A 57,671-nucleotide genomic window follows, 5' to 3' on the forward strand; every position below is an offset into this window, starting at 1 on the left:
CTCGAGATCTCCCTCGATCTCATCGTCGAGCTCGCGAACCATGTGCCCGGGTTCCTCGCCGTCAATGCGGCTCCCGCCCTTCAACTGCCCGCCGAGGTGGTCGACCGTGCCGACCTCATCATCGTCAACGAATACGAGTACTCCCAGCTGCCGCAGCTGCAGAACGCGAAGCTCTTGGCCGTCACCTACGGGGCGGAAGGGTCGGCACTGCTGCAGAGAGGTGAGCAGATCGCCTTCGCCGAGGCGGTCCCCGCAAATCCCGTGAGCACCGTCGGTGCCGGAGACGCCTACTGCGCGGCGCTGACCATCGGCCTGACCAGCGGACTCGAACCGGAGCGCGCGCTGCGGGCTGCCAACGCCGTCGGTGCGGCGGCCGTGGAGGTCGCCTCAGCACAATTGGAGTTCGATCGGTTCGAGACGTACCTGCCTACTCTCGACTGACCTGGCAGACTGAACGCAAGCGGGCCCATCCGCTGCTGCCGACCGCGTTTCATCGCGGCCACCCGAGGTTCGCGCCATCGGTGGCCCGCGTCCACCCGAGGAGGATCATTGACGAACACCCCCGACCCGTCCCTGTTCACCGGGCTGAGTGCCTTTCCGCTGACCCCGCTGAAGGACGATTCCCTCGACGAGGATGCCTTCATCGGGCTCATCGAACGTCTCGTGCTTGCCGGAGTCGACTCGATCACGGCGCTCGGATCGACCGGTTCGTATGCTTACCTCGACACCGACGAACGCGCCCGGGTGGCGCAACTGAGCGTCGAATCCGCCCTGGACATCCCCGTCTTCATCGGAGTCGGTGCGCTGCGGACGAGAGACGTTCTGACCAACGTCGCCTCCGCCGAAGCTGCCGGAGCGCAGGGGCTGCTGCTGGCACCGGTGAGCTATCAGCCGCTGACCGAGGATGAGGTGTTCGCACTCTTCCGCACCGTCACAGAGTCCACCGACCTGCCCGTCGTCGTCTACGACAACCCCGGCACCACGCACTTCACGTTCACCACCGAGCTCTACTCGCGTCTGGCCGGGCTCGACGGTGTGGCCTCGATCAAGATCCCCGGAGCACCTGCCTCGCCCGCCGGATGGGACGAGCGCATCGGCGAGATCCGTGCGGCCATCGGCAACGAGGTGACGATCGGCATCTCCGGCGATGCCCATGGTGCCGAGGGCCTCATCGCCGGCTGTGATGCCTGGTACACGGTAGTCGGCGGCACCATCCCCGAGCCGATGCTCGAGATCACGCGGGCCGCGGAACTCGGCAATGCACAGCTCGCCCGCGAACTCTCGGCCGAGCTGCAGCCGCTGTGGGATCTGTTCACCGAATTCGGCGGAAGCCTGCGCGTGACCGCCGCCATCGCCGAACATCTCGGACTCGTGGGTGCAGACACCCTGCCTCTGCCGGTGCGTGACCTCGATGCGGCAGCGAAGCGCAAGGTCGCCGAGGTGGCCGAGAACCTCGATCTCGGCTGAGTCTTCCCTGGCGACGTCACCGACCGCTCGCCTCAGCGCCGAGCGCTCACTGTATACGTATAACGTGAGCGGTCGACGTTCACTGACGCAGTCGCTGAGTGTGTTCACCATCCGTCCATCTGCGGTTCGGAACCGGTCCATTCCGGGTGCCTATGAATAGGTGTTTGCGGGTTCAGTCGGCCCGCGACGCCCAATCGATCCCGGAGAACCGATGCCGATCCCACTGTCCGCGAAGACGCTCACGGCCCAGGCGGCCGCCCTCCTGTTGGCCACCGGTTTCACCGTCGGCGGCACGGGGCCAGGCACGAGCACCGCTCACGCCGCGGAAGTGGACGATCCCATCAGCTCCTCGGCCTCGGACGCGCAGATCGAGATGGGCTTCCTCGGGTCCCACGAGACCGGACAGTTCGACGAATCCGCCGCCGAGATCACCGCCGTCCACGGCGACACGGTCTTCACCGTCAACGCTCAGGCGGCCACCGTGGACGTCATCGACGCCTCGGACCCGACCAACCCGCAGAAGGTCTCCGAGATCACGGGCACCGGGGTCGCGAACTCGATCTCCATCCGTGAGGACGGCCTCGGCGTCATCGCGCTCGAGGACGAGGACAAGACGCAGCCGGGCACCGTGATGTTCTTCGACGCGAACGATCCCGAGGCGGACATCCTCGGCGAGGTTCCCGTCGGGTCCCTGCCCGACATGGTCACCGTCACTCCGGACGGCAGCCATGCCCTGGTCGCGAACGAGGGCGAACCGGCCGATGATTTCTCGACCGACCCCGAAGGCTCGGTGTCCGTCATCGATCTCCCCGCCGAGGTGGCCGCGCCGTCGGACTCGGACGTGCACACTGCGGACTTCCACGAGTTCGAGGAGGGCGGAGCGAAGACACTGCCCGAGGATGTGCGGATCTTCGGGCCCACCCCCGAAGAGGATCTGCCGATCTCGCGCAATCTCGAACCCGAGTACATCACTGTCGCCGGGGACAGGGCCTACGCGACCCTGCAGGAAGCGAACGCGATCGCGGTCGTCGATATCGCCTCGGCGTCGGTCGAGGAGATCCTCCCGTTGGGTCTCAAGGACCACGGCCAGGTGGGCAACGGCCTCGACGCCTCTGACCGTGACCCCGAGGACGCTCCGACCGTGAACATCACGGAATACGAGGGGCTCAAGGGCGCGTACATGCCCGACACGATCTCGACGTTCTCCACCGGCGGCACTGATTACCTCGTGACCGCGAACGAGGGTGACTCCCGTGAGTGGGGCGACTTCGTCGATGCGGCCAGGGGCAAGGACCTCGGCGAGGACGGCCTCGCACCGGTGTGCGAGACCTCGCCGCTGGCCGACAAGCTCGGCGACGAAGACCTCGGACGGCTGAACATCATCACCGATCTGGGTCTCAACGACGCCGGCGACTGCTATGAGGAGCTCGTGGCTTTCGGCGCCCGCTCATTCTCCGTGTGGACCACCGACGGGAAGCTCGTCGCCGATTCCGGGGACGAGTTCGAGAAGCTGACCGCCGAGGCGGTGCCCGAGTTCTTCAACTCCAACCATTCCGAGTCGAACCTCGAAGGACGCAGCGACGACAAGGGCCCAGAGCCCGAGGCGCTGACCATCGGCGAGGTGGGGGAGACGACCTACGCGTTCGTCGGCTTCGAACGCATCGGCGGAATGGCGGCCTTCGACCTCAGCGACCCGAGCGCCCCGAAGTTCGCGACCTACTTCAACAATCGGGCCTTCTCGGTCTCCGTCGAGGACGAGATCGAAGATGCCTCGGATCCTGCTGCACTGCTCTCGAGCGCCGGAGACCTCGGACCGGAGGGCATCACGTTCCTCCGCGCCGATGAGTCGCCGACGGATGAGGCTGCGCTCGTCGTCGGCAATGAGGTCTCGGGAACGACAAGTCTCTACTCGGTGGCCGATCTCGCGAACGGTGGAGACGACGGCGACGATGAGAACGCCGGGACTGACGAGGATGCTGGTGCCGATGAGAACGCCGGTACTGATCAGGAAGCCGGCGCAGACGACAACGCGGGTGCCGACGACAACGCGCACGAGGATGCTCAGGCTGACGCGGCCGGCAGTGAGTCCAACTCCGAGGCCGGTGCGAACGACAACGCTCGGGCCGATGCGGGCAGCGAAGCGGATTCGCGCGCTGACGGTGCGGTTGCTGACGGGGCGGAGTCGGACAGCGAAGCTGGCTCGAGTGCAGACGGTTCCGAAGCTTCCAACGACGCCGACGGTGACGGTGGCCCGCTGCCGCGCACCGGTGCCGACCTCGGTCAGTACCTCATCCTCGGCGGCATCGCTGTCGGTCTCATCGCCATCGGCACAGCGGCCTACTTCTTCGCCCGCCGTCGCAGCTGAACCCCAGCCGATCGCTCACCCTATGGCGTGAGCGGTCGGCGACAACTCGAGCGGTCGACGGCGACCTGAGCGGTCGCTGTGACCAGGCAGGGAAATCAGTCGATTTGGCCGATGGGCTCGCGCTTCTCGGCCTGGAACTGGTCCTCGGCACGGCCGCGGGCCCAATACGCCGAGATCGACAGCGACTCCCGCGGCACTTCGCGGTCCTTGAGGATCTTGCGGATCGCCTTGATCGTCTCACGCTCGCCGTGGGCGAAGACCTGCGGAGTGCCCGCACGCCACTCGAGCCCCTCAACTGCGGCAATGAGCTCGTCGTCCGAGTCCACCCATCTCACCTCGACGCCTTCCGGCGCCTCGGGCAGAACGCGATCGGCGTGGTCGGCGACATAGGCCAGGACGACCCCGGCGGCTCCGGTGGGCATGGCCTCGATGGCCGAACTCACCGCGGGGATCGCGGAATGGTCGGCGATGAGCAGGTGCCAGTCGGACTCGGCGGCAGGGGCGTACTTGCCGCCCGCGCCGGAGAGGACCAGCGTGTCTCCCGGCTTCGCGCTCTTCGCCCACGGTCCGGCGATTCCGTCATCGTCGTGGATGACGAAGTCGATGCTCAGCCACTTCTCGTCCAGGTTGATCTCGCGCACCGTGTAGGTACGGCGACTCGGCAGCTTCTCGGGGGATTGCTCGCGCAGCTTCGTCAGGTCGTAGGGCGGGACGAGCCCGTGTGCCGGATCGGCGAAGAGGAGCTTGACGTACTTGTCGGTCGCATCGTTCGAATCGATGTTGTCGAAGGTGTCCCCGCCGAGGCGGATCCGCACCAGGTGCGGGCTGACTTCGGTCGTCTCGAGCACGGTGAGAACAGCCTGCTGGCGGACGGGTCGTGCGGTGCGTTCGGGGGTGTTGGGTGCGGTCGTCACAGGCGGCCTTTCTCAAACGGGGTGCCCCTGGAAGCTCACGGTCGGCCTTGAAGTGTGGAGCCGCCTCGGCGCAGGGGTTCAGTAAGGCTCACCTTATCAAATCCCCATCGGCGGGCGGTTCCGGATCCCAGCGGACGGATTCTACCCCTCCCGCCGCGCGGATCGGCCCCCATCGCTCGCGCCGGTGGGACCGGCCCATCGCTGCCGTCAGTTGGAGCGGTCGGCCATCTCCCGACGACGATCGTCGCGGATGCGTTTGAGTCCTTTGACCGATTTGAGCGAATCGAGGATCTGCACGCCCGGAAGCGCGGAGTTCGGCCCCTTGCACTGCATCATGTCGTCGGGGTCGAGCAGGACCACGCGGATCCCATCGTCCTTCATTCGTGACAGCGCCTCGGTGAGCATACTCCGGGCGACGGAGTTGATCTCGTTGACGCGGCGCAGGTCGAGGACGAAGGTGTTCGTGGTGGAACCGGGTTCGTCCATCGTGCGCAGGACGTTCTCCGAACCGCTCCACTGGATGAGTCCCTGCAGGCTGCAGATGCGGACCATCTTGCCCTCCGAGTCGACGAAGCGACGGTCACGGCGGATGATCGAGCGGGCCGGTTCCGGAGCATCCATGATGTGCAGGCTCAGCCGATCTGAGAGGTCCTGGAAGATCTTCGCTCCGCGGACGCTCGTGCCGTGCCTGTCCAGCCGCGGAGAGAACGTGGCGATGCCGACCTGACCGGGCATGACACCGAAGACACCGCCGGAGACTCCGCTCTTGGCGGGGATCCCGATCTCTGTCATCCAGTCGCCGGCCGCGTCGTACATGCCGCAGGTCATCATGACTGCGAGCACCTGCCGATTGACCCTGGGGGAGAGCACCTGTTCGCCGGTCAGCGGGTTGATGCCGCCGCCGGCCAGCGTCGAGGCCATGATGGCGAGGTCCTTGACGGTGACGGTGATCGCGCACTGTTCGATATAGCCGCGGACCACCTCGTCGGGGTCGTCATAGAAGATGTCGTAGGACCGGAGCATGTTCGCGATGGCGACGTTGCGGTAGGCTTCCCGCCATTCGCCGTCGGCCACCGATTCGTCGATCGACAGCTCTCGGCCGGCGAAGCGAGAGAGTCCGGCGCGCACGATCTCCGTGCGTTCGGCCAAGCTTGCACCCGGATCGCCGAGGATGGAGTGGATGGTCATGGCCCCGGCGTTGATCATCGGGTTGAGCGGCCGACCCGACTTCTTGTCCAGGGAGAGCTCGTTGAACTTCTCACCGCTGGGTTCGACGCCGACCATCTCGAGGACCCCGGCCAGGCCCTCCTGCTCGAGGGCGAGGCCGTAGATGAAGGGCTTCGACATCGACTGGATCGAGAACTCATAGTCGGCATCGCCGGAGGTGTACTCGACGCCGTCGAGGGTGGAGATGCAGATCGCGAGCTTCTCCGGATCCGCTGAGGCGAGGTCCGGGATATAATCCGCATTCTCGCCGGACCGATCCGGTCGGAATCGGTCGAGCGTCTCATCGAGGAAATCCGGGATAGGCGATCGCATGGCACCTCCTGCTGCAGTCGTGGTCGGTGGGCACAGCGTAGCTTGACGCAGACTGCCATTCTCACACACTCCTCCGCCGGCTGCCGATCGTCGGCAGCAGAGCCACCGGTTCGGCCGAACGGGGCCGGTGCGGAGGTACTTCGATGACGCACTCAGCGGCACAGTTTCAGCGCCGCACCCAGCGATTGTTCCAGGTCTGGCACCGACTGTGCAGCTCCTGTGACGGGACCCGGCCATAGTGTGAAGTCATGACCCGCCCCAAGCTGCTCCTCCTCATCGGCATCGCGTTCACTGTCGCCGTCATCGGCGTGATCGTGATCGCGCTGGTGCTGCGGTACTCGGCTCCCCACCCTGAGACCAAAAGCCTGCCCGAACATGCGCTGACCCCGCAGGAAACCATCACCGAGGTGGACCCGCACAGAGACGGCACCGTGCAGATCCGCCAAAGGCTGATCTTCGAGAGCCCGTCTGAAGGTGGAAAACCGGTCGGTCTGTGGATCAGTGATGTCGGCGTGGGCAGTGATCCGCGGACCGGCAACAGGCTGGCGATGATGCCGAAGCCGTCGGCGCTGAGAGCAGTCGAGCTGAGCACAGCCGACGATTCGACTCAGGACTCACCGAAGTCCCTCGGAGAGCTGCACATCGACGTCGAAGAGACGAAGCAGGAGGGCTTCGACCACCCGCGGGTTCTCTTCGAGTTCACCTCGCAGGATTCCGACGGAAAGGCCGTGCCGTGGAGCGAAGGCCGTCATGTCGTCGAGCTCGAATACGTCCTTGACGATGTGTTCATCACCGTGGCCGGCGAGGAATTCTTCGCCGTGCCCGTCCCCGTGATCGGGAATGGTCAGCGCACACCGACGACGCACACTTTGGACATCGACACCGACGGGCCGGTGTACTGTCCGGCCGACAACGTCGACTTCGATCTTGGTGACGGGTGTGACGCTGAGGCATTCTCGCGAGTCGATGACAGCGATGCGATCAACAGCGGCGACGCGGCCGAAGACGGAACCCATATGGTCTGGCGGGAGTCCCTGACGGACAGTCATGAAATCATCGCCTTCACTCCTCCCACAGGAATGACAGTATCCCCGATCCCTGCAGAGGAGAGGCAGTGATGAGCGAGACGAAGAGAGGATTCGGAACCCGGGGAGCGTTCTCCATTATGGCGGCGCTCGCCGTGACTGCGGTGATCACGACTGTGATCGCAGCGCCCGGCGGAGTGGATGCAGCGCCGAACCCGCTGCGAGACAAGACTGCTGAGCACACGGTCAGCATCGCCGCCGATGGCAGCTACTCGGTGCGGATGGATACGAAACTCGAGCTGGCGCTGGAGACAGCATGGGGATTCGGTGGTGACATCCATGACGGATTCCGCCTGCCCGACTCCGAGTCTCTGCTGCCGCCGTACCTGCGTGCGCGCTATTCGAATCCGCAGGGAACCATCGATTCGGCTCCCGCCGAGGCGACTATCGAGGAAGAGCTGCATTCCGTCGATATCGGATTCTCCACAGACAGGCTCACTGCAGGAGCTCATCGAGGGGTCCTCAACTACGAGGTGGCGGGGGCAGCGGTGCCTGCAGCAGACATGAACGGCGATCAGGACAATGGCGTCGTCGTGTATGTCCGTCCCTTGGACCGAGGAGACCTCGTCATCGAGTCCGCGGCACCGATCTCTGCCGTCGACTGTGAGGTCTTCTCTCCCCGTGGCGAGTCATGCGGAGAGAAGGCGGGGGACTCGTGGACTGTACCGGCCGAGGATCTCCTGCACGATCGTGCTGTCATCGACGCAGTGCGGATCACGATCGACGCCGATCCGAAGGGTGTGCCGGCCCCGGACATCGATTCCTGAGCCAGGATTGTCTGCACAGTCGCATATCTGACCCTGCTGGCCGCACCGTCAGCCGCACCACTGCGTCCGCTTAAGACCGCCGAACAGAGATCGAGCCCCTGCCGCAGTCGGCAGGGGCTCGATCAGGTGACGCAGATGATCAGCGGTTTCCGGCAGGTCCGTTGCCGCCGTCGAGACCGTTGTCGCCACGATCATCTCCGCGGACATCGTTCCCACGAACGTCGTCGCCGCGGTTCGCACCGCCGGGCTGATCGTCGCTGCGATTCGCTCGACCGGTCTGATCACGGTCATTGCCGATGGCATTGTCGGCGGCGTCCCGGGCCTTCTTGATCTTGTCCGAGTGCTTGCCTCCGGTCAGGGAGTCAGCGACACCGGCGGCCTTGTCGAGGACCGAGTCGGTGACCTTCTCAGCTTTGTCAGAATTGAGCTTGTCCTTGATCTTGGGATCGTTGGCGAGGTTCTTGGCCTTGTCGAGGAATTTGTCGAATGCCATGGCACGGTCCTTCTCAGTTGGTCGAATACACTGTCGATGCTGATCGTGGGGATGAACACGGACGATTCGAAGCCTAGTGCGGCTGTCTGTGACGGAACTGGCAATCGCCCGGTGCGGATTCGCTGGTCACCGAGCTCGTTCACACCTGCGACCGTCGATGGTGCGCCTGAGACCGGCGACGGTGCTGGGCATTTCGGACGGTGAGGATGAGCGCGGCGAGTGCCGCCGAGAACAGAGAGGCACTGAGAACGGCGACCTTCGCCACATCGTGTTCGACCGAACCGGCGGTGAAGCTGAGCTCGGCGACGAGGAGCGAGACGGTGAAGCCGATGCCGGCAAGCAGCCCGATGCCGGTGAGGTCGGCCCAACGCAGACTGGGATTCAACCCACCGGTGAACCGGGTGACCAACCAGGTGGAGACGAGGATGCCGACAGGCTTGCCCACGATCAGTGCCGTCACGATCCCGTAGGTCAACGGGTGGGAGAACGCCGAGGCCAGACCGTGGGTTCCGCCGATATCGACGCCGGCGGCGAAGAATGCGAAGACCGGGACGGCGAAACCGGCCGACAGCGGTCGAAGGCGGTGTTCGAGCGCCTCGGCGAGGTCGATTCCGGACCTACTGTCGGCATCCGGATCGAGGTCGCTGGAGGCACAGTGGCCGGTGCCGATCGCGCGGTTCGAACCACGACCGACGACGGCGGGGATCGTGAAGCCCAGCAGCACTCCGGCGATGGTCGCGTGGACGCCGGAGGCGTGCATGAACGCCCAGGCGGTGAGTCCGAGGGGCAGGAGGATGACCCACGAGGGCCAGGTACGGTCGACGAAGAAGCGACGGAAACGGCTCGCGATGAGCCCGTAGACGATGACGATTCCGAGCGCCGCGACAAGGGGGAGAACCGCGATGGACTCGGTATAGAAGATCGCGATGATCGCGATCGCCAGCAGATCGTCGACTGCGGCCAGGGTCAGCAGGAAGAGGCGCAGCGCTTTCGGCAGGTGGGAGCCGACGATCGCAAGGACGGCGACGGCGAAGGCGATGTCTGTCGCGGTGGGGATCGCCCAGCCGCGCAGGAGCTCCGGGCGGGTGAGCAGAAACGCCGCACAGATGAGGGCGGGGACGAGGACGCCGCCGGCCGCCGCAGTGATCGGGACGACGGCGGTGCGGAGCCGACGCAGGTCACCGCGGGTGAATTCCGCCTTGAGCTCGATGCCGACGAGGAAGAAGAAGATTGCGAGCAGTCCGTCGGCGGCCCATTGCCCGATGCTCAGCCGCAGATGCCACGGTTCGTAACCGAACTCGATATCGCGGAGTGCGAAGTATCCGGCCGACGGCGGTGAGTTCGCCCAGATCAGAGCGGCGGCTGCGGCGACGAGGAGAAGGGCGCCGCCGACGGTGTCGCTGCGGAGCGCCTGGAACAAGCGCTGTCCCAGAGGGGTCGGTGAGGCGAGTGGTGAAGCGGTTGCAGAAGTGGTGGTCACAGTGATCCCGTTCGTGGTCGGCAGAGAAAAGGGTTCGACCCGAAGAGTGGATGTGCAGACTGTGCTCAGTTCGTCGACGCTGAGCGTACGTACGTGAATCGAGCGGACGTCGTCGGCTCGGACGATGAACTCTGTCGGAAGATCACACCAGGGGTCGGGGCGGAAGATCTCCGCGTCCGAACGGCTGTGTGCCCGACTGCATTTCGCCCCACGAAGTGATGTAGCCGTTGGTGCCCGAGTGCGGAAGAACCCACACTTTCGGGCGGAAAGCGGCATCCGGGGCTGACTGTGACATTGCGGACAGTCTACCTCAGCGGATCGCGCGCCTGCCCGACTTCACCGGGCAGTTATCCCAGCCCGCCGGAGAGTCGCGTATGCAGAGTCTCGGTATACGCATTCATTCCGGTGATCTCCACGTTCGTGCCCAGCGCCTCGTACTTCGTCACGATCGCATCGAGGGCGGCCACTGTCGACGCATCCCAGACATGCGATTCCGTCATATCGATGACGACCTGATCGGGATCATGTGTGTATCGGAATTGAGTGGTCAGGTCATTCGAGGAGGCGAAGAAGAGCTCGCCGCGGACCACATACCGGGCGACCGCCTCGGTGACCGTGCGCTCGACGGTGACGAAGTGGGCGACCCTCCGAACGAAGAGCACACTGGCCACGAACACTCCGACAACAACGCCGATGGCGAGGTTGCCGGTGGCGACGACGACGGCGACGGTGGCGATCATGACGAAAGTCTCGGACTTCGGCAGCATCTTAAGCGTCGAGGGACGGATGGAATGCCAGTCGAAGGTGTCGACGCAGACCATCATCATGATGGCAGCGAGTGCGACCATCGGGATCATGCCGACGATGTCGCCGAGCACGACGACGAAGATGAGCAGGAACGCTCCGGCCATGAACGTCGAGATCCGAGTCCTCGCCGCCGAAGCGCGGACATTGATCATCGTCTGCCCGATCATCGCGCAGCCGCCCATCCCGCCGAAGAGGCCGGAGATCATGTTCGCAGCCCCTTGACCCCAGGACTCACGGGTCTTGTTCGAGTGCGTGTCGGTGATCTCGTCGACGAGCTTCGCCGTCATGAGCGACTCCATCAGCCCGACCAGTGCCATGGCCAGCGAGTAGGGGGCGATCGTCGTGAAGGTCTGCCAGGTCAGCGGCACATGCGGGATGAAGAGTTCGGGCAGGCTGCGCGGCAGCTCGCCCTGGTCGCTGACAGTAGGGACATCGACGGCGAACACGACGACGACGCCGGTGATGATCACGATCGTGATCAGCGGTGCCGGTACGATCTTCGTCAGCTTCGGCATGAACACGAGCACGACGATGGCGATGGCCAGCAGAGGGTAGACCATCCACGGCACTCCGATGACGTGGGGGACCTGTGCTGCGAAGACGAGGATCGACAGGGCGTTGACGAACCCGACCATCACGCTGCGGGGGATGAACCGGATGAGCTTCGCGACTCCGGCCACGGCCAGCAGGATCTGGAGCACACCGGCGAGCATGACGGTGGCGATGAACATGTCCATCCCGTGCTCGCGGGCGACGGGGGCGATGACGAGCGCGACGGCTCCCGTCGCCGCGGAGATCATGGCCGGGCGCCCGCCGAGGAACGCGATCGAGGTGGCCATGATGAATGCGGAGAACAGCCCGACCTTCGGATCGACTCCGGCGATGATCGAGAACGCGATCGCCTCGGGGATGAGGGCGAGCCCCACGACGAGTCCGGCCAGGACCTCACGGGTGAGCAGCCTCGGTGAGGTCAGTGCGGTGAGGACGGTCGGATCGGGGCGGTAGCGGCGGGCATCGTCGGCGGTTTCGGCGGGAATGGGAGTCGTCACGACCGGAACATTACCCGATCGCCGAGGCGGCCCGACCCGACCACGGCCGCCCGGGGTCCCAGCGGATCACTGCAGGCTGACGCCGGAACCGTGGAGGCGGACTTGCAGTCCCGAGTCGGTGGCGGTGATGTCGGTGAGTTCGAGTCCGGCGGGCAGGAAGTCGAGATCTATGACGATATCGGAGATCTCCGAGGTGAGGAATCCAGGCAGGCGATCGAGGGAGAACTCCGCCGAACCCAGCTTGATCGTCGTCGCGTCGACGACGGCCCGCCTGCCGTCGGCCTTCGGGTCGATGCCCACAAGCAGATCCTGACCGAGCATCGACCCCTTGAGGAAGAGTTCGCCGTCGACGGTCGTGAACGACATCCCCTCGGGCAGGTTCGCATGTTCGGCGGCGAGTTCGTCGAGGGTCGAGTGGGGGAGCACCGCAGTGCCGTCGACGGTGCCGATCGGCTTCGACCCGCCGGTGGGAACGTCATAGAGCTTCGCATCGACATCGGTGAAGTCGACGCCCTCATAGGTAGCTTCATCGGCGGTGACATGCACCGAGTTCAGCTCTCTGGAAGCCAGCTGCGTGAGGATGGGGAAGCCTTCGACGGAGACCGAGGCTTCACCGTAGTCCGCAAGCCCGTCGGCGATGCGCTGCTCCGTGGTGTAGTCGACGATGCGGTCGGCCGCGACACTGCCGATGATGAGGGTGAGGACGATGACGATCGCGGAGACGATGAACGTCGTCCGCCGACTGCGACGTCGGGGTCGGTCATCCGGCCGCGGGTACTGAAGGGTCTGCGCCGTGGTCATGGGCTCCATTGTTCCGCACTCGCCGGTCCGTTCGCATTCGCCGGTCCGAGTGCGCTCGCCGGCTCGGCAGAGTCGAACGTCCCCGCTGCGCTCATCCGTTGAGGATGATGACGTCGAGGGTTCGCGGTCCGTGCACTCCTTCGACCCGGCTGAGCTCGATGTCGCTCGTGGCCGAGGGCCCGGAGATGAACGTCAGCGGTGCGTGCGCGTCGAGCCGGGAGATTCCCTCGGGGACGATGTCGACGATGTCGTCCGTCCGGACGATGCACACATGATGGTCGGGCACGAGCGTGATCGCCCTCCGCCCGCACTCGTCCGATCCGTCGAGGACGATGGTGCCCGTCTGCGCGATCGCCACCGCCGAGGCGGTCACCACCGCCCCCTGAGCGTCGAGTTCGTCGACGCTGAGGAACTCACCCGGAGCATCGACCCGCACCCCACCGGAATACCCCGCCAGCCAGGACGAGTCAAGACCGCGGGGGACGACGACCGAGGAATGGCCGCCGATGAGCTCGGAGATCGTCGCGCTCGGGTCGCCGTCGGCGCGGTGGACGTTGGCTTTGTAGTCGACGAGACGGTCGATGAGCAGTTTGATGAGGCCCTCACCAGTGTGTGTGCCCTCATGGTGGTATCCGGCGTCGGCGGCCGTGGCGGCAGTGTTCGCCGAGGCGACCCCACCGGATTCGGCATGTGCCGTGCCGCCGGTGCCCGGTACCGCCGTCCGCGGAGACGACGACACGTATTCCCCGCCGCCGCGGCGACCGAGTGCTTCGCTGATGCGGGCGAGGATCTCCTCGCGGGCGGTATCGGTCATCGCTGTCCCTCCTCGTCGCGATCGTTCGCTTCCTCTTCGGCCCACAGCTGTCGGAAGCTCTTCTCGGGCAGGGCCGGGATGTCCCGGCTCGATGTCCAGGCGCCGGCGATTCCGGGCAGGGCGTTGATCTGCTCACCGCCGGTGACCTTGTGCGCGAGAGGCAGTCCCTTCTCCGCAGCGGCCATCCGCTTCCCGTCGCCCATCATCCACGACGCACCGGTGAGGGCGGCGTCGAGCTGGGAGGACACAGGGGAGTGGTTGGCCTTGACATCTTCGCCCCGCAGATGGACGAGGATCTCCGGGATGTTGATCTTCACGGGGCATACGTCGTAGCAGGCGCCGCACAGGCTCGACGCGTACGGCAGAGAACCGTTGCCCTGCTCTTCGACTCCCGTGAGCAGCGGGGACAGGATCGCTCCGATCGGTCCCGGATAGGTCGAGCCGTAGGCGTGGCCGCCGGTGCGTTCGTAGACGGGGCAGACGTTCATGCATGCCGAGCAGCGGATGCAGTTGAGCGCCGTACGCCCGTGCTCATCGGCCAGGGCCCTGGTGCGTCCGTTGTCGAGGAGAACGAGATGGACGTTCTGCGGACCATCCCCCTCGGACTTCCCCGTCCAGAACGAGGTGTACGGGTTCATCCGCTCACCCGTCGACGAGCGCGGCAGCAGCTGCAGGAACACCTCGAGATCGGCGAACCTCGGCAGCAGCTTCTCGATCCCCATGACGGTGATGAGCGTCTCCGGCAGGGTCAGGCACATGCGCCCATTGCCCTCGGACTCGACCACTCCGAGAGTGCCGGTCTCCGCGATACCGAAGTTCGCTCCGGATATCGCGACCTTCGTGGTGAGGAATTTGTGGCGCAGGTGTCGGCGGGCCGCCTCGGCGAGGACGGCCGGTTCGTTCGTCAGCTCCCCGGCGTCGGGCATCTTGTCCATGAAGATCTCACGGATCTCATCCCTGTTGCGGTGGATGGCGGGAACGAGGATGTGGCTGGGTTTGTCCTCGCCGAGCTGGACGATGAGCTCGGCCAGATCCGTCTCGAACGCATCGATGCCTTCGGCCTCGAGGTGCTCGTTGAGACCGATCTCCTGGGTGGCCATCGACTTGACCTTGATGACCTCGCGACGACCGGTCTCGAGCACCGGCGCATTGTTCTCGACGAGTTTGGTGACGATGGCATTGGCCTCATCGGCGTCGCGGGCCCAGTGGATGATGCCGCCGGCGGCGGTGAATGCCTCTTCGAACTGCGCGAGATACTCGGGCAGGTTCGCCATCACTTCGTTCTTCGTGGCCTCACCGGCGTCGCGCAGGGCTTCCCAGTCGTCGAGCTCGGAGACGACCTCGGCGCGCTTGGACCGAATCGTCGAGGTGGCGTGGCCGATGTTGTTGCGCAGCTGCTGGTTGCTCAGATGTTCGTGCGAGACCTCCGGAAAGGCCTCGGCTTCGATGATGTTGCCCTGCCCGCCGGGCAGATCGCTGCGTCGCTTCGACGGCAGCAGCGGCATTCCCAGAAAGGTCATCGCAGGCTCCCTCCGCTCACTTCTGCTCCTTCGCTCGGCACCCGCAGCGGGTCCTCCTTCGTCGACGCGAGGATCCGGGCCAGATGGACCGCGGCCTGACCAACGCGGAACCCGGATTGGGTGCGGCTCGGCTCGGCCGGAGAGGTGCCCCGATGGCCTGGGGTGAGGTGGTCGTCATCGTCGGCACCGACGACCGTCGTCAGCGTCTCGGTCGTGTGCCCCCGCTCATCGGTCGAACTTGTCTCCTTGACGTGGACGGCGGTGACGTCCGGGGCGCCGTCGAAGCTTCCGGTGCGTTCGAACCGCGACATTCCCCCGCCGATGTGCAGCAGACAGGAGGCATCGCCGCCGGTGCAGACATCGGCTTCGGTCGCCTGGATCGTGCGCACCTTGTCGGCGAGCATCGCCGAGGACACCTCCGGGTTCTTCACGGAGAAAGTGCCGCCGAACCCGCAGCAGGAATCGGCCAGAGGCAGTTCGACGAAGTCGATGCCCTCGACGGACCGGACGAGGGAGGACTGTCGATCGCCGAGGCGCAGCAGCCGCATTCCGTGGCACGACGGGTGATACGTCACACGGTGCGGGAAATAGGAACCGAGATCGGCCGCGGCATCCGTGACGCCTTGGACGTCGGTGAGGAACTGGGTGAGCTCATAGGTGCGGCCGGCCACCTCGGCGGCCTCGGAAGCCAGGGCATCATTGCCCACCCGGGTGGCGACCATCGGCTGCTGGTGGCCGAGCGAGGCCACGCAGGAAGCGGACGGGGCGACGGCGACATCCCATTCGGTGCTCGTGAAGGCGCGGACGTGATTGGCGATGACCGGTTCGGCCTGCGCGAACTTGCCGGAGTTGATGTGCATCTGCCCACAGCACGACTGGCCTTCGGGGAAGATCACCTCATGGCCGAGTCGGCGCAGAATTCTCACGGTTGCCTGCGCAACTTCGGGATACATCGCATCGACGATGCAGGTGGCGAACAGTGCGATCCTCATCTGACCTCCAAGCCGGACGCTGTGCTGATGCGGTTGGCGGGATCGGCTTCCGACCGGGACGATGCCGTGGTCGCAAACGGTCCGTGTCACTCCATGCTCAGACCGTAGCACCGGGTCCTGACGCGGCAAATGTGCGCGACCGGACGGGCGCGCCGGTGCGAGGATCGACGCGGAAGTCCGGCCGCCTCGGGGGAGGGGGAAAGCGATTTAGGACCTATGAGACTGCGCTATTGACCTGCGCCGGTCGGTGCGGGCAGCGACGCACGCGCAGACCCATTTACCTGGGAGGAGACCGCCCATAGGATGACGATATGGATTCCCAGCGCACACAGAACATCAGAACGGTCTCGGCCCGCATCAACTCCTTCCACTCGTCGATCTACTTCTCGCAGACGGTCGGCGCCGAGTACGCCAAGTACGGACTCGAACCCGGTGTCGAAGGCAATATGGCCGCCCGTTCGGCTCCGTTGGGACGGGTGAATCCTGGAGTCGTGTCCGCCGCGTACTACAACTATTCCCCGAATTTCGTCGCCGGAATGCTGCCGCGCCTGTGGGAGACGGTGAGCCCGGAGCAGATGGTCCAGGCCCGCTTCGACGCAGTGGGCGCGTACATGGCCGAACTCTTCGGTGACCGTGATGACATCGCCCTGCTCACCGAGGCGGCCACCCAGGTGACGGAGACGCTGGCACCCGTGCTCGCCGCCATGGACTTCTCCGGCCGCACCCTGGCCGCAGCCACCGCCGACGTCATCGGCGGCCACCAGGCGGCCACCGCATTCGAGAAGATGTGGGACGTGGCGACCGTGGCTCGCGAATTCCGCGGCGACGGCCATGTCGCCTCCCTCGTCACGGCCGGTGTGCCCGGAATCGACGCCCTCATGCTCGACGTCGCGACCGGTGCCGGGTTCCGTCCGCGAGCGGCACAGAGGACACGCGGCTACACGGATGAGGAATGGCAGACCGCGCAGTCCAGGCTCGCCGAGGCGGGGCTGATCACCGTGGACAGGGATGACCGCGGGCACGACCTTCCCCTCATCACCGAGGCGGGACGTGACCTGAAGGAACAGGTCGAAGCCCTGACCGACGGCACCGTTGCAGCCGCGTGGTCGGTGCTTGACGATCAGACGATCGAATCTCTGCTCTCGCCGAGCCGTGACCTGCTGCGCGTCATTGCGAAGTCAGGTGCCTTCCCGTCGAACATCTTCGCCCGCCCCGAGAAGAAGGCCGGCTGAGGCACGATCAGCTCTGCCGTGCCCGCTCCACATGCGAGCGGGCATGGGCGAGGGCAGCAGGCAGCTCATCGAAGAGATGCTTGTGGTGGCGCAGTGCGGCGAGCACCCCGACCTGTTCGAACAGTCCGGCCTGGCTGTCTCTGACGCCCTTGATGAGCACAGTGATCCCGCGGCGTTCGAAGGCTGTGACCATATCGGTGAGGATGTGTGCGCCGGTGGCGTCGACGAGTTCGAGCTGCGACATGCGCAGCACGACGACCTCGACTCCCCGCAGCCCCAGAACCTCATCCGAGATGCGATCGGCCGAGGCGAAGAACAGCGGTCCGTGGAAATGGACGATGGCGATCCTCTCATCACCCGGATACTCGGACTCTGATTCCGAGAGTCGTTCGATGCGCACCGAGGTGATCGACGACAGCTTCCGCAGAGCGAAGACCGCGGCAACGACGACGCCGATGCCCACGGCGACGATGAGGTCGAATGAGATGGTGATGAGCGCAGTGATGACGAACCCGAAGGCATCGGACTTCGTCGAGCGCAGAATCGACCGCATCGTCTTGAGATCGACCATCCGGACCGCCGTGACGAAGAGGACTCCGCCGAGGGCCGCCAGCGGAATCCGACTCACCGGTCCCGCAGCCACCAGCACGATGAGCAGCAGCACGGCCGCGTGGACGATCGAGGCCAGGCGCGTGCGACCGCCGGCACGGATGTTCACGGAGGTGCGGGCGATGGCACCGGTGGCAGGGATGCCGCCGAACAGCGACGATCCGATCGAGGCGACGCCCTGGCCGACGAGCTCACGGTCAGGCTGGTAGGCGCCGGCGTCGGACATCGACGAGGCGACCCTGGCCGAAAGCAGCGACTCAATGGCCGCGAGCGCGGCGATCGTGCCCGCCGCCGGCAGCAGTGACGGCAGGGAGGCCGGGTCGACGACCGGCAGGCTGGGGGTCGGCAGCGACTGGGGGATCTCTTCGATCGTGGCCAGGGGATTGGGCACGATTCCGGCGAGCACGGTGACGACGATGATGCCGACCAATGATCCGGGGATCGACTCATGGAACTTCGGAGCCAGCAGCATGCAGACGGCGACGATCGCGACCGCACCCAGGGAGTAGGGCAGATACGACCAGTCCGCCGACGAAACGAGCTGCACGGCGGCGGCGAAGGCATTCGTGCTCACCTCGCCCGGAACCAGATCATCGGGGGTCGTCACGAACGGCACCTGTTGGAGGAAGATGATCGCAGCGATGCCGACGGTGAAGCCTTCGATCACCGGCCAGGGGATGAAGGACACCGTCCGGCCGAGCCGCAGCAGTCCGGCCACGACGACGATGAGTCCGGCGATGAGAGTGACGGCGATGACGGCCTCGGCGCCGTGGCTGGCGACGATCGGCACGAGGACGACGGCCATGGCACCGGTGGGACCGGAGATCTGCAGGTGGGATCCGCCGAAGACCGCGGCGAGGAAGCCTGCGACGACTGCGGTGATGAGTCCCTGTTCGGCAGTGAGCCCGGAGCTGACTCCGAAGCCCAGAGCCAGGGGCAGGGCGACGATGCCGACGGTGGCACCGGCGAGGAGGTCCTTCGGCCAGGAGCGGCGGGTCTCACGGTAGTCGGCGACCGACGGCAGCAGAGATCGGGTGCTGCGCAGCGGAGATGTCGGGCTCATGCCGTATCAGCGCCCGGGATCTTCGGCAGCGAACGGGCTTCGGCGAGTCGCTGCTCATCGTCTTCGAGCATCGTCAGCAGCAGGCTCCTGGCCACCGCGAGCAGCTCTGCGGTGCGCCGGTCGGCCAGACGGTAGTAGACATGGCTGGCCCGACGTTCGGATTCGACGAGACGGTGGCGCCGCAGCACTGCGAGATGCTGCGAGAGGTGCGAGGCCTCGAGCGCGGTCTCGGCCTGCAGATCGGCCACGCTGACTTCGTCGTTGCCGGACAGCAGCTCGAGGATGCGGATGCGGAAGGGGTGGGCGAGGCCCTTGAAGAGGTTCGCCTTGACCTCGTACAGGGGTCACTGAAGCTGATTCAATGGCATGATGAAACCATCATATCGAACGCTCGGGTTCAGATCCGGCTGGTCTCAGAGAATGAACAGCCCGGTTCCGCAGCTGCGGAACCGGGCTGTGCTCACGATCGCCTCGGAAGGCGGCGGTCAGTCCTCGTCGGTCGCCTTCGGGTAGGCCTCGGCCACCTCGGCGGCAATCGATTTCGCCTCATCGGAACTCGGCCCCTCGGCGGAGAACACGGCCTTCCGGTAGTACTGGAGCTCGATGATCGAGTCGATGATGTCTCCGAGTGCACGGTGGCCACCGTGCTTGGCCGGTGCCTGGAAGTAGGCGCGTGGGAACCACTGCTTGGACAGTTCCTTGATCGAGGAGACATCGATGATCCGGTAGTGCAGGTGCTCGACGAGTTCGGGCATCTGTTTGGTGAGGAACACTTTGTCGGTGCCGACCGAGTTCCCTCCCAGCGGTGCCTTGCCGGCCTCGGGGACATGCTTCTTCACGTATTCGAGGACTCGGGTCTGCGCCTCGGCGACGGTGGTGCCCGCGTCGAGCTCGGTGATCAGGCCCGAGGTGGTGTGCATGTTCGTGACGAATTCGTTCATGTTCGCCCGTGCCTCCGCCGAGGGCTTGATGACGATGTCGATTCCGTCGTCGAGGGGGTTGAGCTCGAAGTCGGTGACGATCGCAGCCACCTCGATGAGTTCGTCCCGCACCTCGTCGAGGCCGGTCATTTCGCAGTCGATCCACACAATTCTGTTGTTGCTCACTCGCCCAGCTTAGGGCAGACAGCAGGGAACGGGACATTCCGGGGCGCAATCGGCGCCGCCGCGCGGCTTGGGCGTGTGAACGTCGACACACACTGAGCGTGCGCACAAAGGCGATGTCCGGGATGTGACTTAAACTTGAAGAGTCCCCGAACTGGGGTGCCATTTTTGCTCGGCTGAGGGAAGGTTCGCACGTGCGTTACACATTCGCTGTGATTCTCATGGTGGTGGGTGTCGTCGTCGGTGGCCTCGGCATCCTGCAGAAGACCCTGTGGGCGCCGGAGGATACGATCACTGCCACCGCACAGATCGACGCCGACAAACCGGCAGTCATCGTCGACCCCGGAATGCTCAACCTCTACGAAACCCCGACCACACTCACGGTCAAGGGCAGCGGTGACCTCACGATCGCCCAAGCTCCGATCGAGAACGTCGAAGCCTGGGCGGGACAGTCCGCCTATGACCGCGTCACCGGACTCGCCGAAGGCGGCAAGCTCACGACCAAGGCGACCGATGGTGAGGGCAAGGTTCCCAATCCCGCCGGGGCCGATCTGTGGCAGTCGGAAGTCACCGGCACCGATTCGGTGGAGCTGGAATGGAACGACGAGGCCAACCGCACCGGATTCCTCATTGCCGGCGACGGCGAAGCCGGAGCCGTCAAATCCGTGACCCTCACCTGGCCCAACCATGCCGAGACTCCCTGGGCGCTCCCGCTGATGATCATCGGCGGTGTCCTCTTCGTCGTCGGCGTCGTCCTCCTCTTCCTCGGTGCGAACAATTCGAAGAAGGAAGCGAACCGCCGCAAGGCGCGCCAGGAGCGCCGCCGCAAGCTCGCCGAATACGGCACCGCCTTCGCCGTCGTCCCCGTGCTCGCCCTGAGCGCCTGCGGGCCCGAAGAGCTGCCGAAGCCCGAACCCTCCGAGGCTCCGAGCTCCGCGGCCGCGGGTGTCACCGATGACCAGGCCAAGCGGATCCTCGACTCCGTGGCCGCCGACGTCAAAGCCGCGGACAAGAAGACCGATAAGAAGGCACTGGCCGAACGTGCCGCCGGTCCCGCGCTCAAACAGCGTGAAGACCTGTACAAGGTGAAAGACGACGTCGAAGACCAGAAGATGGCGCCGGAGGTGGCCAGCGAAGAGATCGTCGCCAACTACACCTCGGCCACCGATGCCTGGCCGCGCGTGACCAGCCTGATCACCTCCGCTGGTGGGAATTCGCAGCTGCTCGTGCTGACCCAGGATGATCCGCGCAGCAATTACAAACTGTGGTCGCAGACCCAGCTGACGGCCGGCACGAAGCTGCCCGAGCTGCCCGACTCGCGTCAGGGGGCGAAGATGCTCGAACCCGGATCCAAGGACTTCGTCACCACTCCGGAGAAGGCCGTCGCCGACTACGCGAAGGCCCTCGGCAGCGGGGCGGACTCGAAGGAGGCGAAGAAGTTCGAGTCCGATGACTTCTCGAAGTCCATCTGGAAGAACCAGAAGGACCAGAAGGCCAGTGCCGAAGAAGGCAAGGCCGAGGTGAAGTACAAGTACACTCCGGGCAAGGAGCTCGTCGCCCAGGGCACCGCCGGGGACGCCGCCATCGTCACCGGAGTCATCGACGCCGAATCGACGATCAGCCCCGAGTCGAAGGAGGGTCGCACCGGCACCCTGTCGCTGTCGTCGCCCCAGAAGGAACTCGTCGGCTCCGCGACGACCAAGGAGCCGGTGACGACGAAGACCACCCAGGTGCTCACCTTCCTCGTCCCCAAGGACGGCAAGGTCAAGCTCATCGGCGGTCTCGAGACTCTCGCCGGAGCCGAAGCAGGCTGAGGCGGAAGGGTCGGCACCGTGGTGTTCCTTCCCTGACGGCTGAGGAAATAGCCGTGGGCGCACCGGTGTTGATACGTTCTGTTGGATAAGCAAGGACCAGGTGCGTCACGGTTTGCGCCGAGCCCACCGACCGCGTCACAAAGGAGACCACGTGTCAATGGATCCCTCGCAGGAGAGCACGCAGCCCAATCAGGGACTCGACCTGTCGGCGGTGCGCAGCAAGAACATGCCCGCCGAACAGGCCGGTCAGACCGGTCACGCCGCCGGTGCGGGAGCCGGTGCTGACGGTGCTGCCGGCGGCCCGGCCGGTGGGGATCCGAATGCGGTCGCCGTTCCGGGACTGGTCTTCGACGTCGACGAATCGACGTTCACCAGCCTGGTGGCGATCTCCGACCGCGTGCCCGTCGTCATCGACCTGTGGGCCGAATGGTGCGAACCCTGCAAACAGCTCTCGCCGATCCTCGAACGCGTCGTCACCTCCTACGGGGGACGTCTGGTGCTGGCCAAGGTCGACGTCGATGCGAACCCGCGTCTGCAGCAGGCCTTCGGCGTTCAGTCGATCCCCACGGTCGTCGCCCTCATCAAGGGTCAGCCCGTGCCGCTGTTCCAGAGCGCTCTGCCCGAACCTCAGGTCCAGGCGTACTTCGACGAGCTGCTCAAGCTCGCAGGTGAGAACGGTGTGACCGGGCATGCGGCCGTCGGGGGAGCCGAGCCCGAACCGGCCGGCCCTGCCCACCCGGAGGCCGAAGAGGCACTCGCCAAGGGCGACTTCGACACCGCAGAGAACCTGTTCAAAGCCGCGCTGGCGAACTCTCCCGCCGATGAGGAGGCGAAGTTCGGTCTCGCCCGTGCAGGCCTGGGCCGCCGCCTCATCGACCAGGAACCGGCCGATCTCATCGCCGCCGCCGATGCGGACCCCAAGAACGTCGAAGCCGCGAAGGCCGCGGCCGACGCCGAAGTGGTCAGCGGCAATGCCGGCAGCGCCTTCAACCGACTCATCTCACTCATCCGCACCACCGCGGGTGATGAGAAGGAGTCCCTGCGCCTGCGGGTCCTCGATCTCTTCGAGGTCCTCGGCGCCGACGACCCAGCCGTGACCAAGGCACGGACCGCACTCATGAGGGCACTGTTCTGATCCAGCGAATCCGACTCATCACCGCCATCCTCTTCGGCGTAGCGGCACTCACGCTCGCCGGACTGGTCATCTCTGCGCTCTCGGTCGTCGGCACCGATGAGATCACCGAGACGCCGGCCTTCAAGGTCAAGGACGGAGCCTACGCCGTCGTCCTCGACGAGGCGATCGTGCCCTATTCGGGTTCGAGCGTGACCGTGACGGCGAAGAACTCGAAGGGCACGGAGCTGTTCGTCGGTACCGCCAGCGGGGTCGACGCCGACAGTTACCTCGACGGGGTGGCGCAGGAGCAGATCAGTGATGTGTCGTTCCCGAACTCCGCCTCCCACCGGTTCACTCCCGGTGATGCGAAGCCTGAGGCTGATATCGCCGATCGCGACTGGTGGATCAGCTCGGACACGGGAAAGACGGTGGCGAAGACCTTCGACCTCGATGCCGAACCGCAGGTGCTCGTCATCGCTCCTGCGAACTCCGATGACAGTCTCGACGGAACGACGGTGAGTCTCCAGATGCGCGTCAAGGGCGTATTCGCACTCAGCCTGCTCGGCATTGCCGGCACGATCATCCTCGCCGGATTCTCGGTGTTCTTCTTCATGCGCTGGTGGGCCTCGCGCATCCGCCCGCCCAAGAAGGACGTCGGACCCCCGAACGGCAGCGGACCCGACGGTGGCGGAGACGGTCCCTCGGGCGGCTTTGGCCGCGGCGGCCGGGAACCGGCCACAGACCGCACGGTCAAGGGCGAGCCGGGACCGGCGACCCAGCCGATCTCGACAGTGCAGCCGGACACGGCCGGCCAAGCGCCGCCTCGGCGACGGGATCTGCGGAACCGGCGGTCCTTCCGCGCGGTGACGGCCTCTGTCTTGGGCACCGGACTCGTGCTCAGCGGCTGTGCGAATATGCCGATCGCCAAACCCAGCAGCCCGGACACCACTCCGTACGAGCGCACGGCGGTGCGTGCCGGAGAGGCCGGGAAGTTCATGACGAACTACACGGAATCGCTGGACAAGACACTCGGCGACAAGGGCTCCGACCTCGACAAGATCCAGGCGGCGCCGCTCATCGACCACACCCGCGCGCAGATCCAGATCGCGGACAAGGCGAAGCAGAAGCTGCGCGCACCAAACTTCACCGAGGTCGTCGCCGGCAGCCCGAACTTCACCGAATATCCGATGTGGTTCTACGCCTTCGGAACCGCGGACAAGAAGTCCACGGATGGGGACAAGCAGCTGACCCAGGTGATGCTGGTGACGCGGGAATCGGCGTCGACCGATCCGCTCGTGCGTTCGGCGTCCTATATCCCCACCGACCAGATGCCGACCCTCATGGCCGATGACAGCGGCGCCGTGGAGAAGGGACCCGAGGACTTCTCCGAGGATCTGACGACCGCGTCCGGTGACGTCTCGTCGTTCCTCGTCGACGGCAAGGCGAAGTCCGGGGGCCCCGAGGGACTCAAGGAAGGCGGATTCAAGGGATTCCGCGACTACCTGGGTGACCTGCGGGACAAGGACTCCGGCTTCGACAAGGTCGATGTCGACTGCAAGCCCTATGAGGACCTCAAGTTCGAGGACATGACCTTGAGCACCGAGAACGGTGCGATCGGAATGGGCGAGGTGCGGTGCACCCTGACGATCAAGGCACCGTCGGACTACGCACTCGACCTCGGCGACACCGTCGAAGCCGTGAAGACGAACGACAAAGAGGGCGACACCATCAAGGTCGACACCGCGCACCCCTATGTGCTGATGAAGACCGGTGATGAACTCACCGCCGTCGCCACCGACTGGAACGTCCTGTCCTCCAAGGTGGAGTGACCCGGGCTCAGCCGCGGTTCGCGTGGATTGTCAGCCGCGGCTGGCGCGGCGGCCGACGCGCAGCAGCCACCACAGGCCGATGAGCGGCAGGAGCAGCGGAATATAGCCGTATCCGCTGCCGAAGTTCGACCACACCGACGGCTTTGCGAAGTCCTCGGGGTGGGTGTGGCTGAGGATGCCGACGACGATGACGCCGAGGAACTCGATCGCACAGGCCGCGACGGCGATCCGGTGCGAGACGCGGTTGCCGATGACCAGGCAGACCGTGGCGAGGATGTAGATCACCGCAGCGAAGGCCGAGAGCGAGTACGCGATCGGCGCGACATCGAATTCGCGGATGAGCTGGTAGCCCGCCCGGGCCGTGGCCGAGAGCGCGAAGACCCCGTACACCGCCGTCAGCGCCCGTCCCGGTCCGGTATGCATCGCCGAGAACGGCGACCGTCCCGTCTGTCCCCTCGCCGAGGCGGCCGTGGAGTCCGCGTCGCCCGCTGACTTCGCATTGCCTGCCGCGTTCGCGCTGCCTGCTGAGTTCGCATCGTCGGCGGAGCCCCCGCCGAACCGATTGCGCCTGGTCACTGCCAAATCTGGTCCAATCTCTCGATCATCACGATCACCGTCAGTCCTGCCGCGGCCAGCACACCCGGCCCCCAGCGGCTCAGTTCCGCAAACGCCCAGAACCCGGCCAGCGCCATGACCATAATCGCCGTGATGATGTAGCCGAAGTAGAGCAGCGGGTCGACATCATGCGTGGAGCCGAAGGTCGCAATCGAGATGATCAGCTGCACGATGAGCAGCAGCAGAAGCAGAGCGGCACCGCCGAGCAGGGCCTTGCCGGCCGGACGGTTGCGGATGGTCTCGACGATCGACCACAGGGTCAGGATGCCGGTGGCGGCATAGAGGACGATGGTGAAAACGGTGAACACGGAGACCAGTTTAGTCGGCCACACCGGCGGGCAACTCGTCCGGATGTGCCGCTGCGCAGGTGAGATGCCGCACGGATCCTGGCCGTAGCCTGGCTCACGCCCTAAAATTGCAGGGTGCCCATCTATCTCGATCACGCAGCCACCTCGCCGATGCCCGCCGAGGTGCTCGAGGTGTACACGAAGGAGCTGGCCCGTCGGGCCAACCCCTCGGCCCTGCATGCGGTCGGACAGGCGGCGCGGATGCGCATCGAAGAAGCACGCGAAGGAATTGCCCGCGCGGTCGGTGCGGCCACCTCGTCGGAGGTGATCTTCACCTCCGGAGGCACCGAGGCGGACAATTTCGCTCTCAAGGGCCTCTACCTCGCCCGCAACAACGGAACGTTCACGGAGCCTGCGCGCCCGCGGGTGCTGACGACGACGATCGAACATCCTGCGATCCTCGAGACCGTGGAGTGGCTGGAGAGCCTCGGCGCCGAAGCCGTCTACCTGGACGTCGACTCGGCAGGGCGTCTCGATCTGGACGCGGCGACCGCCGAACTGCGCCGCGAACCCGAACGCACCGCGCTCATCAGCGTGATGGCCGCGAACAACGAGATCGGCACTCTGCAGCCGATCGCCGAGATCGGTGAGATCGCCGCCGAACTCGGCATTCCCTTCCACATCGACGCCGTGCAGGCGCTCGGACAGATCCCGCTCGACTTCGCGGCACTCAAGGCGACGGCCATGACGATCACCGCGCACAAGATCGGCGGCCCCGTCGGCATCGGCGCACTCCTGCTCGACCGCGCAGCGAGCCCGACGCCCATCCTCCACGGCGGGGGACAGGAGCGCAGCGTGCGCTCGGGCACCCTCGATGTCGCCGGTGCCGTGGCTTTCGCCGCCGCCGTCGATCTCGTCACTGCAGACCTCGAGTCCCGGTCGGCCCGACTGTCGGGGCTGCGGGACCGCCTCATCGCGGGAATCGAATCGAGCATCGACGGTGCCGTGCTCTCCGGTCCGCGCGGAGCGGACCGCCTGCCGGCCAACGCCCACTTCACGTTCCCGGGCTGCGAAGGGGACTCGCTGCTGTTCGGTCTCGATGCCAGGGGATTGGCCACCTCGACGGGATCGGCCTGTTCCGCCGGTGTCTCCCGTCCCTCCCATGTGCTCCTGGCCTGCGGGATGGATGAGGACAGCGCCCGCACCACCCAACGCTTCACGCTCGGTCACGACACGACCGAAGCCGATGTCGATGCCCTGCTCGCGGCCCTTCCCGAGGTCGTCGACCAGGCACGCCGAGCCGGGATGGTTTCGGCAACACCCCGATGGATGCAAGGAGCATCATGAGAGTACTCGTCGCCATGTCCGGCGGAGTCGATTCCTCCGTCGCAGCCGCCCGTGCCGTCGACGCCGGACACGAAGTCGTCGGCGTTCACCTCGCCCTGTCCCGGATGCCCGGGACCCTGCGCACCGGATCGCGCGGCTGCTGCACGATCGAAGACTCCCGCGACGCCCACCGCGTGGCGGGAATGCTCGACATCCCCTTCTACGTCTGGGACTTCTCCGAGCGGTTCAAGGAAGACATCGTCGATGACTTCATCGCCGAGTACGCGGCCGGACGCACCCCGAACCCGTGCATGCGCTGCAATGAACGCATCAAGTTCGCCGCCCTCCTCGACCGGGCCCTGGCGCTCGGCTTCGACGCCATCGCCACCGGCCACTACGCCGAGGTGCTGCGTGACGACGAGGGCCGGCCCGAACTGCACCGCGGTGAGGATCTGGCCAAGGACCAGTCCTACGTCCTCGGTGTGCTCACCTCCGACCAGCTCGAGCACTGCTACTTCCCGATCGGTGCGACGGCGTCGAAGGCCGAAGTGCGCGCCGAGGCGGCCGAGCGCGGATTCTCCGTAGCGAACAAGCCCGACTCCTACGACATCTGCTTCATCCCCGATGGGGACACGAAGGCCTGGCTGGCCGATAAGATCCCGATGCGACCCGGACTCATCAAGGACTCCGAAGGCGAAGTGCTTGGGCGTCACGACGGAGCGATGACCTACACGATCGGCCAGCGCAAGGGACTCGGCATCGAGAAGCCCGCTCGTGATGGCAAGCCGCGCTTCGTCACCGGCCTCGACCCGGCCACGAACACCGTCACCGTCGGGTCGCGCGCCGATCTCGCGGTCTCGCATCTGACCGGCATCCGCACTTCGTGGGCCGGTGCAGCGCCGTCGGACATGGGTTCGACTCCGGAGACCGGGATCGACTGCGAAGTGCAGATCCGTGCCCACGCCGATCCGGTGCCGGCCCGTGCGTGGCTCGGCGAATTCGTCGCCGAGGCGCCCGAACACGAAGTCAACCCCATCGTCGACGAGGTCGAGGTGCCTGCCGCACGTCCGGCCGGGCAGCTCATGCACGTCGACGTCGATGAGGAGCTGTCCGGAGTAGCCCCGGGCCAGACCATGGTCATCTACCGCGGCACCCGTGTCCTCGGCCAGGCCACCATCGACTCCACGGCCAAGGACCGCATCACCCCGGCACCCGAATTCGCCGGCGCCTGAGCCGCTTCACCTCACTGAAGCGACGGCTTCGGGGCCGATGTCTGCCACTGGCGATACTCTGGGGGCATGAAGGAAAGTCCCCAAGATGTCGTCACGGCACCTTATGGAACCTGGTCCTCACCTCTGGGCGCCGCCGAGGTGGCCGCCGGTGCCGCTCCGATCTTCGACGCCGCCTTCAGGGGAGACGAGATCTTCTATTCGACGAAGATCCCCGCCGAGAAAGCCCGCACCGGGCTCGTCCGCACCTCACTGTCGCGTCCGGGAGAGCGTGAGCAGGTCATTCCGACCGGGTTCAACATCCGCTCCGCCGTCCACGAATACGGTGGCGCCTCGTGGGCTCTCGACCAGAACAGCGAAGTCATCTACTTCGTCAACGCCGCAGATCAGCGCGTCTGGCAGATCATTCCCGGGCGAGCCCCGCATGCCCTGACCCCGGACACCTCGGGGCGGATCCGCTACGGAGATCTGCACATGAGTCCGTGGGGACTGCTGTGCGTGCGCGAGGACTGCCGGTCCACCCGTCGTGAACGCGCGATTGTGCTGCTGACCAAACACGGGACGACGAATGTGCTCTCGACCCACTCTCATTTCATGGCCTGGCCCAGACTCTCACCCGACGGCAGCAGCTTGGCATTCATCGGCTGGGAGCACCCGAACATGCCCTGGGACGGAACGACCCTGTGGCTGGTCGATGTGCGCACGCCGGCCACCCCTGCGGTCGCCGTGCTCAGCGGCGACGGCGTCGAACGGCCACGCAGAGCCGATCCGGGCATGCCGAGCCCGACCGATCCGGGCATCTCCCTGCTCCAGCCGGAGTTCACCTCCGATTCCTCCCTCCACGTCATCTCCGACCATCACGGGCACTGGTCATTATACGGGCTCGACATCGATCCCGTCGCCTCGCGTCCCCTGGTCACCGACGACCGTCAGGCGCCGGCGCCCGAAAGAATCGGATTCGACCGGCTGCGACCGGTCATCGACACCGGTGAGGAGATCGGCGGTGCCCTCTGGCAGCTGGGCACGCGGTGGCACCTCAACGATGGAGATGAGGTGTGGGCGCATTCTCAGGCGGCCACCGCGACGCTCGTGCGCCGCCGCCTCACCCCCTCCGATTCAACGCTGGGCCCTTCCGACACGGCCTGGGAGACCATCGACACGACGGGGGAGACCTTCGGCACGATCGAACTGCTCGACCTCGGACGCACCCACCTGCTGCTGACGGCGAAGTCGACGAGGCGCCCCGGAGTCCTCTATGCCGTCGACCGGGTGACCGGACTGTTCACCGAGATCGCAAGCGAACGCCTCGACACCCACCAGGGCTACTACTCCCGCCCGCAGGTCGGCGAGCTCGGGGGAGTGCCTGTCGTCATCCACTCGCCCCACAATCCTCGCTTCGCAGCTCCCGTCGACGAGCTCCCGCCCTTCGTGGTCTCGATCCACGGCGGACCGACGGGGCAGGCGACTCCGGAGATGACGGCCCGCACGAGCTTCTTCACCTCCCAGGGCATCGGCGTCCTCGAGGTCAACTACGGCGGGTCGACCGGATTCGGTCGCGCCTGGCGTGACCGGCTGCGCGGCGGGTGGGGAGTCGTCGACGTCGAGGACACCGTCGCCGCCGTCAACGGACTCATCGCAGCCGGACTCGCCGATCCGAATCGCATCGCCATCTCCGGAGCCTCCTCGGGCGGGTGGACGGTGCTGTCCGCCCTGGCCTCGACGAACGTGTTCGCCTGCGGCACCTCGTATTTCGGGGTGACTGACCTCATGCGCTTCGTCGTCGACACCCACGACTTCGAATCCCATTACATCGACGGCCTCGTCGGACCCTGGCCCGCAGCCCAGGACGAATACATCACTCGCTCGCCGATCCGCCGGACCAGCGATATCACGGTGCCCGTGGCCGTCATGCAAGGCGACCGCGACCCGATCGTCCCACCCTCACAGGCGCAGGAATTCGTCGATACACTCGAACTGGCCGGAGTGGAGTACATTTACCGTCTGTACAAGGGCGAATCCCACGGCTTCGTCCGCGCCGAAACCATCATCGATTCCCTGGAAAGCGAGTTCGGATTCTATGTCGACGTCTTCGGAATCCCCCGCGCCCACCAGCATGGCTGAACCCCGAACTTCCGACCGCGAAAGCTCCGACCGCGACCGTCCCGGTGCCACCTCCGCCGAGGCGGCCGCCCCCGACGTCCCGACGTCCGTTCTGCCCGCCGCCACGACCTCGGGAATCTGGCTGCCCGGAGCACGCGATCCGCGCCGCGGCTATATCGCGACAAGTCCGGTCCGGGAGGCTGCGGCCTTCGGCTTCGATCTTCTCGCCGACCAGCTTCCGCCGGTGCCCCTGACCGCGCATCGATCCGAGGGCAGATGGGGCGCCGACGCCATCGGTCGCGCCGTCGGCCTGCTCACCGAACTCCACGTCGACCGCACATCCTACGGATGGCGCCTGACCGCCTCGGCGGGCAAAGACGAACGGCTCGAGGACTCGGCATTGATCGAAGCCTTCGACGCGATCGCCGAATACGGTGGGTCCCGGCCCGGGCAGGTCCAGATCAGCCTGCCGGGACCGTGGTCGCTCGTGACCGCGTTGAGCCTGAGCTCCGGCGCTCGCGTCCTCGGCGATTATGGGGCACGCCGCGACGTCGTCCAGGCCTACGCCTTCGGCATCGCCGCCTTCACCGACCGCATCGCGAGCCTGGGTATGCAGCCGACCGTCCGCCTCGTCGAATCCCGCCTGAACCCGGTCCTCACCGGCACCTGGCCGACAGTGTCCGGGTGGGCGAGCCTGCCCGCCATCAGCGAAACCCAGGTGTGGGCGGCGCTCGAATCCACGCTGCGCCACCTCCCGCCCACCGTGCTCGCCCTGCCGGACCTCGATTCTCTGCACCTGCAGGGCAAGGAGATTCCCGCCGCCGAGGCGGTCCGCCGCACCGGCGCCCGATCCGTGTCAGTGCCGTTGGCTAGCCTGAGACCACACAGCTGGGAGCAGCTGGCGATCCTCGCCGAGGCAGGGCTCGGCACCTGGATCCACCTGCCGGCATCGGCCGGTGCGCGATCGGACGCGGTCAACCACTGGTGCGAACGGATCCGCACCCCGTGGTCGCGCATCGGCATGGGGGTCGCGAGTCTGCGCGAATTCGGGATCATTGCCGGACCCGAACTGCCGCTGACCTACCCGCCGCTGCTGGAAGACCAGCCGGGGATCGGACCCGAGCACAATCGGGGAACCATGACCATCGCCGCCGGTCTGCGGCGGGCTCTTGAGGAGATCGAATGACCACGACACCGGAGAACGCCGACTCGTCGACGCCCGAGCATCAGACCTCGGATTCGACCACACCCGACCTGCAGGGCGTCGACCTCACCGACGCGACCGGTCGCGCTCAGGCCCATGCCCAGCTGATCGAGAGGATCGAGGAGCTGCGGGCCGCCTACTATCAGGACTCCCTGCTCGTCTCCGATGCGGAATACGACGAACTCGTCCATAATCTCGAAGACCTCGAGGCGCAGTTCCCCGAACTCGTCACCGACTCCTCGCCGACGCAGACCGTCGGCGGCGTCGTCGACACCTCGACCTTCGACCCGGTCGAACACATCGGTCCGATGTACAGCCTCGACAACGTCTTCGACTACGACGAACTGCGTGCCTGGTACGAACGGGTGCGGTCGGCCACCTCGGTGAAGTCGAAGTTCCTGTGCGAACTCAAGATCGACGGCCTCGCCGTCAATCTGCTCTACCGGAACGGCGAACTCGTGCGGGCGGCGACCCGCGGCGACGGACGCATCGGTGAGGACATCACCGCGAACGTGCGCACGATCTCCGATATCCCGCACCGCCTCGACACCGAGCACCCGCCGGCCGAGGTCGAGATCCGCGGTGAGGTGTTCTTCCCCGTCGAGGACTTCGCCGAACTCAACGCCTCCCTCGTCGCCGAGGGCAAGGCCCCGTTCGCGAACCCGCGGAACTCCGCGGCCGGTTCGCTGCGGCAGAAGGACCCGGCCGTCACCGCACGCCGGCCCCTGCACATGCTCGTCCACGGAATCGCCGTGTGGACACCGGCCGATGATTCGCATCCGGAGCCTGCTCACCAGTCCGAGGTCTACGAGCAGTTCCGGTCGTGGGGTCTGCCGATCAGCGACTACTTCAAGGTCCTCGCCACCGTCGACGAGATCGAAGACTTCATCTCCTATTACGGCGAACACCGTCACGATGTCACCCACGAGATCGACGGAATCGTCATCAAGATCGACGATATCGCCGTGCAGGAGACGATGGGCTATACGTCTCGCGCACCGAGGTGGGCGACGGCCTTCAAATACCCGCCAGAGGAAGTCACGACGAAGCTCATCGATATCCAGGTGCAGGTGGGTCGGACCGGGCGCGTGACCCCATTCGCCGTGATGGAACCGGTCACCGTGGCCGGATCGACCGTCGAGCGGGCGACCCTGCACAACGGGTACGAGGTCAAACGCAAGGGCGTGCTCATCGGCGACACCGTCACCCTGCGCAAGGCCGGAGACGTCATCCCCGAGGTGCTCGGCCCGGTCGCGGCGCTGCGGGACGGATCCGAGCACGAATTCGTCATGCCCACCCACTGCCCGTCCTGCGGGACCGAGCTCGGTGAGCAGAAGGAGGGCGACAAGGACCTGCGGTGCCCGAATTCTCGATCGTGCCCGGCGCAGCTGGCCAACCGCATCTTCTACTTGGCCTCCCGTGCGGCCTTCGACATCGAAGCTCTCGGCGAGGAGGCTGCACTGGCGCTGACGGCGCCGGCCGAACCGGACACGCCCCCGCTGACGTCGGAGGCCTTCCTCTTCGACCTCACCCCGGAGGATCTGGGCGATGTCAAGATCTGGCGGAACAAGAAGTCCAAGGGAGTGGAGACCGGTGAGCGAGAGCTTGTCCCGTATTTCTACACCCGGGGAACCGCGAAGAAGCCGAGCGCCCCGAGCGCGAACACGAAGAAGCTCTTCGACGAGCTGGAGAAGGCGAAGGATCAGGATCTGTGGCGGGTGCTCGTCGCCTTGTCGATCCGCCACGTCGGACCGACCGCGGCACGGACCCTGGCCGCGAAGTTCCGGACCCTTGAGGCCATCCGTGAGGCAAGCCTCGAGGAGCTGTCGGCCGTCGAGAGCATCGGTCCGACGATCGCCCAGAGCATCCGCGATTGGTTCGAGATCGACTGGCACGTCGAGATCGTCGAGACCTGGGCGGCCGCCGGGGTGCGGATGGAAGACGACGAGGTCGAGGCCGCCGCGCAGACCCTCGAAGGGCTGACGATCGTGGCGACCGGTTCGCTGAGCTCGTTCACCCGCGATGGCATCAAGGAGGCGATCCTCGGTGCCGGCGGCAAGGCGGCGGGATCGGTCTCGAAGAAGACCGATTATGTCGTCGCCGGTGAGAATGCCGGGTCGAAGTTGGAGAAGGCGGAGTCGCTGGGCGTGCCCGTCCTCGACGAGGACCAGTTCAGGGTTCTGTTGGAGACCGGCAGCCTCGACTGAGGTGTGCCCTGGCCTCGTGCCTGGTCCCTGGTGCCTCGCTGCAGGAGGGAATACATCCCGGTTCCGGGAGGTTCCATGGTGCGGCTGTGATTCGTTCGTGACCGAACTCGAAGTCGGGGTTCAGACTCAGCCAAGCTCAGAGACAGCTTCGAGTGGAAGAGTGTGGGACATGAGATGGATCCCCAAAGTCCTCGCCGGAACCTGCGTGGTCGTCGCCGGGGCACTGACCGCGGTGCCGGTGACGGCAGGCCTGGCGGACCTGGTGCTGGGGCCGGGACCGAACAGCAGCAAACGCAATGCTCAGCCGGCACTGACCTCGATGCGCACCCCGGCCGCTCCGGTCACCGCGCGGACCGAGGAGTCGACGATTGCGTTCGACGGCATCTCGACGGACGCGCACGAGGTCATCGAAGGCACCATCGTCGACGATTCTGCGGTCGGCGCATTCTCAGCCGGCACGGACCTCGTCGCCGCCACCGCGGCCGACGCCCGGACCCGCATCGCCGATCTCGCCGCCGACCTCCAGGCCGGAGTCTCGGCCGGAGAATTCACCCAGGCCGACGCCGACCGCGTAGTGGCCGACATGGCCGGATACATCCACGGCACCCGCACCTGGCCCGAACGCCTCCCCGCCTATTAATTACTACCTGACGGCGGCCCAGCAACCTCGCGCGAGGTTGCTGGGCCGCCGTCAGGTAGTTCTGGGGGAAGGTCACAGCGCAACGGCGGGGGCGGGTCGGCTGAAGAGACTAGACTGGTGGCGAGTGAAAACGACGATGAAAGGCAGGGAATGACGGAGTCTTCCGCAATCACCCCCGAACAGGTGGAGCATCTGGCTTCACTGTCTCGGATCGCCATGAGCGAAGATGAGCTGAAATCGCTCGCCGGTGATCTGAGCACAATTCTGGGAAACGTCGCCAGGGTCAACGAAGTGGCCGGCGACGATGTGCCCGCAACCAGCCACCCCATCCCGCTGACGAACGTCATGCGCGCCGACGTCGTGGGCGAGACGCTCTCCAGCGAACAGGCACTGGCCTCGGCCCCGGCCGCCGAGGACGACAAGTTCCTCGTCCCGCAGATCCTCGGGGAGGAATGAGATGACTGAACTGACGAACAAGAGCGCCCTCGAACTCGCCGCAGGTCTGAAATCCGGCGAGTTCTCCTCCGCCGACGTCACACAGGCGCACCTCGACCGCATCGCCTCCACCGAGGATGACTTCAACTCCTTCATCACCGTCACCGACGAACTCGCTCTGGAGACCGCAAAGGCCGTCGACGCCAAGCGCTCAGCCGGTGAGGACCTCCACGCCCTCGCCGGTGTTCCGGTGGCACTGAAAGACCTCGTCGTCACCGAAGGCACGCGTACGACCGCAGGGTCGAAGATGCTCGAGAACTGGGTTCCGCCCTACGAATCGACCGTCCACAACAAGGTCAAGGCCGCCGGTCTGCCGGTGCTCGGCAAGACCAACCTCGACGAATTCGCCATGGGATCGACGACCGAGCACTCGGCCTTCGGCAACACCCGCAACCCCTGGAACCTCGACCACGTGCCCGGAGGTTCCTCCGGCGGTGCGGCCGCAGCCCTCGCCGGTTTCCAGGCCCCGCTGTCCGTGGGCACCGACACCGGCGGATCCGTCCGCCAGCCCGCCGCGTTCACCGGCACCGTCGGCGTCAAGCCGACCTATGGTTCGATCTCGCGCTTCGGCATCATCGCCATGGCCTCGAGCCTCGACCAGGTCGGACCGATGGGCCGCAACGTCGCCGACGCCGCCGCCCTGCACGAATTGCTGGCCGGACACGATCCGCTCGACTCGACCTCGCTGCCCGATGAGGTCGGCGGATTCCTGAGCGCCGCACAGACCAGCGAGCTTAAGGGCAAGAAGCTCGGCGTCATCAAGCAGCTGACCGGTGAGGGATACCAGGACGGAGTCCGCACCGCGTTCACGGCAGCGCTGGAAACCGCTGCCGCTGCCGGAGCCGAGATCGTCGAGGTCGACTGCCCGTCGATCTCCTACGCCCTCGACGCCTACTACCTCATCATGCCCTCCGAGGTGTCTTCGAACCTCGCTCGCTATGACGGCATGCGCTATGGCCTGCGCGTCGAACCGGAATCCGGTCCCGTCACCGCCGAGACCGTCATGTCGGCCACTCGTGCCGCAGGCTTCGGATCGGAAGTCAAGCGCCGCATCATCCTCGGCACCTACGCTCTGTCGGCCGGCTACTACGATGCCTACTACGGTTCGGCGCAGAAGATCCGCACCCTGGTCCAGAACGACTTCGCGAAGGCCTTCGCAGCCTGCGACGTCCTCGTGTCCCCGACGACCCCGACGACCGCACTGAAGTTCGGTGCGGAGAAGGCGGCTGACCCGATGGCCCTCTACCTCGGCGACGTGGCGACGATCCCGGCGAACCTCGCCGGCATCCCCGGACTGTCCCTGCCCGCGGGCCTGGCCGATGGTCTGCCGGTCGGCTTCCAGATCCTGGCTCCGGCCCGTGAGGACATCAAGCTCTACGAGGTGGCCGGACCCCTGGAAGCCGCACTCGAATCCGCCGGCGGACGCGTGCTCGACACTCTCGCGGAAGGACTGAACGCCAAGTGAAATACGAAGACGCGATCAAGAAATACGATCCGGTCATCGGCATCGAGGTCCACGTCGAACTCGGCACCGCGACCAAGATGTTCGACGCCGCCCCCAACACCTTCGGCGGGGGACCGAACACCAACGTGACCCCCACCTCCCTCGGGCTGCCCGGGTCCCTGCCCGTGGTCAACGAGAAGGGTGTGGAGTACGCGATCAAGATCGGTCTGGCGCTCGGCTGCGAGATCGCCGAAACCTGCCGGTTCGCCCGCAAGAACTACTTCTACCCGGACGTGCCCAAGGACTTCCAGACCAGCCAGTCCGATGAGCCGATCGCGGCCGAAGGCCAGGTCGAGGTCGAGCTCGAGGACGGCACCATCGTGACCGTCCCCGTCGAGCGCGCCCACATGGAGGAAGACGCCGGCAAGAACACCCACGTGGGTGGGGCCACCGGCCGCATCCAGGGCGCCGACCATTCCCTCGTCGACTACAACCGCGCCGGTGTGCCGCTCGTGGAGATCGTCACCCACCCGATCACCGGGACAGGGGAACGGGCCGCCGAGGTGGCCGCCGCCTATGTGCGGACCCTTCGTGACATCTTCCGCGCCCTCGACGTCTCCGAAGCCCGCATGGAACAGGGCAACGTCCGCGCCGACGTCAACGTGTCCCTGCGGGAGAGCCCCGAGGCACCGCTGGGCACCCGCACGGAGACGAAGAACGTCAACTCCTTCCGCTCGATCGAACGCGCCGTGCGCTTCGAGATCGCCCGCCAGGCGACCCTCCTCGAGGCGGGGGAGAAGGTCGTCCAGGAGACCCGTCACTTCCACGAGGAGACCGGAGAGACCTCCTCGGGGCGTCCGAAGTCCGACGCCGACGACTACCGCTACTTCCCCGAGCCCGACCTCGTCCCGCTGCAGCCGTCCCGCGAATGGGTCGAGGAGCTGCGGGCGAGCCTGCCCGAGCTGCCGGCGCAGAAGCGGCGCCGCCTCCTCGGGGAATGGAAGTTCTCCGACCTGGAGATGCGCGACATCGTCAACGCCGGACTCCTCGAAGCCATCGAGGACACCGTCACCGCTGGTGCGAAGCCCGCAGCGGCTCGCAAGTGGTGGACCGGTGAGGTCGCCCGCCTGGCCAACCAGGAGGACAAATACCCCACCGAGATCATCACACCCGCCCAGGTGGCAGGACTCGTCGATCTCATCAACGAGGGCAAGCTCAACGACAAGCTGGCCAAGGATGTGCTCACCGGAGTCATCGCCGGCGAAGGCGAGCCCGCCGAGGTGATGAAGGCCCGCGACCTCGAAATCGTCGAGGACACCGGTGCACTCGAAGCCGCCGTCGAGGAGGCCATCGCGGCCAACCCCGATGTGGTCGAGAAGATCAAGGGCGGAAAGATGCAGGCCATCGGAGCGCTCATGGGCCCGATCATGAAGGCCACCCGCGGACAGGCCGATGCCGGAAAGGCCAAAGACCTCATCCTCGCCAAGTTGGGCGTCTGAGTACAGGTCCGACTCCGATCTTGGTCGACGGCGGCGCCTGACAGTGCCGAGCAGGACTCAGGATTGATCCAGCCACACCCTCTAGACTGTGCGTCCAAGGGAACCGACCGGTTTCCCGAGCACAGCGGAGGGTGTGGCTGTTCGCATTCCCCGCAACCGATGGCCCGCAGGGACAGGGCCGAGTGCGTGACCCACACGCGTGGAGGTGAAGCGGTGTCTGAGTGGAAATCGCTGTGGAAGAGCGAATGCGGGAAGTCCGCGCCGATCTATCGGGTGCTCGTGCCCGACAGCGTCAACGAGGCGGTGCTGCGAGCCTGGAGTGCCCGCGGATACCGCTACACGGCCGGAGCCCCGAGCGCGATCATGCTCACCGGTGGGATGAGCCGGAACTTCTTCCGCTCCAGCGTCCTGTTCAAGGGCGGCACTGCCGCCGGTACCGCCGTGACCGCGGGATTCGCGGCGCCCGGGGGACTGGCTCTGGTCTCGGGTTTCGCCGATGCCGCACTGACCCTCGGCGGAATGGGTGCGGCCACGGCATTGGGCACCGGAATCTTCGCCGCGGTCACGGGCCCCAAATACCTGCGTGATCCGAAGCGTCTGAGCCGCAAGAATCGGCGCAAGGTCTCAGGCGCCCAGTGGGTGACTCCGGCCAGTCTCGGCTATCTGCCAGGGCGCAAGGAAGGCCGGGACACCGACGAGCAGCGTCTGTTCCATCTCGCTGTCACAATCGCCCGCAAGATCGTGCGCACCCGTGCCTGGACACATCCGATACTCAAAGACCACGTCTCCCGCGTCGACCTCGACCATGCTGTGGCCTCCATCGGAGTGCGATTGCAGGAACTCGTCAGCCTGCGCGAGGAGATCGAAGGCATCCGCGATGCGGGAACCGCGAAGTCGGTGGAGACCTATCTGTCGAAGCTGGCCGTCGCCTTCTCGTCGATGGCGCGCCGCGTGGAGTCGATGCACGAATACTATGAGCGCCTCCTCGAACTCGATCAGCAGCTGATGCTGCTGCACAACTCCGAACGCTCCCGCGAGCTCGGCGATCGGGTGCTCGATGTGCTGTCTCGCACCGCGGCCGATGATTCCGCCGATTGGCAGTTCAGGGAGCTGCGCATCGATGCGGATTCGCAGTCGTCGATCATCTCCGGACTCGTCGCCGAACTCGACCAGACTGCCGATGATTTCGACGACTTCGACACCCGGCTCGCCGCGGCTCAGAAGTCCGTGGACGAACTCGAAGCCTGAGCTCGCCCCCGGCTCAGTGACCGAAAGGGTCGGGGTCGACTCCCGGCATCCATGACTGGCCCGGCTGGTTATAGCCGTGAGCCTCCTGGGCTTTCTTCCACTTCTTCGACCACCGCTTGTCGAGACGGTCGACGTAGAGGGTTCCCTGCAGGTGGTCGTATTCGTGCTGCATGATGCGCGCGAACCACCCGTCAGCGCTCAGGGTCACCGGTTCGCCTTTCTCATCGAAGCCGTTGACGGTGACCCTGTCGGCACGTTTGAGGGGGAAATCGAGACTCGGCACCGACAGGCATCCTTCGGTCTCATCGTCGGGATCAGGACGGGTATTGGGAACCTTCGAGGCAATGAGCACGGGATTGACGAAGGTGCCGCGACGACGCACACCATAGTCATCGTCGGCGTTGAACACGAAGATGGACTTGCCGACACCGATCTGCGGTGCGGCCAGTCCGACACCGTTGCTGGCGTCGAGCGTCTCGTGCATGTCTGCGACGAGTTCGGCAAGGTCCTCGTCGAACTCGGTGATCTTCTCGGCACGACGATGCAGAACGGGCTCGCCGTAGACGACGATGGGATGAATAGCCATGGGGACAATCGTATCGGTCACCTGAGACCGTCTCAGACTCCGCCCGATCGCAGCGCTCGGGCGCGATCTCAAGGGAGGGCCGCCTCGGTGATCGTATCCACCGATTGCTCAGCGGTTGATCGTATCCCGCGCTTGATCGAGTGGATGGATATGCGGCTATCTCGGGTATGTGATAGGGGTCGTCATAAAGTTTCGCCCCGAGCGAACACAGATTGTTGAGCAACATATCTGGGAACACGTTCAGGGTCGGCGTGGTTATGATGAGGGCAAGCCGTCTCGGACCACGAGATGCAAGCTGTCGCTCCACCCGTTCAGGTGCACGTCCGCCGAACGGCGAGTGGCCGCCGACGGCGGTGCACAAAGAATCGTGAAAGGACTTACTTTGACCATCTTCAACAATGTCTCCGAACTCGTCGGCCGCACGCCGCTGGTCCGCATCAACAAGGCCAGTGACCGGTCGGGCACCGAGATCGTGGCGAAGCTCGAATCCTCGAACCCCGGCAACTCCGTCAAGGACCGCATCGGCGTGGCGATGATCGACGCCGCCGAGAAATCCGGCGAACTCAAGCCCGGCGGAACCATCGTCGAGGCGACTTCGGGCAATACCGGCATTGCGCTGGCCATGGTCGGCACCTCCCGAGGTTACAAGGTCAAGCTGACGATGCCCGAGTCGATGTCGAAGGAACGTCGCGCTCTGCTGCGCGCATTCGGAGCCGAACTCGTCCTCACCGACAAGGCCGAAGGCATGAAGGGTGCAGTGGCTAAGGCTGAAGAGCTTGCTTCCGACGGCGCCGTGCTCGTGCGCCAGTTCGAGAACCAGGCCAACGCCGAGATCCACAAGGCAACCACTGGTCCCGAGATCCTCGCCGACACCGACGGCAAGGTCGACATCTTCGTCTCCGGCATCGGCACGGGCGGGACCATCACCGGCGCGGGAACCGCGCTGCGTGAGGCCAACCCGGATGTGAAGATCGTCGCCGTCGAGCCCGCCGCTTCGCCGCTGCTGACCGAAGGCACGGCCGGACCGCACGCGATCCAGGGCCTCGGCGCGAACTTCGTGCCCAAGGTGCTCAACACCGATATCTACGACGAAGTCGTCGATGTCGACAACGACGACGCCTTCGAGCGGGCTCGCGCCGTCGCTCTCGAAGAGGGCCTGCTCGTCGGCATCTCCTCCGGCGCCGCACTCTTCGCTGCCGAAAAGGTCGCGTCTCGACCGGAGAACGCCGGCAAGCGCGTCGTCGTCATCATCCCCAGCTACGGCGAGCGGTATCTGTCGACTCCGCTGTTTGCCGAGTACATGGACTGACTCCATGGCAGCGGCACGAGGGCGTCAGACTTCGGTTTGGCGCCCTCGCTGTCTGAGACGTTCCCTGTCGGAGGGTCGCGGGAATTCTTCCGACCGGATCCGACTTGCACGAGATAGACCGAGACGACTGAGCAAGGGAGTCAATGATGAAGGCACTGTGGGCAGCAGCCGCAGCGGCTGCGGGGGCGGCCGCCTTTGGGCTGAGCCGACCCGGTGTGCGCGAGACGCTGAGAGAAGACCTCGAGACGGTGAAGCGACGCGATCCGGCGGCGCGCAATGATTTCGTCTCCCTGGTCTCCTACCCCGGGATGCATGCCATCTGGGCGCACCGCGGACTCCACCGGCTGTGGCAGCACGATGCCGGAAAAGTTCCGGCCCGACTGATGTCCCAGCTCGTGCGGACGCTGACCGGGGTGGAGATCCACCCAGGGGCCAGGATCGGGCGTCGCTTCTTCATCGACCACGCCAACGGAGTCGTCATCGGGGAGACCTCGGAAGTCGGCGACGATGTCATGCTCTACCATCAGGTCACCCTCGGCGGTACGTCGATGGCACAGACGAAGCGCCACCCGACGATCGGCAACCACGTGCTCGTCGGAGCCGGGGCGAAGATCCTCGGCCCCGTCGTCGTCGGCGACAACTCCGCGGTCGGAGCCAACGCCGTCGTCGTCAAGGACGTGCCGGCCGACTCGAGCGCTGTCGGCATCCCCGCGACCGTGCGCTCGAAGAAGAAGGACGGCGCCGCTTCGGCGAAGGCGGGAGCCGAGTCGTCGACGACGCACCCGGATTTCGTCCTCGAGGATCCGGCCCTCTGGATCTGAGTCGGCTCCTGCTGCCGGACTGAAAGCGGCTCCTGCCTACGGGCGGGAGCCGTTCTGTGTACATTCTCGGGCCGTCCAGACGCCCGCTCAGGGGCCGGGAATACTTTCGCGAGCACGTCTGTTAAGATTTCAACTAGTTACTTCAAAATTGAAGTTAGTCCGATCAGCAGGGCGGCCGCGAGAACCGCAGAAGCCCAGATGCAGGAGGCGTCATGGAATTCGGAATCTTCACCATCGGCGATGTCACCACCGACCCCACCGACGGCACCACCGTCAGCGAGAACCAGCGGATCAAGAACACCGTCGAGATCGCCAAGAAGGCCGAGGAGGTCGGACTCGACGTCTTCGCCACCGGGCAGCACCACAACCCGCCCTTCGTGGCCCCGGCGAACCCGCCGGTCCTTCTGGCCAACATCGCCGCACAGACGGAGAAGCTCGAACTCTCGACGGCGACCACGCTCATCACCACGACCGATCCCGTGCGCATCGCCGAGGACTACTCGTACGCGCAGCACCTCTCCGACGGTCGCATCAGCCTGATCATGGGCCGCGGCAACACCGGCCCCGTCTATCCGTGGTTCGGCAAGGACATCCGTGCCGGCATCCCGCTGGCGGTCGAGAACTACAACCTGCTCTACCGTCTGTGGCGTGAGAAGAACCTCGACTGGGAAGGCAAGTTCCGCACACCGCTCAACGGCTTCACCGTCACCCCGACCCCACTGGACGAAGTGCCGCCGTTCGTCTGGCACGGATCGATCCGCAGCCCCGAGATCGCCGAACAGGCCGCCTACTACGGCGACGGGTTCTTCCACAACAACATCTTCTGGCCGACCTCGCACACCGCGCGGATGGTTCAGCTCTACCGCCAGCGTTACGAATACTACGGCCACGGCACGGCCAGCCAGGCGATCGTCGGCCTCGGTGGTCAGGTATTCATGCGCAAGAACTCCCAGGATGCCGTCCGTGAGTTCCGTCCCTACTTCGACAACGCCCCGGTCTACGGCCACGGGCCCAGCCTCGAGGACTTTTCGACGCAGACTCCGCTGACTGTCGGTTCGCCGCAGCAGGTCATCGAGCGCACCCTGAGCTTCCGTGAATGGGCCGGGGACTACCAGCGCCAGCTCTTCCTCATCGATCATGCGGGACTGCCGCAGAAGACGGTGCTCGAACAGCTCGACCTCCTCGGCGAAGAGGTCATCCCCGTGCTCCGCGAGGAGTTCGCGAAGGGCCGCCCGGCCGATGTCCCCGACGCTCCCACCCACGAATCCCTCGTCATCCGCCATCGCGAAGGCCGGGACCCGATCCCCGGCGGCGGAGAAGGTTCCCGCGCCTTCGAGGACCGTCAGGCACGCGCCGCCGAAGCGGCCCAGAATCCGACACAGGAAGGAGCCGACCGCTCATGAGCACGAACACGATGAACATCGTGGCCGTGACCACCTCCCTGAGCGAGGACTCGACCACGCTCAAGCTCACGAACCGGATCCTCGGTCAGACCGCCTCGGCGGGGGAATCGGTGGGCATCGACGTGACAACGGACGTCATCAACGTCCGCAGCCTCGCCACCGCGCTCACGGATATGACCCTGACCGGGTTCCGCTCCGAAGCGTTGGAGCAGGCCTTCGCGACTATCGCCGCCGCCGATGCGATCGTCACCGTCGCACCGGTGTACAAGGCAGCCACCGTCGGCCTGCACACCCTGTTCTGGCAGCTCGTCGACGACAGGGCGCTGAGCCGCAAGCCCGTGCTCATCGCCTCCACCGGCGGCACTGCCCGCCATTCGCTGGCCGGGGACGCGGTGCTGCGGCCGATGCTGTCCTACCTCAAGGGCATCGTCGTGCCCACCACGGTGTTCGCCGCGACCGACGACTGGGGAACCGTCGAAGGCGGCCGTGCGCTGACCGCCCGGATCCGTCAGGCGGGGGAGGAACTCGTGTCCCTGACCGCAGCGATCATCGGCGCCGGAAACGACGACCTCGCCGAGGTGGCCGACCCCGATTCGCACGCAGCTGCAGGGGCGGGCGCGACCCGGGGCACCTCCTCGGCGAATCGCGGAATCGTCGACGAATTCGACCCCGCGAACGTCACCCCGTTCGCGCAGCTGCTCGAAGGCTGAGATGACGGAGATCAGATTCGGGCTCGGCAGGGAGGCGCTGGCGCAGAACGCGTGGCGGACCTATTTCGAGACCTCGCAGCGCCTCCGTCAGGCCCTCGAGGTCCAGCTCAAGGACGATGCAGGACTCGACGTCAGCGACTACAACACTCTGCTCCTGCTGTGGGAGGCGCCGGAGCGGACGCTGACGATGAGTGCCCTGGCGAAGAAGCTCGTCTTCTCGCCGTCGCGGCTGAACTATCGGATCAAGGTCCTCGTCGACGCGGGACTGGTGACGAAGACCCAGTGTCTCGATGACGGGCGTGCCCACAATGTCGCTCTCACCGAGGCGGGGGCGCGGGCATTCCTGTCCGCCGGGTCCCAGCACAAGAGCTATGTCGACGAGATCTTCTTCGATCATGTCAGCGATGCCGAACTCGAGGTGATCGAGGCCGTCTTCACTCGGATCGGAAGAGCGCTGCCCGAGTGACGAGGCCCGTCATCTCAGAGTGACGAATCCCTCGGCACCGGGCCGGGACGCGTGCCACAATGAGGGCATGTCCATCACCACAATCGCCTTCCCGAACTCCGAGCTCCGCAACCGTGTGATCGCTCGGATCCCCGCTCACCAGCGCGCGAACGTCGACCTCGTCGTCTTCTCCGATGCCGAACGGTCGGCCAAGCTCAGTCGTGACGATGTCGATGTCGTCATCCTGCCGTACATGGATTCCGGGCCGACGATCGAGCTGCTCGACGAGCTGCCCAACCTGCGCATGGTCATCACGCAGACGACCGGATTCGATCCCGTCGCCCACCTGCCCGAACGCGGAATCCAGGTGGCGACCGCCTCCGGCGTGCACACCGGGGGCACCGCCGAGCTCGCCCTGGCGCTGACCCTGGCCAGCCTGCGCGGAATCGATGACGCCGTGCGCTCGCAGGTCTCGCGGGTATGGGAGCACCAGCGTCACCGCTCGCTGCAGGACCGGCGGGTGATGATCATCGGCGTCGGCGAGATCGGCTCGGCCATCGCCGACCGCTTCGACCCCTTCGAAGTCCAGCTCACCCGAGTGGCCTCGACCGCACGTGAGGACGAGCGCGGGAAGATTCACGGCGTCGACGAGCTGCTGGAACTACTGCCCCACACCGAGGTGGTCGTGCTCATCACCCCGCTCAACGAGGGCACCCACCACCTCGTCGATGAGAAGTTCCTCAGCCTGCTTCCCGACAATGCGCTCATCGTCAACGTCGCCCGCGGCAAGGTCGTCGACACGGAGGCGCTTGTGGCGGAACTCGCCGCCGGCCGGCTCCATGCCGCCCTCGACGTCACCGATCCGGAGCCGCTGCCGCGCAACCACGCGCTGTGGGGCACCCCGAACACCCTCATCACACCCCATGTCGGAGGCGACACCTCGGCGTTCGAACCACGGGTCGTGAAGATCCTCGCCGAGCAGGTCAGGCGGATCAACGACGGCGAGCAGCCGGTCAATCTCATCAAGGCCTGAGATGCCGTGAGCTGGGGCCCGAGGCGCAGCGAAACGCGGGCCTGAACCGCCGGCAATAGGTCACGCGAATCTGACCTAAGCAGGGCCGGAACATGTCCCCGCGGTCGGACTCTCGCATGGTTCCCACAAGAGGTTCCACCATGCGAGAGTCCGGCATGCGGATGCTGAAATCGGGCGTAGCATGCCTGCATGAGCATCGATACAGACAACACCACTCCCGACATCAAACCCCGTTCTCGCGATGTCACGGACGGCCTCGAGGCCACCGCCGCACGCGGCATGCTGCGCGCCGTCGGCATGGGCGACGACGACTGGGTGAAGCCACAGGTCGCGATCGCGACCTCGTGGAATGAGATCACCCCCTGCAACATGTCGCTGCAGCGTCTCGGTTCGGCCGCCAAGGAAGGCGTCCACGAGGCCGGTGGCTTCCCGCTGGAATTCGGCACCATCTCCGTCTCGGACGGAATCTCGATGGGCCACGAGGGAATGCACTACTCGCTGGTCTCCCGTGAGGTCATCACCGACTCCGTGGAGACCGTGATGAGCGCCGAACGCCTCGACGGCTCCGTGCTCATGGCCGGCTGCGACAAGTCGATCCCCGGAATGCTCATGGCCTCCGCCCGCCTCGGGCTCTCGAGCGTCTTCCTCTACAACGGTTCGATCATGCCCGGAACCGCGAAGATGGAGGACGGCTCGGAGAGGGAAGTCACCCTCATCGACGCCTTCGAAGCCGTCGGCGCCTGCCGTGCGGGCACCATGTCCCAGAAGGACGTCGACGCCATCGAGCGCGCCGTCTGCCCCGGTGAGGGTGCCTGCGGCGGAATGTACACCGCGAACACGATGGCCTCGGCCGCCGAGGCCATGGGCATGTCCCTGCCGGGCTCGGCTGCTCCGCCGGCCATCCACCGCAACCGCACGATGTTCGCTCGCAAGTCCGGTGAGGCTGTTGTCAACATGCTGCGCCAGGGCATCACCACGAAGGACATCATCACCCGCGAATCGCTGCACAACGCGATCGCCGTGGTCATGGCCTTCGGCGGTTCGACGAACGCGGTCCTCCACCTGCTGGCCATCGCGCACGAAGCCGGAGTGGAGCTCGAACTCGATGACTTCAACCGCATCGGCGACAAGGTTCCGCACCTGGGCAACGTCAAGCCCTTCGGCCAGTACGTGATGAACGACGTCTTCAAGATCGGCGGCGTGCCCGTGATCATGAAGGCTCTCCTTGATGCCGGTCTGCTCAACGGCGACTGCCTGACCGTGACCGGCAAGACCGTGGCCGAGAACCTCGAGTCGATCAACCCGCCAGACCCGGACGGGAAGATCCTGCGCGCGCTCAACAACCCGATTCACGCCACCGGCGGCCTCACCGTGCTGCAGGGATCGTTGGCTCCTGAGGGTGCGGTCGTGAAGTCCGCGGGCTTCGACGCCGATGTCTTCGAGGGCACCGCTCGCGTCTTCGACCAGGAGCAGCCGGCCATGGACGCCGTGCTCAATGGAGAACTGAAGAAGGGCGACGTCGTCGTCATCCGCTATGAAGGGCCCAAGGGCGGACCCGGAATGCGCGAGATGCTCGCGATCACCGGCGCCATCAAGGGCGCGGGCATCGGCAAGGACGTCCTGCTGCTCACCGACGGTCGCTTCTCCGGCGGTTCGACCGGCCTGTGCATCGGCCACATTGCCCCCGAGGCAGTCGACGGCGGTCCGATCGCGCTCGTCGAGGACGGTGACAAGATCACCGTCGATATCGCGGCCCGCTCGATCGAGCTCCACGTCGACGAGGAGGTGCTGGCCGAGCGTCGCAAGACCTGGACGCTGCCCGAGAACCACCGCCTCACCGGTGTGCTCGGCAAGTACGCGAAGCTCGTGCAGTCGGCATCGAAGGGCGCGGTCTGCTTCTGATCCAGTTCAAGGTCCGTTGCTGATTCCGCTCGCCTTCGGGTGACGCTCAGCGATACGGAACGGTTCCACCATCGCCGAGGCGGTGCAGACGTCACGTCTGCACCGCCTCGGCGATTTCGGTGGGCAACGTTTCTGAATGCAGCACGGACCGTTCCGACCCGGCAACACGCGACTGCAGTTACCGAAAAGTTACTTCGGCGTGTCGCGCGGAATTCCGGGGGACACGGCGCCTTGTCGCAATCAATACTGCAAGGGAAGTTTGTGTAACAGGTCACATGGAGATACAGTGCGAATTACGTTCAGTCTTCTGTGATGAACCATTGATGATTCACTCATAGTGGCTGATCAGAGGAAAATTCGCGCAAAGGAACCTTGATCGTTGATGATTCGCACCGCTTACCCGATTCGCCGTGAGATCTACTCCCAGCTGCCGGGTCCCATGCACCATTCCTCGACGTCCAGTGAGGCCCGGCTGATCCCTGTGTCGTAGTCGGCGCCATGGGAAAGTACGTCCTGCGGCGGTTCATCAACTACTTCATCCTCGCGTTCATAGCGACGGTCACCGCCTACATCACCTCCAGCTCATTCATGGATCCGGCCTCCCGGTACCGTGGCCAGAATCCGCCGCTGTCAGAAGATTCGATTCGGTCCATCCTCAACGGCCACGGCACGAACCCCGAAGTCCCGATCCTCGAGAGGACCTGGCACTGGCTGACGAACATCTTCCTCCATGGTGATTTCGGCACGACGGTCCACAACTCGCCTGTGCTGCAGGAGATCCTCGTTCGGGCAGGTGTCAGCCTCAAGCTCCTGCTCATCGGATCGATCATCGGAGCCATCCTCGGTGTGATCCTCGGCGTCTGGGGAGCCGTCAGGCAGTACAAGGCATCCGACCAGGTCGTGACCTACGCGTCCTACCTCATCATCGCCACTCCGACATTCGTCATAGGCGTGATCCTCATGATCATCGCCACCGGATTCAACAATGCACTCGGCACGACCCTCATCCGCTTCTCGGGTGACTACTCGGCGAATATCGACCCTGGCTTCATCCCGTGGTTCACCGACCAGGTGTCACATATGCTGCTGCCGACCCTGGCGCTCGTGCTCATGGGCGCCGCGACGTACTCGCGCTACCAGCGTTCGGTCATGCTCGACGTGCTTGCATCGGACTTCATCCGCACCGCCAGGTCCAAAGGGCGCACCCGCAGAACCGCGTTGGTCAAGCACGGCGTGCGCGTCGCACTCATCCCGATGTCGACGTACTTCGCCTACGCGTTCGGCACCCTGGTCGCCGGCTCCTCGATGCTCGAGGTCGTCTTCTCATGGAACGGCATGGGCCAGTTCACCATCAACTCGATCCTGCAGTCCGATATCAACGCGGCCGCAGGCTCCGTTCTCTTCGTCGCAGTGCTCACGCTCCTGGCTTCGACCCTGTCCGAGGTGCTCTATGCCGCACTCGACCCGAGAGTGAGGATCTGACATGGCAACAGATATTCCGATCTCCACAGAGCCCGACACCGAGGTGGTGACGAAGCGTTCGAAGCCGACCTCTCGGTCGATGCTCATCTGGCGCCGCCTGCGCTCGACCCCGCGGTTCTGGGTCGGCGGGATCCTGCTCGCATTCTTCGTTCTCTTCGCTCTGTTCGGCAATACCATCAACATCTATTCGCCGACCGATCAGGATGTCTTCGCACTCAATGAGGGCCCGAGCGCCCAGCACTGGTTCGGTACGAACACGATCGGCCAGGACATCTACGCTCAGACCGTCGTGGGACTTCAGAAATCCCTGCTCATCGGCATCATCGCCGGGCCGTGTGCGAGCATTCTGGCCGCCATCATCGGTTCGACGGCAGGCTATTTCGGTGGTCGCGTCGAGACGATCATCGTCTGGTTCATCAACCTGCTGCTCGTGCTGCCGTCCTTCTTCATCCTTGTGCTCATGGCGCCTCTGCTGAGGCAGCTGTCGTGGACGGCCATCGTCGTCTTCCTCGTGCTCTTCGGTTGGATGATCATGGCTCAAGTCGTGCGCAACCAGACCAAGGCAATCAAGGATCGCGACTTCGTCCGAGCCGCCCGCTATATGGGCGTCTCGACTCCGAAGATCCTCAGCCGTCACATCATTCCCAACGTGGCCTCGATTCTCATCGTCGATGCGACGCTCGGCGTCGTCTCCGCGATCCTTGCCGAGACCTCCCTGAGCTACTTCAATCTGGGCATTCAGAAACCCGACGTGTCGATCGGCACACTGCTGGCCGAAGGCTCCGGAGCGGCGGCCACACGTCCCTGGCTGTTCGTCTTCCCCGCAGGGGTGCTCGTGCTCATGCTCTTCGCGATCAGTCTCATGGCCGATGCCCTGCGGGATGCGATCGATCCGACCTCAGGAGTCAACCGTGACTGAAACCCTTGACATCGACCTCGCCCCCGTCACCGCGGCAGAACCCATCCTTGAGGTCAGAGACCTGACGGTGACCTTCCCCAACCCCAAGGGCGACGTTCAAGCAGTGCGCGGGGTCAACTACGAGGTCAGACCGGGCGAATTCCTCGGCATCGTCGGCGAATCCGGGTCAGGCAAATCCGTGTCCTCGATGGCTGTGATGGGTCTGCTTCCCTCCACCGCTCAGATCGCCGGCTCCATCCGGTATCGCGGGCAGTCTCTTCTCGACATGAACGACCACCAGATGTCGAAGCTGCGTGGCCGCGAGATCGCCATGGTCTTCCAAGATCCGCTGTCGGCACTGACTCCCGTCTATACGATCGGAGAACAGATCTCCGAGGGTCTGATCATCCATGACCCGAGCCTGTCGAAAGAGGCGGCGAACGACCGGGCGATCGAACTGCTCAGAATCGTCGGCATCCCAGGGGCGGAACGGCGGGTGAAGTCATACCCCCACGAGTTCTCCGGAGGCATGCGGCAGCGAGCCATGATCGCCATTGCGATCGCCAACGATCCGGATCTCATCATCGCCGACGAGCCGACGACGGCATTGGACGTGACGATTCAGGCTCAGATCCTCGACGTGCTGCAGAAGGCACGCGAGATCACCGGTGCCGCGATCGTGCTGATCACTCACGACCTCGGTGTAGTGGCCGGAAACGCCGACCGAATCGCTGTCATGTACGCCGGCCGCCTCGTCGAGACCGGGGGAGTGGAGCAGGTCTTCCACAGCCCGCAGATGCCCTATACGACAGGACTGCTGCGTTCGGTGCCGAACCTTGCCACAGCGGGAACCCAGAGACTCGTTCCGCTCGAGGGCAAACCGCCGTCGCTGTCGAATCTTGCGCCGGGGTGCCCATTCGCACCGCGTTGTCCGATCGCGGTCGACAGATGTCGCGAGGTCGAGCCCGAACTCGTCGAACACGGAATCGCCGGCGTGCAGGCCGCCTGCCATCGTGCCGACGAGATCGCCCGGGGCGATCTGGAAGCCAAGGACATCTACCCGCGCCCCGACCCGGTGGCGACTCGGGTGAAAGACGACGCAGCCCCGAACATCCTGGAGGTCACCGGTCTGCAGAAGCACTTCCCTCTGCTCAAGGGTGCCGTGTTCAAGCGACAGATCGGCACGGTGAAAGCTGTCGACGGAATCGATCTCGAGATCAAGGCCGGCCAGACCCTCGGACTGGTGGGCGAATCGGGCTGCGGGAAGTCGACGACGATCGGTGAAGTCCTGGAGATGGTCGCTCCGCAGAAGGGACGGCTGGTCATCAACGGCATCGATGTCGCGGACCTGAACAAGCGTGAACGTCTGGCCATGCGCAGAGACGTCCAGGTCGTCTTCCAGGATCCGATGGCCGCAATCGACCCGCGGCTGCCGGTCGGCGAAGTGATCGCCGAACCGCTGACCGTGCACAAGGTTCCGGCTCAGGAGCGCAACGACAAGGTTGCCGAGATGCTCGAACTCGTCGGCCTCGACGCGTCGATGGCCGAACGCTATCCGCATGAGTTCTCCGGTGGGCAGCGTCAGCGCATCGGCATCGCTCGGGCCTTGGTGACGAACCCGAAGCTGCTCGTCCTCGACGAACCCGTCTCGGCTCTCGACGTCTCAGTCCAAGCAGGTGTCATCAACCTGCTGGAAGACCTGCGTGACACCTTGGGACTGTCCTATCTGTTCGTCGCTCACGACCTCGCGGTCGTCCGACAGATATCGGACTATGTCGCCGTGATGTATCTCGGTCGGATCGTCGAGTACGGCGAATCCGACGCGCTCTATCGGCAGCCGCGGCACCCCTATACACGTGCACTGATGTCAGCGATCCCCGTTCCCGACCCAGAAATCGAACGGTCTCGGGAACGGGTGCTGCTCACCGGAGATCTGCCGAGCCCGACCGATGAGATCTCCGGCTGCAACTTCCGCACCAGGTGCCCGCTGTTGAACCTGCTGCCGGACGGGGACAGGCAGATGTGCCTGACCGATGACCCCCGTCCGCGTCCACTGGAAGGCGACCTCGTCGCCTGCCACCATGCGGAGCGGATCACGGAGCTCGACACCGCGACCTGAAGCCGCACCCATAGCCCACCTCGAGGAACACCACACTAGAAATGAGGAACTCATGAGAATGAGGAAGAAGGCGACAATGGTCGTCGCCGCGACCGCTGCGCTGGGCCTGGCACTGTCCGGCTGCCAGCAGGCGAACAAGGACTCCGGCGGAGTCGACAGCGACAAGGCGGACAAGGAGATCTCCGGGCTCCCCACCACCGACTACCAGAAGGCCGGATACGACGAGGTCAAGGACGGCGGCACGCTGACCTACCCGATCACCGAGATCCCCGCGAGCCTCAACTACTACCACGCCGACGGCGCCCATGTGGACAACAACAACATCTACGGCACCACCTTGGGCGGACCGGTCAAGATCAAGGATGACGGCACCTGGGAAGTCGACAAGAACTACGCCGAGAGCGTCGAGATCGCCAGCGAGGATCCCCTGGTCATCGACGTCAAGCTCAATAAGGACGCCGTCTGGGAGGACGGCACACCGATCGACGTCGACGACTACAAGGCTTTCTGGCAGACTCGTGACGGCAAACACGACGAGTTCGAGGTCGCCTCGACCAAGGGCTACGAGGACATCGAGAAGATCGAATCCGGCAAGGACAAGCACGACGTCAAGGTCACCTTCAAGACTCCGAACATCGACTGGCCGAACTACATCGGCGCCTTCCTGCCCAATGAGATCACCGAGGATGCCGACTCCTTCAACAAGGACTACACGAAGAAGGTCCTGCCTTCGAACGGTCCCTACAAGGCCGACAAGGTCGACACGAAGTCCGGCGTCATCACCATGGTCAAGAACGACAAATGGTGGGGACAGGAACCCAAGCTCGACAAGGTGATCTTCAAGGTCGTCTCTCAGGCACAGCAGGCTCAGGCCTATGCCAACAAGGAGATCGACCTTGTCGATGTCGGCACCGATGGCGACTCCTACAAGACCGCCGGCAAGCGCGAAGACGGAGAGATGTACAAGTCGCAGGGCATGGAGTACACGCACCTGACGATGAATGCGAAGAAGGGTGCGCTCAAGGAGCAGGAAGTCCGTGACGCGATCGGTCATGCGATCAACCGCGAAGCCATCGCCCAGGCTGCGATCGGCCCCGTCGAAGCACCGGTGACTCTCATCAACAACGTCACATTCATGCCCGGCCAGGAAGGCTACCAGGACAACACCGACGGCAGCCTCGACTTCGACCAGGAGAAGGCGAAGAAGATCCTCGACGACGCCGGCTGGAAGGAAGGCGATGGGGGTGTCCGCGAGAAGGACGGAGAGAAGCTCCAGTTCAAGATCGTCGTTCCCGCCGATACCGCTTCGAATGCCCAGCGTGCCGAACAGGTGATGAAGGACCTCAATGAGATCGGCTTCAAGGTCGAAATCGAAACCGTTCCGGTCGCCGCGTACTTCGCCGACCACGTGCTCAACGGCAACTTCGAGATGGCGACGTTCACCTGGCAGGGCACAGCCTTCCCGATCTCCTCGGGATCGAACCTGTTCTACCCGGCGGATTCCGCGCAGAACCACTCGAAGATCTCCAGCGATGCGATCGGCGAGAAGTTCAAGGCTGCGACGAAGACACTCGATCCGGCCGAGGCGAAGAAGCTGGCGAACGAGGGCGATGCCGAGGTTCTGAAGCTCAAGCCGCTCATCCCCTTCTACCCGACACCATATGTGTGGGGCGTGAGGAATGACGTCCTCAACCTCGGACCGCGCCAGCTCGAAACACCCGACTGGACCGAGATCGGCTTCAAGAAGTGATGCACTGATCGATTGAAGCCTTCCGAGACTGCCGGCCCCGTGGGATCACGTTCCCCACGGGGCCGGTCCTTCTGTGTTCAGATGAGTCCGACTGCCACCAGGAGCACCAGCACCAGAGTCACCCCGATGACGCCCCGGCTCCATCGAGTGCTGACGTCCTCGGCAACGCCGGACGGACCTCTTCGCACAGCCGTTCCAGGGGCATGGGCCTGAGCATGCTCCCATCGACGCAGCAGCTCGAACGCGGGGTGATTGTCCAGAGACTCCGGTCGCGTTCCGCCGGTCAGTCCGGAATCGATCTTCCGTCGCGGCATTCCGGGAGCGTTCCACGGTCGAATGGTGCGTTCGACCCCCTCCGCCGAGGCGGTTTCGATCGTCACGACAGAACCCAGCCGAATATCACGGATTCGGGTGAACGGCACCGTCGTCGTACGCAGGATCTCCCTGACCTCCACCTCGTCGGTTCCGACGACGAGAGCCGGCCGCCAGAGGACGATGAACGCGAGCCAGCCGATGAGTACAAGCCCTGGACCGAAACGGCCGACGGTGTCCCACGCCCCGCGCAGCAGCGCGTCGCCGAGGAGGAAAGCGAGGAACGCCCACACGATGACCGTGATGATGGGGCCGCTGCGTTGTCTCAGGATGATCGGTGCACTCACCAGCCCAGCCTATCGGCTCTAGGATGTAGGTCACACGACTTCAGGAGAGGAACACAATGCGCATCGTCGTTCTCGATGACTATCAGCAGGTGGCAGGCAAGTTCGCGGACTGGAGCGGTCTCGACGCCGGGGTCGAGTTCATCGATCGTCACATCGTCGACGACGATGACCTGGTGCAGGTCCTCTCCGGCGCCGAGGTGGCTGTGGCGATGCGGGAGCGAACCGCCTTCACCGCCGGCCGGCTGGAACGGCTGCCGGACCTCCGTCTGCTCGTGACCACGGGACGGGTCAACGCCTCCACCGACGTGGAGGCGGCGCGTGCGCAGGGGATCGTGGTCTGCGGAACCGAGTCGACCACCTCGGCGACACCGGAGCTGACCTGGGGACTCATCCTTTCCGTTCTGCGCAGCATCCCGGCCGAGGACGCCGCTGTCCGAGGCGGCGGCTGGCAGTCGACCGTCGGGGGAGACCTCGATGGGCACCGCCTCGGCGTGGTCGGTCTGGGACGTCTGGGAACGAAGGTCGCGCGGGTCGGTGCGGCCTTCGGAATGGATGTCGTGGCGTGGAGCCAGAACCTCGACGCGGAACGGGCGGACGCCCTGGGCGTGCGCGCGGTGAGCAAGGACGAACTGTTCTCCACCGCGGACGTGGTGACGATCCACTACAAACTCAGCGACCGCAGCCGAGGACTCGTGGGAGCCGCCGAACTTGAGACGATGAAGCCCGACAGCATCCTCGTCAACACCTCGCGCGCCGGACTCGTCGACACCGACGCGCTCATCACCGTGCTGGAAGCAGGTGGGATCCGTGGGGCCGGACTCGACGTCCACGACGAAGAGCCGCTGCCGGTGGACCATCGCCTCCGCAGCACACCGCGCACTGTGCTCACCCCGCACCTGGGATACGTCACCGAAGACACCTATCGGATCTTCTTCACTCAGGCGGTCGAGGACATCGCAGCCTGGGTCGCAGGAGAGCCGATCCGCGTGCTGGGCTGAGCCGACTCGAATACGCCAACGGATATGGTGAGGTGGGAGAGGCGCCACACAACTCGGCTCCTCCGTGCGAGAACTATGAACGAAAGCAGAGGCACAATGGTCGACCAATCCGACAGAGACGACGGAGAGAAGACAGTCCTCGACGCGAGTCTGGAGGTCTTCCGTGCCCACGGGATGACGACGATCTTCGGAAATCCGGGATCGAACGAACTGCCGTTCCTCGCAGGACTGGGCGACGACTTCCGGTTCGTCCTCGGTCTGCACGAGCAAGTCGTCGTCGGTATGGCCGAAGGATTCGCACGGGCCACGGGAGGGCCGGCGTTGGTGAATCTGCACGCCGCCTCGGGGTCGGGCAACGGCATGGGGGCGTTGACGAACGCCCACTACGGCCACGTTCCGCTGGTCGTCCTCGCAGGTCAGCAGGTGCGCCGCACCGTCGGTCAGGAGACGATGCTCGCCAGCGTCGATGCCTCGATGCTGCCCGCCCCGCTGGTGAAGTACTCGCACGAGCCGCTTTCGGCCACCGACGTGCCGCGCACGCTGTCGCAGGCGGCACTCGAGGCAACCACCCAGCCGAGTGGTCCCGTCTATGTGTCCGTTCCGCTCGACGACTGGGACGAACCGGCCCTCCCCGATGACGAACTGTTGGCGAAGCGTTCGGTGACGACGGCAGGAACCATGCCGGAGTCGCTGCGCCGCGAACTCACGGACGTTCTCGACGGGGCACAGAACCCTGCCCTCGTCCTCGGCCCGCAGGTCGATGCCGCAGCCGTGGCTGATCCGACGGTCTATGAGGACGCAATGGTGCTGGCCGAACGCCTGAACGCCTCCGTCTACGTCGCACCCTCACCGACGCGGTGCCCGTTCCCGACGACCCATCCGAACTTCGAAGGCGTCCTGGTTCCGGGCATCCGATCGGTGCGCGACCGATTGTCCGGCCACGACGTCGTGCTCGTTATGGGAGCCGCCACGTTCCGGTACCACCGCTGGGAGCCGGCGAACTATCTGGAGCCGGGCACCGAGGTCATCCAGATCACCCAGGACCCGCGTGAGGCGACACGGGCACCGTTCGGCCGCGCCGTCGTCGCGGACGTCGCGACCGCGCTCGCCGACCTCGCTGCAGCGACGACGGATCGAGGAACTCGCCGAGGCGACCGTGGGTCTCGAATCGTCACCTCCCCGCCGCGGTCAGAGCAGGGAATGACCGGCACCGAGGTGCTCGCCGTGCTCAACGATCATGTCGACGACAGCGTCGTGTACGTCAATGAGACGACCACCCTCGACCTCGACTACCTCGAGCGGATCGTCATCGACAGGCCGGGCATGTACCACTTCCCGGCCTCGGGAGGGCTCGGCTTCGGGCTGCCGGTCGCGCTGGGTTTGGCGATCGGTGACCCGGAGAAGACCATTGTCGCCACCGTCGGTGACGGGTCGGCGAACTACGGGCTCACAGCTCTGTACACGGCCGCCCAGTTGGGCACGAAGACGATCTTCGTCATCGTCAACAACTCCGGATACGGTGCGCTCTCCGGATTCGCCGAGCGGATGGGCGTCCCTGACACCCCGGGGCTGACTCTGGGCACGATCGACTTCGTGTCGTTGGCGCAGGGCTACGGTGTCCCGGCCAGCCGGACCACGACTCGCGAGGAATTCGACGCGGCCTACCGTGAAGCGCTGCAGGCCGACGGACCGGTGCTCATCGACGCCGTCGTCCTCGGCGTCGACGGGCGGACGGTGGCGTGACAGAACGACGAAGCCGCCGGAGAGTCGGAACTCTCCGGCGGCTTCGTCATTGCTCGACCTGACTGCCCAACCGGCCACGTCGGTCACGATCGTTGGTCGGGGTGGGCCGCCTCGGCGAGGTTTTGGTCGAAGCTGAACGGGTCAGTTCACCTCGGCGGGATCGGCCGAGACGCGGCCGCCGTTTTCGAGCGCGTCGATGGCTGCCACCTCGGCGTCGGTGAGTTCGAAGTCGAAGACGTCGAAGTTCTGCTCCATGCGGTCGCGGTTGTTCGACTTCGGGAAGACGACGTGACCCTTCTGCAGGTGCCAGCGGATGATCGCCTGAGCCCAGGACTTCTCATGGGCGGCGGCGATCTCACCGATGACGGTGTTCGCGTAGTCGACCTTGCCCTGGCCCAGCGGACCCCAGGCTTCGATCTTGATGTCGTGCTCGGCGAGCAGCGGACGGGTCTCGACCTGCTGGAACTGCGGGTGGACCTCGATCTGGTCGACGGCCGGGATGATGCCCGTGTCGAGGATCTCCGGCAGGAAGCGGTGGTCGAAGTTCGAGACGCCGATCGAGGTGGTCAGGCCCTGGTCGCGGTAGCCGGGGAAGGCCTCCCAGGTCTCGACGGAGTTCTTGTTCGCCGGGGTCGGCCAATGGATGAGGTAGAGGTCGACAT

49 protein-coding genes (2 of these 49 cut by a window edge) are annotated in these 57,671 nt (G+C 65.4%); 32 read left to right on the forward strand and 17 right to left on the reverse strand.

Translation table 11 applies throughout. The features are described 5' to 3' along the window. The 3 genes from ACU4IU_RS14640 to ACU4IU_RS14650 form a co-directional block, all read left to right on the forward strand. A protein-coding gene (locus ACU4IU_RS14640) for a ribokinase (RefSeq protein WP_446657135.1) crosses the window boundary here: on the forward strand, positions 1-441 show its 3' portion. It extends 405 nt beyond the left edge of the window; only the last 441 of its 846 coding nucleotides appear in the window; the start codon falls outside the window, past its left edge; it ends in the stop codon at positions 439-441. A gap of 108 nt (positions 442-549) precedes the next feature. Continuing rightward, positions 550-1,467 (forward strand): dihydrodipicolinate synthase family protein, encoded by a 918-nt coding sequence (locus tag ACU4IU_RS14645; RefSeq protein WP_446657136.1) that lies wholly within the window; start codon positions 550-552, stop codon positions 1,465-1,467. Between the two features lie 211 nt (positions 1,468-1,678). Continuing rightward, positions 1,679-3,832, forward strand: coding sequence for a choice-of-anchor I family protein (locus ACU4IU_RS14650; protein ID WP_446657137.1), 2,154 nt, complete (start codon positions 1,679-1,681; stop codon positions 3,830-3,832). Between the two features lie 95 nt (positions 3,833-3,927). On the opposite strand, the gene ACU4IU_RS14655 is transcribed toward ACU4IU_RS14650, so the two are convergent. Together ACU4IU_RS14655 and ACU4IU_RS14660 are read right to left on the reverse strand one after the other, a co-directional pair. After that, the gene (locus ACU4IU_RS14655) at positions 3,928-4,746 is read right to left on the reverse strand and encodes a siderophore-interacting protein (protein WP_446657138.1); all 819 of its coding nucleotides are present in this window, start codon (positions 4,744-4,746) and stop codon (positions 3,928-3,930) included. Between the two features lie 207 nt (positions 4,747-4,953). Then, entirely contained in the window at positions 4,954-6,285 is a 1,332-nt protein-coding gene (locus tag ACU4IU_RS14660) for a glutaminase (RefSeq protein ID WP_139908515.1), read from the reverse strand. A gap of 248 nt (positions 6,286-6,533) precedes the next feature. Between ACU4IU_RS14660 and ACU4IU_RS14665 the strand changes: the two genes are divergently transcribed. Then, positions 6,534-7,403, forward strand: a complete 870-nt coding sequence (locus tag ACU4IU_RS14665) for a hypothetical protein (protein WP_446657139.1) — start codon at positions 6,534-6,536, stop codon at positions 7,401-7,403. Continuing rightward, the gene (locus tag ACU4IU_RS14670) at positions 7,403-8,137 is read left to right on the forward strand and encodes a hypothetical protein (protein WP_446657140.1); all 735 of its coding nucleotides are present in this window, start codon (positions 7,403-7,405) and stop codon (positions 8,135-8,137) included. Before ACU4IU_RS14665 ends, ACU4IU_RS14670 begins: the two co-directional genes overlap by 1 nt. 139 nt (positions 8,138-8,276) lie before the next feature. Here the strand turns inward: ACU4IU_RS14670 and ACU4IU_RS14675 are convergent, their stop codons facing one another. The 7 genes from ACU4IU_RS14675 to ACU4IU_RS14705 form a co-directional block, all read right to left on the reverse strand. Beyond that, complete coding sequence (locus ACU4IU_RS14675; RefSeq protein WP_446657141.1) at positions 8,277-8,630, reverse strand: antitoxin; 354 nt, start codon at positions 8,628-8,630, stop codon at positions 8,277-8,279. Between the two features lie 139 nt (positions 8,631-8,769). Then, on the reverse strand, positions 8,770-10,110 hold the full coding sequence (gene nhaA / locus ACU4IU_RS14680) for a Na+/H+ antiporter NhaA (RefSeq protein ID WP_446657142.1): 1,341 nt from the start codon (positions 10,108-10,110) through the stop codon (positions 8,770-8,772). Positions 10,111-10,457: 347 nt separating this feature from the next. Then, positions 10,458-11,954, reverse strand: a complete 1,497-nt coding sequence (locus ACU4IU_RS14685) for a SulP family inorganic anion transporter (RefSeq protein ID WP_446657604.1) — start codon at positions 11,952-11,954, stop codon at positions 10,458-10,460. A 78-nt stretch (positions 11,955-12,032) separates the two neighbouring features. Beyond that, positions 12,033-12,767 (reverse strand): LmeA family phospholipid-binding protein, encoded by a 735-nt coding sequence (locus ACU4IU_RS14690; protein ID WP_446657143.1) that lies wholly within the window; start codon positions 12,765-12,767, stop codon positions 12,033-12,035. Positions 12,768-12,858: 91 nt separating this feature from the next. Continuing rightward, entirely contained in the window at positions 12,859-13,581 is a 723-nt protein-coding gene (locus tag ACU4IU_RS14695) for a LutC/YkgG family protein (RefSeq protein ID WP_446657144.1), read from the reverse strand. Then, positions 13,578-15,101, reverse strand: coding sequence for a lactate utilization protein B (locus ACU4IU_RS14700; RefSeq protein ID WP_446657145.1), 1,524 nt, complete (start codon positions 15,099-15,101; stop codon positions 13,578-13,580). The genes ACU4IU_RS14695 and ACU4IU_RS14700 overlap by 4 nt, the downstream gene beginning before the upstream one ends. Next, positions 15,098-16,093 (reverse strand): (Fe-S)-binding protein, encoded by a 996-nt coding sequence (locus ACU4IU_RS14705; RefSeq protein WP_434590608.1) that lies wholly within the window; start codon positions 16,091-16,093, stop codon positions 15,098-15,100. Before ACU4IU_RS14705 ends, ACU4IU_RS14700 begins: the two co-directional genes overlap by 4 nt. Positions 16,094-16,404: 311 nt before the next feature. Between ACU4IU_RS14705 and ACU4IU_RS14710 the strand changes: the two genes are divergently transcribed. Continuing rightward, the gene (locus tag ACU4IU_RS14710) at positions 16,405-17,325 is read left to right on the forward strand and encodes an SCO6745 family protein (protein WP_446657146.1); all 921 of its coding nucleotides are present in this window, start codon (positions 16,405-16,407) and stop codon (positions 17,323-17,325) included. 7 nt (positions 17,326-17,332) lie between these two features. Here the strand turns inward: ACU4IU_RS14710 and ACU4IU_RS14715 are convergent, their stop codons facing one another. The 3 genes from ACU4IU_RS14715 to orn form a co-directional block, all read right to left on the reverse strand. Continuing rightward, entirely contained in the window at positions 17,333-18,997 is a 1,665-nt protein-coding gene (locus tag ACU4IU_RS14715) for a SulP family inorganic anion transporter (RefSeq protein WP_446657147.1), read from the reverse strand. Beyond that, the gene (locus ACU4IU_RS14720) at positions 18,994-19,338 is read right to left on the reverse strand and encodes an ArsR/SmtB family transcription factor (RefSeq protein WP_446657605.1); all 345 of its coding nucleotides are present in this window, start codon (positions 19,336-19,338) and stop codon (positions 18,994-18,996) included. The genes ACU4IU_RS14715 and ACU4IU_RS14720 overlap by 4 nt, the downstream gene beginning before the upstream one ends. A 144-nt stretch (positions 19,339-19,482) precedes the next feature. After that, positions 19,483-20,067 (reverse strand): oligoribonuclease, encoded by a 585-nt coding sequence (gene orn, locus ACU4IU_RS14725; RefSeq protein ID WP_139468963.1) that lies wholly within the window; start codon positions 20,065-20,067, stop codon positions 19,483-19,485. Positions 20,068-20,294: 227 nt separating this feature from the next. Here orn and ACU4IU_RS14730 point away from each other — a divergent pair, with 227 nt between their 5' ends. The 3 genes from ACU4IU_RS14730 (at position 20,295) to ACU4IU_RS14740 (ending at position 24,857) form a co-directional block, all read left to right on the forward strand. Next, positions 20,295-21,914, forward strand: a complete 1,620-nt coding sequence (locus tag ACU4IU_RS14730; protein ID WP_446657148.1) for a hypothetical protein — start codon at positions 20,295-20,297, stop codon at positions 21,912-21,914. A gap of 157 nt (positions 21,915-22,071) precedes the next feature. Then, positions 22,072-23,049, forward strand: a complete 978-nt coding sequence (locus tag ACU4IU_RS14735) for a tetratricopeptide repeat protein (protein ID WP_376906791.1) — start codon at positions 22,072-22,074, stop codon at positions 23,047-23,049. A gap of 188 nt (positions 23,050-23,237) precedes the next feature. Next, complete coding sequence (locus ACU4IU_RS14740; RefSeq protein WP_446657149.1) at positions 23,238-24,857, forward strand: hypothetical protein; 1,620 nt, start codon at positions 23,238-23,240, stop codon at positions 24,855-24,857. A 30-nt stretch (positions 24,858-24,887) separates the two neighbouring features. On the opposite strand, the gene ACU4IU_RS14745 is transcribed toward ACU4IU_RS14740, so the two are convergent. Continuing rightward, complete coding sequence (locus ACU4IU_RS14745; protein WP_181271683.1) at positions 24,888-25,280, reverse strand: hypothetical protein; 393 nt, start codon at positions 25,278-25,280, stop codon at positions 24,888-24,890. A gap of 149 nt (positions 25,281-25,429) precedes the next feature. Then, positions 25,430-25,780 carry a hypothetical protein gene (locus tag ACU4IU_RS14750; RefSeq protein ID WP_139468900.1) on the reverse strand — a complete coding sequence of 117 codons (351 nt, stop codon included), beginning with the start codon at positions 25,778-25,780 and terminating at the stop codon, positions 25,430-25,432. Between the two features lie 114 nt (positions 25,781-25,894). Between ACU4IU_RS14750 and ACU4IU_RS14755 the strand changes: the two genes are divergently transcribed. The 10 genes from ACU4IU_RS14755 to ACU4IU_RS14800 all read left to right on the forward strand — a co-directional run bounded on the left by ACU4IU_RS14755 (position 25,895) and on the right by ACU4IU_RS14800 (position 39,151). Beyond that, on the forward strand, positions 25,895-27,106 hold the full coding sequence (locus ACU4IU_RS14755) for a cysteine desulfurase family protein (protein ID WP_139468899.1): 1,212 nt from the start codon (positions 25,895-25,897) through the stop codon (positions 27,104-27,106). Continuing rightward, positions 27,103-28,317 carry a tRNA 2-thiouridine(34) synthase MnmA gene (gene mnmA / locus ACU4IU_RS14760; protein WP_446657150.1) on the forward strand — a complete coding sequence of 405 codons (1,215 nt, stop codon included), beginning with the start codon at positions 27,103-27,105 and terminating at the stop codon, positions 28,315-28,317. The genes ACU4IU_RS14755 and mnmA overlap by 4 nt, the downstream gene beginning before the upstream one ends. A gap of 66 nt (positions 28,318-28,383) precedes the next feature. Further along, entirely contained in the window at positions 28,384-30,435 is a 2,052-nt protein-coding gene (locus ACU4IU_RS14765) for a S9 family peptidase (protein ID WP_446657151.1), read from the forward strand. Beyond that, positions 30,428-31,600, forward strand: coding sequence for a hypothetical protein (locus ACU4IU_RS14770; RefSeq protein ID WP_446657152.1), 1,173 nt, complete (start codon positions 30,428-30,430; stop codon positions 31,598-31,600). The genes ACU4IU_RS14765 and ACU4IU_RS14770 overlap by 8 nt, the downstream gene beginning before the upstream one ends. Then, complete coding sequence (gene ligA, locus ACU4IU_RS14775) at positions 31,597-33,825, forward strand: NAD-dependent DNA ligase LigA (RefSeq protein ID WP_446657153.1); 2,229 nt, start codon at positions 31,597-31,599, stop codon at positions 33,823-33,825. Before ACU4IU_RS14770 ends, ligA begins: the two co-directional genes overlap by 4 nt. A 169-nt stretch (positions 33,826-33,994) precedes the next feature. After that, entirely contained in the window at positions 33,995-34,465 is a 471-nt protein-coding gene (locus ACU4IU_RS14780) for a hypothetical protein (RefSeq protein WP_446657154.1), read from the forward strand. Between the two features lie 150 nt (positions 34,466-34,615). Continuing rightward, positions 34,616-34,921, forward strand: coding sequence for an Asp-tRNA(Asn)/Glu-tRNA(Gln) amidotransferase subunit GatC (gene gatC / locus ACU4IU_RS14785; RefSeq protein ID WP_446657606.1), 306 nt, complete (start codon positions 34,616-34,618; stop codon positions 34,919-34,921). A 1-nt stretch (position 34,922) separates the two neighbouring features. Next, positions 34,923-36,425 carry an Asp-tRNA(Asn)/Glu-tRNA(Gln) amidotransferase subunit GatA gene (gene gatA / locus ACU4IU_RS14790; protein WP_446657155.1) on the forward strand — a complete coding sequence of 501 codons (1,503 nt, stop codon included), beginning with the start codon at positions 34,923-34,925 and terminating at the stop codon, positions 36,423-36,425. After that, complete coding sequence (gatB, locus tag ACU4IU_RS14795; RefSeq protein ID WP_446657156.1) at positions 36,422-37,903, forward strand: Asp-tRNA(Asn)/Glu-tRNA(Gln) amidotransferase subunit GatB; 1,482 nt, start codon at positions 36,422-36,424, stop codon at positions 37,901-37,903. Before gatA ends, gatB begins: the two co-directional genes overlap by 4 nt. Before the next feature lie 213 nt (positions 37,904-38,116). After that, positions 38,117-39,151 carry a hypothetical protein gene (locus tag ACU4IU_RS14800; RefSeq protein ID WP_446657157.1) on the forward strand — a complete coding sequence of 345 codons (1,035 nt, stop codon included), beginning with the start codon at positions 38,117-38,119 and terminating at the stop codon, positions 39,149-39,151. Between the two features lie 13 nt (positions 39,152-39,164). Here ACU4IU_RS14800 and def read toward each other — a convergent pair whose 3' ends face one another. Continuing rightward, the gene (gene def, locus ACU4IU_RS14805) at positions 39,165-39,737 is read right to left on the reverse strand and encodes a peptide deformylase (RefSeq protein WP_446657158.1); all 573 of its coding nucleotides are present in this window, start codon (positions 39,735-39,737) and stop codon (positions 39,165-39,167) included. Between the two features lie 382 nt (positions 39,738-40,119). Here def and cysK point away from each other — a divergent pair, with 382 nt between their 5' ends. The 11 genes from cysK to ACU4IU_RS14860 all read left to right on the forward strand — a co-directional run bounded on the left by cysK (position 40,120) and on the right by ACU4IU_RS14860 (position 53,609). Continuing rightward, positions 40,120-41,046, forward strand: a complete 927-nt coding sequence (gene cysK / locus ACU4IU_RS14810) for a cysteine synthase A (RefSeq protein ID WP_446657159.1) — start codon at positions 40,120-40,122, stop codon at positions 41,044-41,046. Between the two features lie 146 nt (positions 41,047-41,192). Then, positions 41,193-41,867 (forward strand): serine O-acetyltransferase EpsC, encoded by a 675-nt coding sequence (gene epsC, locus ACU4IU_RS14815; protein WP_139908497.1) that lies wholly within the window; start codon positions 41,193-41,195, stop codon positions 41,865-41,867. A gap of 212 nt (positions 41,868-42,079) precedes the next feature. After that, the gene (locus ACU4IU_RS14820; RefSeq protein ID WP_446657160.1) at positions 42,080-43,270 is read left to right on the forward strand and encodes an LLM class flavin-dependent oxidoreductase; all 1,191 of its coding nucleotides are present in this window, start codon (positions 42,080-42,082) and stop codon (positions 43,268-43,270) included. Further along, entirely contained in the window at positions 43,267-43,980 is a 714-nt protein-coding gene (locus ACU4IU_RS14825; RefSeq protein WP_446657161.1) for an NAD(P)H-dependent oxidoreductase, read from the forward strand. Before ACU4IU_RS14820 ends, ACU4IU_RS14825 begins: the two co-directional genes overlap by 4 nt. 1 nt (position 43,981) lies before the next feature. After that, a complete protein-coding gene (locus ACU4IU_RS14830; protein WP_139468888.1) occupies positions 43,982-44,446 on the forward strand; it encodes a MarR family winged helix-turn-helix transcriptional regulator in 465 nt (154 codons plus the stop codon). Positions 44,447-44,513: 67 nt separating this feature from the next. Beyond that, positions 44,514-45,458: a 2-hydroxyacid dehydrogenase gene (locus ACU4IU_RS14835; RefSeq protein WP_446657162.1), complete on the forward strand. Its 945-nt coding sequence runs from the start codon at positions 44,514-44,516 to the stop codon at positions 45,456-45,458. A 189-nt stretch (positions 45,459-45,647) separates the two neighbouring features. Then, the gene (gene ilvD, locus ACU4IU_RS14840) at positions 45,648-47,360 is read left to right on the forward strand and encodes a dihydroxy-acid dehydratase (RefSeq protein ID WP_172171176.1); all 1,713 of its coding nucleotides are present in this window, start codon (positions 45,648-45,650) and stop codon (positions 47,358-47,360) included. A 498-nt stretch (positions 47,361-47,858) separates the two neighbouring features. Then, positions 47,859-48,842: an ABC transporter permease gene (locus ACU4IU_RS14845; protein WP_446657163.1), complete on the forward strand. Its 984-nt coding sequence runs from the start codon at positions 47,859-47,861 to the stop codon at positions 48,840-48,842. Between the two features lies 1 nt (position 48,843). Further along, positions 48,844-49,761: an ABC transporter permease gene (locus ACU4IU_RS14850; RefSeq protein WP_446657164.1), complete on the forward strand. Its 918-nt coding sequence runs from the start codon at positions 48,844-48,846 to the stop codon at positions 49,759-49,761. Continuing rightward, positions 49,754-51,859, forward strand: a complete 2,106-nt coding sequence (locus ACU4IU_RS14855) for an ABC transporter ATP-binding protein (RefSeq protein WP_446657165.1) — start codon at positions 49,754-49,756, stop codon at positions 51,857-51,859. Before ACU4IU_RS14850 ends, ACU4IU_RS14855 begins: the two co-directional genes overlap by 8 nt. A gap of 52 nt (positions 51,860-51,911) precedes the next feature. Further along, on the forward strand, positions 51,912-53,609 hold the full coding sequence (locus tag ACU4IU_RS14860; protein ID WP_139468882.1) for an ABC transporter family substrate-binding protein: 1,698 nt from the start codon (positions 51,912-51,914) through the stop codon (positions 53,607-53,609). Positions 53,610-53,686: 77 nt separating this feature from the next. Here ACU4IU_RS14860 and ACU4IU_RS14865 read toward each other — a convergent pair whose 3' ends face one another. After that, positions 53,687-54,268, reverse strand: coding sequence for a hypothetical protein (locus tag ACU4IU_RS14865; RefSeq protein ID WP_259357851.1), 582 nt, complete (start codon positions 54,266-54,268; stop codon positions 53,687-53,689). A 56-nt stretch (positions 54,269-54,324) separates the two neighbouring features. On the opposite strand from ACU4IU_RS14865, the gene ACU4IU_RS14870 reads away from it, so the two are divergent. Beyond that, a complete protein-coding gene (locus tag ACU4IU_RS14870) occupies positions 54,325-55,266 on the forward strand; it encodes a D-2-hydroxyacid dehydrogenase family protein (protein WP_446657166.1) in 942 nt (313 codons plus the stop codon). A 96-nt stretch (positions 55,267-55,362) separates the two neighbouring features. Next, positions 55,363-57,009, forward strand: a complete 1,647-nt coding sequence (gene mdlC / locus ACU4IU_RS14875) for a benzoylformate decarboxylase (protein WP_446657167.1) — start codon at positions 55,363-55,365, stop codon at positions 57,007-57,009. Between the two features lie 141 nt (positions 57,010-57,150). Here mdlC and ACU4IU_RS14880 read toward each other — a convergent pair whose 3' ends face one another. Next, a protein-coding gene (locus ACU4IU_RS14880; RefSeq protein ID WP_139468878.1) for an aldo/keto reductase crosses the window boundary here: on the reverse strand, positions 57,151-57,671 show its 3' portion. 301 nt of this gene lie beyond the right edge of the window; the window shows 521 of its 822 coding nt (coding positions 302-822); its start codon lies beyond the right edge, outside the window — the gene reads right to left on this strand; the stop codon is at positions 57,151-57,153.

It is taken from the genome of Brevibacterium sp. CSND-B09, assembly GCF_052906525.1.

What these genes read in the sequence shown, in the direction of transcription:
- ACU4IU_RS14770 (WP_446657152.1), top strand. Translation starts at nt 30,428, where the DNA reads ATGGCTGAACCCCGAACTTCCGACCGCGAAAGCTCCGACCGCGACCGT.
- ligA (WP_446657153.1), top strand. Translation starts at nt 31,597, where the DNA reads ATGACCACGACACCGGAGAACGCCGACTCGTCGACGCCCGAGCATCAG.
- ACU4IU_RS14690 (WP_446657143.1), bottom strand. Translation starts at nt 12,767, where the DNA reads ATGACCACGGCGCAGACCCTTCAGTACCCGCGGCCGGATGACCGACCC.
- mnmA (WP_446657150.1), top strand. Translation starts at nt 27,103, where the DNA reads ATGAGAGTACTCGTCGCCATGTCCGGCGGAGTCGATTCCTCCGTCGCA.
- ACU4IU_RS14695 (WP_446657144.1), bottom strand. Translation starts at nt 13,581, where the DNA reads ATGACCGATACCGCCCGCGAGGAGATCCTCGCCCGCATCAGCGAAGCA.
- ilvD (WP_172171176.1), top strand. Translation starts at nt 45,648, where the DNA reads ATGAGCATCGATACAGACAACACCACTCCCGACATCAAACCCCGTTCT.
- ACU4IU_RS14675 (WP_446657141.1), bottom strand. Translation starts at nt 8,630, where the DNA reads ATGGCATTCGACAAATTCCTCGACAAGGCCAAGAACCTCGCCAACGAT.
- ACU4IU_RS14745 (WP_181271683.1), bottom strand. Translation starts at nt 25,280, where the DNA reads ATGCATACCGGACCGGGACGGGCGCTGACGGCGGTGTACGGGGTCTTC.
- orn (WP_139468963.1), bottom strand. Translation starts at nt 20,067, where the DNA reads ATGACCGGCCTCGACGAGGTGCGGGACGAACTCATCGAGGTGGCTGCG.
- ACU4IU_RS14665 (WP_446657139.1), top strand. Translation starts at nt 6,534, where the DNA reads ATGACCCGCCCCAAGCTGCTCCTCCTCATCGGCATCGCGTTCACTGTC.
- ACU4IU_RS14735 (WP_376906791.1), top strand. Translation starts at nt 22,072, where the DNA reads ATGGATCCCTCGCAGGAGAGCACGCAGCCCAATCAGGGACTCGACCTG.
- ACU4IU_RS14780 (WP_446657154.1), top strand. Translation starts at nt 33,995, where the DNA reads ATGAGATGGATCCCCAAAGTCCTCGCCGGAACCTGCGTGGTCGTCGCC.
- ACU4IU_RS14715 (WP_446657147.1), bottom strand. Translation starts at nt 18,997, where the DNA reads ATGAGCCCGACATCTCCGCTGCGCAGCACCCGATCTCTGCTGCCGTCG.
- ACU4IU_RS14710 (WP_446657146.1), top strand. Translation starts at nt 16,405, where the DNA reads ATGGATTCCCAGCGCACACAGAACATCAGAACGGTCTCGGCCCGCATC.
- ACU4IU_RS14860 (WP_139468882.1), top strand. Translation starts at nt 51,912, where the DNA reads ATGAGAATGAGGAAGAAGGCGACAATGGTCGTCGCCGCGACCGCTGCG.
- ACU4IU_RS14700 (WP_446657145.1), bottom strand. Translation starts at nt 15,101, where the DNA reads ATGACCTTTCTGGGAATGCCGCTGCTGCCGTCGAAGCGACGCAGCGAT.
- ACU4IU_RS14820 (WP_446657160.1), top strand. Translation starts at nt 42,080, where the DNA reads ATGGAATTCGGAATCTTCACCATCGGCGATGTCACCACCGACCCCACC.
- def (WP_446657158.1), bottom strand. Translation starts at nt 39,737, where the DNA reads ATGGCTATTCATCCCATCGTCGTCTACGGCGAGCCCGTTCTGCATCGT.
- mdlC (WP_446657167.1), top strand. Translation starts at nt 55,363, where the DNA reads ATGGTCGACCAATCCGACAGAGACGACGGAGAGAAGACAGTCCTCGAC.
- ACU4IU_RS14850 (WP_446657164.1), top strand. Translation starts at nt 48,844, where the DNA reads ATGGCAACAGATATTCCGATCTCCACAGAGCCCGACACCGAGGTGGTG.
- ACU4IU_RS14835 (WP_446657162.1), top strand. Translation starts at nt 44,514, where the DNA reads ATGTCCATCACCACAATCGCCTTCCCGAACTCCGAGCTCCGCAACCGT.
- ACU4IU_RS14705 (WP_434590608.1), bottom strand. Translation starts at nt 16,093, where the DNA reads ATGAGGATCGCACTGTTCGCCACCTGCATCGTCGATGCGATGTATCCC.
- ACU4IU_RS14650 (WP_446657137.1), top strand. Translation starts at nt 1,679, where the DNA reads ATGCCGATCCCACTGTCCGCGAAGACGCTCACGGCCCAGGCGGCCGCC.
- ACU4IU_RS14660 (WP_139908515.1), bottom strand. Translation starts at nt 6,285, where the DNA reads ATGCGATCGCCTATCCCGGATTTCCTCGATGAGACGCTCGACCGATTC.
- gatC (WP_446657606.1), top strand. Translation starts at nt 34,616, where the DNA reads ATGACGGAGTCTTCCGCAATCACCCCCGAACAGGTGGAGCATCTGGCT.
- ACU4IU_RS14825 (WP_446657161.1), top strand. Translation starts at nt 43,267, where the DNA reads ATGAGCACGAACACGATGAACATCGTGGCCGTGACCACCTCCCTGAGC.
- gatA (WP_446657155.1), top strand. Translation starts at nt 34,923, where the DNA reads ATGACTGAACTGACGAACAAGAGCGCCCTCGAACTCGCCGCAGGTCTG.
- ACU4IU_RS14870 (WP_446657166.1), top strand. Translation starts at nt 54,325, where the DNA reads ATGCGCATCGTCGTTCTCGATGACTATCAGCAGGTGGCAGGCAAGTTC.
- ACU4IU_RS14845 (WP_446657163.1), top strand. Translation starts at nt 47,859, where the DNA reads ATGGGAAAGTACGTCCTGCGGCGGTTCATCAACTACTTCATCCTCGCG.
- ACU4IU_RS14765 (WP_446657151.1), top strand. Translation starts at nt 28,384, where the DNA reads ATGAAGGAAAGTCCCCAAGATGTCGTCACGGCACCTTATGGAACCTGG.
- ACU4IU_RS14670 (WP_446657140.1), top strand. Translation starts at nt 7,403, where the DNA reads ATGAGCGAGACGAAGAGAGGATTCGGAACCCGGGGAGCGTTCTCCATT.
- epsC (WP_139908497.1), top strand. Translation starts at nt 41,193, where the DNA reads ATGAAGGCACTGTGGGCAGCAGCCGCAGCGGCTGCGGGGGCGGCCGCC.
- ACU4IU_RS14830 (WP_139468888.1), top strand. Translation starts at nt 43,982, where the DNA reads ATGACGGAGATCAGATTCGGGCTCGGCAGGGAGGCGCTGGCGCAGAAC.